A 55482-nucleotide genomic window follows, 5' to 3' on the forward strand; every position below is an offset into this window, starting at 1 on the left:
AGCGCCGCTGCATTACGATCCCAGCCATGCTTGCTTCGATGACCGTATCCGCGCTGGTGATGGGCCTGGTAGGGGGGCCGCACTGCGTGGCCATGTGCGGGGCCGCGTGCGCCGGCATCGCGCGCGCGGCCGGGCCGCACCCGCAGCGTGCGCTGTGGACGTGGCAGGCCAGCCGGGTGGCTGGCTACGCGCTGCTGGGGGCGCTGGCCGGGGGCACCGTGCAAGGCATGGGCTGGCTGGGGCAAAACACCGTGGTGCTGCGCCCCTTGTGGACCATGCTGCACGTGGCGGCGTTGCTGTTGGGGCTGGCGCTGGTGGTGCAGGCGCGCCAGCCGGCGTTCGTCGACGGCTGGGCGCAGGCCGTGTGGCGGCGTGCTCGGCCGGTGCTGGCGCGTCTGGGGCCGCGTGCGCCGGTGGTGTTGGGTGTGGGGTGGGCGTTGATGCCATGCGGGTTGCTGTATTCGGCGCTGCTGGTGGCCTCGTTGTCGGCGTCGGTGTGGCAGGGGGCGCTGATCATGGCCAGCTTTGCGCTGGGCACGGCGGTGTCGCTGGCCGCGGGGCCTTGGCTGCTGCTGCGGTTGACCCAGGCGCGCTCCGGTGGCTGGGGCATTCGGCTGGCCGGCTTGGCGTTGGCGGCCACGTCGGGCTGGGCGCTGTGGATGGGGATCACCCAGCCGACCGGTCTGTGGTGCGCGACGTAACGCGGTCCGGCCACGTGGCTGCGACGAGGCCGACCAGCGCCAGCGCGAAAGCACCCCATTGCACCGGCGTGAGGCGTTCGCCCATCACCAGCACGCCGATCGTGGCGGCGCTGATCGGCAGCATCACGGTGAACACACCGGCGCGGGCTGCGGGCACGTGGCGCAGGCCGGTCATCCACAGCCACACGCTCCATACGCTGGCCGCCAGCGCGTAAAACACCAGCAGCGCCCACAACGGCAGGCTCATGCGGCTCCAATCGTAGCTCCATGCCGCCCAGGCACCCAGCGGCGTCATCAACACCAGCCCCCACAGGTTGATCAGCGCCGCAATGCGCTTGGGGGCCAGCCGCCCGGTGAGGCGTTTGCCAATGACGACGTAGGCCGCCTCGCACGCCACTGCCGCCAGCACCAGCAGGTTGCCCCACAGCGGCAGCGGTACCCCGAGCCAGGTGCCTTGTGCGGCAGCGGGCGTGGCGGCGCCTTTGTCCAGCGAAAACAACCCGATGCCCAGCGCCGCCAGCGCGATCGCGCCCAGCGAGCGCGCGTCGAGCCGCTCGCGCAGCAACCACCATGATTGCAGCGCCACCATGGCGGGGATGGCGGCCATGATGACGCCGGCGGCGCTGGCGGTGGTCAGCCGCACACCGTACAGCATGCACAGGGTGAACAAAAAATTGCCCAGCAACGCTTGCACGAACAGCAGCGCGTGGGTGTGCGGCGTCAGCGGCGGCTCGTGCGCCGGGCGGCGCAACCAGTGGAGCATGGCGGCCGCACCGATCAGGTAGCGCAGCCAGGCCAGCACGAACACCGGCATCGCCGCCAGCAGCGGTTTGGACAGCGCCACGTAGCTGCCCACCAGCGCCATGCTGGCGGCCAGGGCGCCGTAGGCCGTCCAGGGGGTGCGCGGGGGTGTCATCGGGGGTCGGGCACCAGGATGGTGGGGCGGGCCTCGGGCAGGGTATAGGGGTAGTCGCGGCTGTAGTGCAGGCCGCGGCTTTCCTTGCGCTGCTGGGCCGAGCGCACGATCAGGTCCGCCACCTGCACCAGGTTGCGCAGCTCCAGCAGGTCGCGCGTGACGTGGAAGCGCGCGTAGAACTCGTGGATTTCGCTGCGCAGCAGCTCGATACGATTGGCCGCGCGTTCCAGCCGCTTGTCGGTGCGCACGATGCCGACGTAGTCCCACATGAAGCGGCGCAGCTCGTCCCAGTTGTGGCTGATGACGACTTGCTCGTCGGCGTCGCTGACGCGGCTGTCGTCCCACGGGCGCACGGTGATGGGCGGTGGCGCCGGGTGCGCGACCATGTCCTGCGCGGCGGCGCGGGCAAACACCAGGCACTCCAGCAGCGAGTTGCTGGCCAGGCGGTTGGCGCCGTGCAGCCCGGTGTAGCTGGCTTCCCCGACGCAGTACAGGCCCGGCAGGTCGGTGCGCGCGCGCAGGTCGGTCACCACGCCGCCGCAGGTGTAGTGCGCCGCCGGCACCACGGGGATCGGCTCGCGCGTGATGTCGATGCCCAGCTCGGCGCAGCGCTTGAGGATGTTGGGGAAGTGCTCGTGCAAAAAGGCCGACGGCTGGTGCGAGATGTCCAGGTACACGCACGGGATGCCGTGCTTCTTCATCTCGAAGTCGATCGCGCGCGCGACGATGTCGCGCGGGGCGAGTTCGGCGCGCGGGTCGTGGTCCGGCATGAAGCGGCGGCTGCCCAGGTGCGGCGGCAGCTTCAGGATGCCGCCTTCGCCCCGCACGGCCTCGCTGATCAAAAAGCTCTTGGCCTTGGGGTGGTACAGGCACGTGGGGTGGAACTGGATGAACTCCATGTTGGCCACGCGGCAGCCGGCGCGCCAGGCGGCGGCGATGCCGTCGCCGGTGGCGGTGTCGGGGTTGGAGGTGTACAGGTACACCTTGCCGGCACCGCCGGTGGCCAGCACGGTGTGCGGGGCGACGAACACGTCCACTTCGTCGCGCGCTTCGTCCAGCACGTAGGCGCCCAGCACGCGGCGCGGGTGCTCGGGCACGGTGGCATGGCGGTCGCTCAGCACCAGGTCGACCAACACATGTGTCTCGAACACGTCGATGTTGGGGGCGGCACGCACGCGCTCGATCAGGGTCTGCTGCACCGCCGCGCCGGTGGCGTCGGCGGCGTGCACGATGCGCCGGTGGCTGTGGCCGCCTTCGCGCGTCAGGTGCAACCGGTCGCCTTCCTGGGTGAAGGGGGTGCCCAGCGCGCGCAGCCAGCCGATGGCTTCGGGCGCGTGTTCAACGACGAAGCGTGTGGCCCGCTCGTCGCACAGCCCGGCGCCGGCCACCAGGGTGTCGCGCACGTGGTCTTCGAAGCTGTCGCCTTCGCCCAGCACGGCCGCAATGCCGCCCTGCGCCCAGCCGCTGGAGCCGTCGGCGATACCGCGCTTGGTGACGATGGCCACGCGCCAGTGCGGCGGCAGCAGCAGCGCCGTCGACAGGCCGGCCAAGCCGCTGCCGATGATGAGGGCGTCGTAAACGTGGGTGGTCGTGGCCTGGGTGTTCATGGTCGGCAAGGCTGCGATGCTAGCATCGCCGGCCCGTGGCATCAGGTGGGGGTATAGGTCAGGCGCACGTAGATGGGTGCGTAGGGCTCGGCCTGCGTCAGTTCCACCAGCCCCTCCTTGCCCAGCTCCAGCAACGCGACGAAGGTGACGACGGCCACCGCCACGCCGCGCGCGGGCCCGAACAGGGCGTCGAATTCGACGAAGCGCTGGCCTTGCAGCCGCCGCAGCAGCTGGCTCATCGTCTCGCGCACCGACAAGGCCTCACGCTGGATGGTGTGGTGCCGCACCAGGCGCGCGCGGCGCACCACCGCGGCCCAGGCCGCGCGCAGCTCGTCAACCTCGACCTCGGGCCAGCTCGGGGCGGTCGACGGCGCCCACGGCACATGCGCGCACCAAAAGTCGCGTCCGTGTTGCGGCAGGGTTTCCAGCGCTTGCGCGGCGAGTTTGATGCGCTCGTACTCCAGCAGCCGGCGCACCAGTTCGGCGCGTGGGTCTTCAGGCTCGTCCTCGCCGTCCTCACGCGGCGCAGGGGGCAGCAGCAGGCGCGACTTGATCTCCAGCAGCATGGCCGCCATCAGCAGGTATTCGGCGGCCAGCTCCAGGTTGCGCTGGCGGATCTGTTCCACGTAGCCGAGGTACTGGCGCGTGACCTCGGCCATCGGGATGTCGAGGATGTTGAAGTTTTGTCGCCGGATCAGGTACAGCAGCAGGTCCAGCGGCCCCTCGAAGGCCTCCAGAAAGACCTCCAGCGCGTCGGGGGGGATGTACAGGTCCTGCGGCAGCGCGAACAAGGGCTCGCCGTACAGGCGCGCCAAAGCCACTTGGTCGACGGTGGCGACCGTCGCACCCTCATCGTGGGTGGGGGGCAGGGTGGCGTCGCCGCCGTTCACCGCAACGACGGTTCGGTCTGGTACACGTAGGGTTTTTGCGGTACCCGCGCCGCCTGGGCCTGGCGGGCAAAGTCGCGGTCTTGCGGACGGTCCCACAGCAGCGCGCGGCCGGCGCGTTGCTCGGCCTCCAACTGCGGCTTGGCGCGCTTGAGCTCGTTGAGAAACTGGGTGGCGTCGGAGACGTAGTCAGGCAAACCGAGCAGGTTCATGGCACAGGTCGTGAAGGGGTTGAGGTGTGCAGCCATCATTCTAGGGGCGCGGCACGATCGTCGGCTGGGGTGGCCGCATGCGGCGTCGGGTCGGCGGCGCGGGCCGGACGCTGCCAAGCCGACCAGGCGTGCAGGCGATCCAGAAAACCGCTGCGGCGCATCAGCGACAGCGGCTGCTCGTGCAGGCCGTCGATGGACAAGCGGCCGCCGCAGCGTGCGATGGCTTGTTGCACCCCCTCCAGCGCGTCCAGCCCCGTGGTGTCGAGCAACTGCAGATCGCTGGCGTCGAGCCGCACGTCCACGCCGTCGGCGGCCTGCTCCACCGCGTCGGTCAGCGCGTCCAGCTTGGTGACGGCGCCAAAAAAGAGCGAGCCGTACAGGTGGGCCTCGATGCGGCCAGGGCTGACGCGGTTGAGCGTGACGCGAAACAGGCTGCTTTGCCGCCGTACGAACAGCGCCACCGCCAGCACCAGCCCCAGCTCCACCGCCACCGTGAGGTCGAAGATGACCGTCACGGCAAAGGTGCTCAGCAGCATCAGGCGGTAGTGGTGGCTGAAGTGCTTGAGGCGCGCAAACTCGCGCCACTCGCCCATGTTCCAGGCGACGAACAGCAAGATGCCGGCCAGCACGGCCAGCGGCACATGGCGCGCCAGGGGTGCGGCCAGCAGCACGATGGCCGCCAGCGTCGCCGCGTGCACCATGCCCGCGACGCCGCTGGTGGCCCCGCCGCGGATGTTGGTGACCGTGCGCGCGATGGTGCCCGTGGCCGGCATGCCACCGATGAACGGCACCACCGCGTTGGCGATGCCCTGCGCCATCAGCTCCTGGTTGGGGTCGTGCTTGCGGCCGCCGTGCAACTGGTCGGCCACCCGCGCGCACAGCAGCGACTCGATCGCGCCCAGCAAGGCGATGGTCAGCGTCGGGGTGACGAGCTGGCGCACGGTTTGCCAGGACACGTCGGGCCACACCAGCGCGGGCAGCCCCTGCGGGATGCTGCCAAAGCGGCTGCCGATCGTGTCCACCGGCCACTGCAGCGCCCAGGCCAGCAGCGACAGGGTGACCAGGGCCACCACTGGCGCCGGCAGACGCGAGGTGGCGCGCAGCGCGCTGACGCCCTCCAGCGCGTCCAGCCGCTGGCGAAAGGCCGAATCCGTGGCCCACAGCCGCGGCCACACGAACAGCCCCAGCACGCACAGGCTCGCCAGCGCCACCGAGTACGGGTTGACCGTGGACAGCGCCCCACCCACCGTGTGCAGGATGCCGAAAAAATCCGCCGGCATCTTGGCCACTTGCAGCCCCAGCGCGTCGCGCAACTGCGACAGCCCAATGAGCACCGCGATGCCGTTGGTAAAGCCGATGACGACGCTGACCGGCACGAAGCGCACCAGCACCCCCAGGCGCAGCCAGCCCATGGCAAACAGCAGCAGCCCCGCGCAGAAGGTGGACACCAGCAGCCCGCCGACGCCGTGCCGCTCGACGATGCCATAGACGATGACGATGAAGGCGCCCGCCGGACCGCCGATTTGCACCGACGTGCCGCCCAGCAGCGCGATGATCAGGCCCGCCACGATGGCGGTCCACAGGCCGGCCTCGGGGGGCAGACCGCTGGCGATGGCAAACGCCATGGCCAGCGGCAGCGCAACGACGCCGACGGTTACACCAGCGCCCAGGTCGCGCAGCAGGCGCGCGCGGTTGTAGGTGCGCAGGTCATCAAGTAGGCGGGGGTGAAAGGGATGCAGTGCCCAGCGGGCCATAGGGAACCTCCACATGCGTGCAATACCAACGGAGGGCGATGTTGGCCCGCGCGTGGAGGTCCGCAATGACGCAGCCGCGTGATGAACCGGCGCCGCGCGGTCAGTCCGCGCGGCGGCTGGTTGCGGTGCTGGGGGCACGCGGTCGTCACGGTGTCCCAAGTATACGCCCGCGCGCCGTCAGCGCACGCGCATGCCCGGCTCGGCGCCCGGGTGGGGCTCCAGGATGTACAGCCCGGGGTGGGCGGCGCCATCGGCGTGGCTGGCGGCCAGCACCATGCCCTCGCTGAGGCCAAACTTCATCTTGCGCGGCGCGAGGTTGGCCACCAGCACGGTGAGCTTGCCGACGAGCTGCTCGGGCGCGTAGGCGCTGGCGATGCCGGAAAAGACGTTGCGTGTGCGCCCCTCGCCGACGTCCAGCGTTAGCCGCAGCAGCTTGGTGGAGCCCTCCACACGCTCGCAGGCCACGATGCGCGCGATGCGCAGATCGACCTTGGCAAAGTCGTCGATCGTGATGGTGGGGGCGATGGGCTCGCCACCCGGCGTGGCCGCCGCCGTGTCGCCGCCGGACGCTGGCACCATGGGCGGGTTGGGTGGCGCGGGCGGTTCGAACAGCGCTTGCAGCGCCTGCGCGTCCACGCGCTGCATCAGGTGCTGGTACGGCGCGATCGTGTGCCCGGCGCCCAGCGGCTGGCCGGCGTTGGCAAAGTCCAGCGGCGCGCAGCGCAGGAAGGCCTCCACCCGCTCGGCGGTGGCGGGCAGCACCGGCTTGAGCATCGCGGTCAGCACGCGAAACGCCTCGATGCAGGTCGTGCACACGTCGTGCAGCCGCTCCTGCAGCTCGGGCTGTTTGGCCAGCTCCCACGGTTTGTTGGTGTCCACATAGGCGTTGACGCGGTCGGCCAGTTGCATGATCTCGCGCACGGCCTTGCCGTACTCGCGCTCGGCCCACAGCTCGGCCACGGCGGGCAGCGCCGACTGCAGCGTGTCCAGCAGCGCTTCGCCGTCGGGCGAGATGGCGCCCAGCCGCCCGTCAAAGCGCTTGCTGATGAAGCCGGCGGCGCGCGCGGCGATGTTGACGTATTTGCCCACCAGGTCGCTGTTGACGCGCGCCACGAAGTCGTCCGGGTTGAAGTCGACGTCTTCGACGCGCGGGTTGAGTTTGGCGGCCAGGTAGTAGCGCAGCCACTCGGGGTTGAGGCCCAGCTTCAGGTAGCGCAGCGGGTCGATGCCGGTGCCGCGGCTTTTGGACATCTTGGCGCCGCTGACCGTGATGAAGCCGTGCACGAACACGTGCGTGGGTGTTTTGCGGCCGGCAAAGTGCAGCATCGCCGGCCAAAACAGCGTGTGGAAGTAGGCGATGTCCTTGCCAATGAAGTGGATTTGCTCCACCGCCGGGTCGGCGATGAACTCCTCGAAGCTCTGGGTGGTGCGCGAGGGCGGGTGCCAATGCGAGGCGGCCTGCCCCTTGTCGAAGTGGTTTTTCAGGCTGGCCAGGTAGCCGATCGGGGCGTCGAGCCAGACGTAGAAGTATTTGCCCGGAGCGTCGGGAATTTCGATGCCGAAGTACGGCGCGTCGCGTGAGATGTCCCAATCGCTCAGACCCACGCGCCCGTCGTCGCCGACGGTGAACCACTCGCGAACTTTGTTGACCACTTCGGGCTGCAGCCGCCCGGGGGTGCTGGTCCATTCCTCCAAAAACTGCACGCAACGCGGGTCGGACAGTTTGAAGAAAAGGTGCTGCGATTGGCGCAGCTCGGGCGTGGCGCCCGACAGCGTCGAGGTCGGGTTGCGCAGCTCGGTGGGGCTGTACACGGCGCCGCAGGCTTCGCAGGCGTCGCCGTACTGGTCGGGCGCACCACAGTGCGGGCATTGGCCCTTGATGTAGCGGTCCGGCAAGAACATCCCCTTGACCGGGTCGTAAAACTGCTCGATCGTGCGCAGCTCGATCAGGCCGGCCGCTTTGAGGGCGAGGTAAATCGATTGCGCCAACGCGTGGTTTTCAGGCGCGTCGGTGCTGTGCCAGTTGTCAAAGCGGATGTGAAAGCCGTCCAGGTACTGCGCGCGCCCGGCCACGATCTCGGCCACGAACTGCTGGGGCGTTTTGCCGGCTTTTTCGGCGGCGATCATGATCGGGGCACCGTGCACGTCGTCGGCGCCAACGAAGTGCACCTCGTGGCCCAGCAGGCGCTGTGTTCGAACCCAAACGTCGGCCTGGATGTACTCCATGATGTGGCCGATGTGGAAGTGGCCGTTGGCGTAGGGCAGCGCGGCGGTGACGAACAGACGGCGGTGGCTCATGGACAGCACGCAAGGGGCTAGTGAAAGAATCCCGGATTGTACTGAGGGCATCCGCGGGCTGAGCCCCGGAGACCTGCGGTGCCAGCGGCTAGACTATTCCTTTCGCAACCATCCATCACCCACGCGAGGAGCGAGGCATCCATGAGCATCGACACCCAGGCCCTGCTGCAGGCGCTGCAAGCTGTGGTCGATCCCAACACCGGCAAAGACTTCGTGACCACCAAGGCGCTGACAAACCTGCAGGTCCACGGCGATGAGGTGGCGTTCGAGGTCGAGTTGAGCTACCCGGCGCGCAGCCAGCACGACGCGCTGCGCTGCCAGCTGGTGGCGGCAGCGCGTGGCGTGCCGGGGGTGGGCAACGTGTCGGTGCAAATCACCACCCGCATCCAGGCGCATGCGGTGCAGCGCGGCGTGGCGTTGTTGCCGCAGGTGCGCAACGTGGTGGCGGTGGCCTCGGGCAAAGGGGGCGTGGGCAAAAGCACCACGGCCGTCAACCTGGCGCTGGCGCTGGCGGCCGAAGGCGCCCGCGTGGGCCTGCTCGACGCCGACATCTACGGCCCCAGCCAGCCGATGATGATGGGCATCGAAGGTCGCCCCGAAAGCCTCGATGGGCAGACGATGGAGCCGCTGGTCAACTACGGCGTGCAGGTCATGTCGATCGGCTTTTTGGTGGACAAGCACGAAGCCATGATCTGGCGCGGCCCCATGGCCACGCAGGCGCTGGAGCAACTGCTGCGCCAGACGAACTGGCAGGACCTGGACTACCTGATCGTGGACATGCCACCCGGCACCGGCGACATCCAGCTCACGCTGAGCCAGCGCGTGCCGCTCACTGGCGCGGTGATCGTGACGACCCCGCAAGACATTGCGCTGCTCGACGCGCGCAAGGGCATCACGATGTTCCAAAAGGTCAACGTGCCGATTTTGGGCATCGTCGAAAACATGGCCGTGCACGTGTGCCCGCAGTGTGGGCACGCCGAACATATTTTTGGCGCCGAGGGTGGCAAGCGCATGGCCGCCGAGCTGGGGGTGCCGTACCTGGGGGCCTTGCCGCTCAACCGCAGCATCCGCGAGCAGGCCGACAGCGGCCGCCCCACCGTCGTGGCCGACCCGGACGGCGAGCTGGCCGCGCAGTACAAGGCGGTGGCGCGCCAGGTGGCGCTGGCGGTGGCCGCGCGCGCCAAGGATTATTCAAGCAAGTTCCCCACGATCACCATCAGCCGTGCCACCTGAGGTCGGTCGGCTGTCAAGTCGACCCCCTCCTATCCCTCCTATAATGACCCGCACGAACGTCACACACAGCCGCAGCAGGCCGTGATGGCGCGGTCGCGGCAGGGGAAGGCAGGTATGAACATTTTGCTCACCGGGGGGACCGGCTACATCGGCAGCCACACCGCCGTCGTGTTGGCCGAGGCTGGGCACCAGGTTGTTTTGCTGGACAACCTCGCCAACAGCCAGGCCGGTGTGGCGCAGCGCCTCGGCGCCCTCATCGGCCAGACCCCGCCGCTGGAAGTGGTGGATGTGCTCGACACCGTGCGCGTGCGCATGGTGTTGCGGCATTACCGCATCGAGGCGGTGGTGCACTTCGCCGGGCTGAAAGCGGTGGGCGAGTCGGTGGCGCAGCCGCTGACGTACTACCACAACAACGTGGCGGGCACCGTGAGCCTGCTGCAGGCCATGCAGGCTGAGGGGGTGCGCCAGCTTGTCTTTTCCAGCAGCGCCACCGTCTATGGCCAGCCGCAGTACCTGCCGTTGGACGAAGATCACCCCACCGGGGCCACCAACCCGTACGGCCGCACCAAGCTGCACATCGAGCACATGCTGCAGGACCTGGCGGCCAGCGACCCCTTGTGGCGGATCGCCATCCTGCGCTACTTCAACCCGGTGGGCGCGCACCCCAGCGGCCTGATCGGCGAGGACCCCAACGGCATTCCCAACAACCTGATGCCCTACATCGCGCGGGTGGCAGCGGGGCGGTTGCCACACCTCAACGTCTGGGGTGACGACTACCCCACGCCCGACGGCACCGGCGTGCGGGACTACATCCATGTGATGGACCTGGCCGAAGGTCATCGCGCGGCGCTGGACCACCTGGCGCGCAGCCCGCAGCCGTGCGAGGTGTTCAACCTTGGCACCGGACAGGGCACCAGCGTGCTACAAATGGTGCGCGCGTTCGAGCAGGCCAGCGGGCAGCGTGTGCCGTACCGCATCGCGGCGCGGCGGCCCGGGGACGTGGCCGCGTGCTGGGCCGACCCGGCCAAGGCGCAGCGCGTGCTGGGCTGGCGCGCCACGCACGACGTGCACGACATGTGCGCCAGTGCGTGGGCCTACGTGCGCACCAGCGCGGCGGCGGCGCTGGTGGCGTAGCGCGCCGACCGTGCGCCCGGCCCCGCGGGTCCACGGCCCGTGGACGCCCGCCTACAATGGCATGTTTTGACCAACGTGCGGCCGTGACTGCGGTGTCTTCCGAATTCCCTTCGTCCCCTGCGGTGCCCCCGATGATCCTGGCTGGCCTGGAGCCACTGGTCATCGGGCCGGGCAGTCTGTTCGTCAACATTGGCGAGCGCACCAACGTGACCGGCTCGCGCGCGTTTGCGCGCATGATTCTGGAGGGCCGCTTCGAGGATGCGTTGGCCGTGGCGCGCCAGCAGGTGGAGGCCGGCGCCCAGATCATCGACGTCAACATGGACGAGGCCATGCTCGACAGCAAGGCCGCGATGGTGCGCTTCCTCAACCTCATCGCCAGCGAGCCCGACATTGCGCGCGTGCCGGTGATGATCGACTCGTCCAAGTGGGAGGTGATCGAGGCGGGCCTGAAGTGCCTGCAAGGCAAGGGCGTGGTCAATTCGATCAGCCTCAAGGAGGGGGAGGCCGAATTCAAGCGCCAGGCCCGGCTGATCCGGCGCTACGGCGCCGCCACCGTGGTGATGGCGTTCGACGAGCAGGGCCAGGCCGATACCTTACAGCGGCGCATCGACATCTGCGCACGCGCCTACCGCATCCTGGTGCAGGAGGTGGGCTTTCCGCCCGAAGACATCATCTTCGACCCCAACATCTTTGCAATCGCCACCGGCATCCCGGAGCACGACCGCTACGCGGTGGACTTTATCGAGGCCACGCGCTGGATCAAGGCCAACTTGCCCGGCGCCAAGGTCTCGGGCGGGGTGAGCAACGTCAGCTTCAGCTTTCGCGGCAACGAGCCGGTGCGCGCGGCCATCCACACGGTGTTTTTGTACCACGCCATTCGCGCCGGCATGGACATGGGCATCGTCAACGCGGGGCAAATCGGGGTCTACGACGAGCTGGATCCCGAGCTGCGCGAACGCGTCGAAGACGTGGTGCTGGCGCGCCGGCCGGACGCCACCGAGCGCTTGCTGGCGCTGGCCGAGCACGTCAAAGGCGCGGCCAAGGACGACAGCGCCCGCCTGGCTTGGCGCGCGCTGCCGGTGGAGCAGCGGCTGCAGCACGCGCTGGTGCATGGCATCACCGACCACATCGTCGACGACACCGAAGCGTGCTGGCGCGCCATCGAAGCGCGCGGCGGGCGGCCGCTGGAGGTGATCGAAGGCCCGTTGATGGCGGGCATGAACACGGTGGGCGACTTGTTTGGCGCGGGCAAGATGTTTTTGCCGCAGGTGGTCAAAAGCGCGCGCGTGATGAAGCAGGCGGTGGCCCACCTGGTGCCGTACATCGAGGCGGAAAAGGCCCAGATGCTGGCCGCCGGGGCTGAGGTCAAGCCCAAGGGCACGATCGTCATCGCCACCGTCAAGGGCGACGTGCACGACATCGGCAAAAACATCGTCAGTGTGGTGCTGCAGTGCAACAATTTCAACGTCGTCAACATGGGTGTCATGGTTCCGTGCCACGACATCCTGGCCAAAGCCAAGGAGGTGGGCGCCGACGCGGTGGGGTTGTCGGGGTTGATCACCCCTAGCCTGGACGAGATGCAGCACGTGGCCGCCGAAATGGACCGCGACCCGTGGTTCGTTGAGCGCGGCGTGCCGCTGTTGATCGGGGGCGCGACGACCAGCCGCGTGCACACCGCGGTCAAGATCGCGCCCAAGTACCGCGGGCCGGTGGTGTACGTGCCGGATGCCTCGCGCGCGGTGGGGGTGGCGCAGGCGCTGCTGGGCGAGCAGCGCGCCGCGTTCGTGGCCGAGGTGCAGGCCGACTACGAGCGCGTGCGCCAGCAACACGCGGCCAAAAAGCCCGTGGCGCTGTGGCCCCTGGCCAAGGCGCGTGCCAACCGCACCCCCATCGACTGGGGAGCGTGGCAGCCGCCGCGCCCGGCGCTGCTGGGGCGGCGCGTGCTGCGCAACCTGAACCTGGAGGAACTGGCGCGCTACATCGACTGGACGCCGTTTTTCCAGACCTGGGACCTGGCAGGTCGCTACCCGGACATTTTGCAGGACGAGGTGGTGGGCGAGCAGGCGCGCAAGGTGTTCGACGACGCGCAGGCGATGCTGCGGCGGCTGATCGACGGACGCTGGATCAGCGCGCATGCGGTGGTGGGGCTGTGGCCGGCCAGTGGCGAGGGCGACGACATCGTGCTGTACGCCGATGAAGCGCGCACGCAGCCGCTGATGACCTGGTACAACCTGCGCCAGCAAACGCCCAAAGAGGTGATCGACGGCGTGATGCGCCCGAGCCGCTGCCTGGCCGACTTCGTGGCGCCGCTGGCCAGTGGTGTGGCCGACTACGCCGGCGCGTTTGCCGTGACCGCCGGTGTGGGGGCCGACGAGCGCGCCGCCGCGCTGGAGGCGGCGCACGACGACTACGGCGCCATCATGCTCAAAGCGCTGGCCGACCGCCTGGCCGAGGCTGCCGCCGAATGGCTGCACGAGCGCGTGCGCAAAGAACTGTGGGGCTACGCCCCGCACGAGGCGCTGACCAACGAGGCGTTGATCGCCGAGCGCTACCAGGGTATCCGGCCCGCACCGGGCTACCCCGCCTGCCCGGACCACACGGTCAAGACGGACTTGTTCGCGCTGCTGGGGGCGCACGAGGTTGGCATGGAGCTGACGGAAAGCCTGGCGATGACCCCGGCGGCCAGCGTCAGCGGCTTTTACCTGGCGCATCCGCAAGCCACGTACTTCAACGTCGGCCGCATCGGGCACGATCAGTTGGAGGATATGGCGCGCCGCCGTGGCATGCCGGTGGAGGAACTGGCGCGCTGGTTGGCGCCGTTGCTGTAGTCCGCCGTCGGGGCTTACTGCGCCGTGCTGGCGCGGATCTCATCGATCGTGGTCAAGCCCTGCAGGGCCTTGACGATGCCGTCGTGCCGCAGCGTGCGAAAGTGTCCGTGCTGCGTGACCGCGTGCGCCAGCGCTTCGGCCGGGGCGCGGGTCTGGATCAGGCGGCGCACCGGTGCGTCGACCATCAGCAGCTCGTGCAACCCAAGCCGTCCCCGGTACCCGGTGTGATCGCACTGGGGGCAGCCGGTGGGGGTGACCCACAGCGGCTCGGCACCCTGCAGGCTTGCCGCCCACTCGGCCAGCACCGCCTCGGGGCTGGGGCGCAGGTCCTCGGGGAACAGGTGGCGGTAGTCTTCGATGAGTTCGTCGCGCTGCGCGTCCTGCAGGGGCTGGCGCTGGGCGCAGTGCGGACACGCACGCCGCACCAGCCGCTGCGCCAGCACGGCGGTGAGCGAATCGGCGAAGTTGAACGGGTCCATGCCCATGTCCAGCAGGCGCACGACCGTCTCGGGCGCGCTGTTGGTGTGCAGCGTGGACAGCACCAGGTGCCCGGTGAGGCTGGCCTCGATGGCCATTTGCGCGGTTTCGGTGTCGCGGATTTCGCCCACCATGATGACGTCGGGGTCAGCGCGCAAAAATGCCCGCAGCGCTTGGCCGAACGTCCAGCCGATTTTGGGGTTGACCTGCACCTGGCGCAGCTCGGGGTTGGTGATTTCGACCGGGTCTTCGGCGGTCCAGATCTTGCGCTCCGGCGTGGCGATGTGCTGCAGCAGCGCGTGCAGCGTGGTGGTTTTGCCGCTGCCGGTGGGGCCCACGCACAACACCATGCCGTGCGGGCGTTGCACGGCTTGCTCCAACCGGCTGAGGATGGACGTCTGCAGCCCCAGCTCGTGCAGCGGCATGGCACGCGCACTGGACAGCAGGCGCAGCACCACGTCCTCGGCACCGCCGTAAGTCGGGATGGTTGCAACACGCAGGTCGATGGGATACTGAGGAGCAAACTTAGCAAAGTCGATCTTGCCGTCCTGCGGCTTGCGACGCTCGGAAATGTCGAGGTCGCACATGATTTTTAGGCGCGCCACCAGCGCCGCGCGGTAGGTGTGCGGCAGCTCCATGTAGGGCCGCAGGCGCCCGTCTTTGCGCAGGCGGATGCGCACCTTGCGCTTGCCGGGAAAGGTCTCGACGTGGATGTCGGAGGCGCCCTGGTGGTAGGCCTCGATGATGATCGAGTTGATCAGCCGCACCAGCGAGTTGTCCGACTGCTCCACCGGTGCCAGCGCTTCGCCGTCGTCGTCGCTGCTGCCTTCCTCCAGCGAAGCCAGCAACGCCTCGGCGCTGGTGGCCTCGGCCCCGCCGGTGGGCTCGGGTGGCAGGGGCTCGGCGCCGCCGTCCAGGCCAAAGCTCGCGTAGGCCTGCGTGACCGTGCGGGCGTCCAGCGGCGTGCTGGACAGTGCTGGCACGACCTTGCACTGCAGCGTGAACTCCAACTCGTCGATGGTGGCGCGGCTTGACGGGTCCTCGGCGGCGATGATCAGCGTGCCGTTGCGCCACAGCAGCGGCACGATGCGCAGCCGCCGCGCCAGCGCCAACGGCACGCGTCGCAGGGCGTCGGCGTCGATGGGGAAGCTGCTCAGGTCCACCACCGGGTAGCCCATCTTGCGCGCCAGCGCCACGCGCAACTGCTCGCGCGTCAGCTGCCCGCTTTGCACCAGCAGCTCACCCAGCGGGGTGTTGCGTTCCTGTTGCTGGCGCTGCAGCGCTTCGTGCAGTTGTTCTTCGGTAATGAAGCCCAGCGCCGTGAGCGCCTCGCCGATGCGCACCAGCGGCATGCGCTGCTGCTCTTCCAGCGCCTGCAGCAGCTGCTCGGGCTTGACGATTTCCTTGATGACCAGGTAGTCGCCCAGCTTGCGCCGGCGCAGCGCCTCCTGCTCGCGCGCGGCTTGCTCGACCTGCTCCGGCGTCAGGGCCTGCTGCTCGACCAACACGCGCCCGATCGCTTCGCCCACCTGTAGCTCGCGGTAGGCTTCGCGTGGCCAAAAAAGGCGACGCACGCGGTCGTGCTCGTCGATCGGCTCGAACAGAAAGACGCCCGCGTCGGACTCCACGTGCCCAATCGTGTCGCCGGTGCGCGTGCTGCCGTCGCTGAGCACGATGCGGTACGGCAAGTGCGGACGGTAGCGCACCAAGGCTTCGAAGCTGCTGTCCGGAGGCTGCGTTTCGGTGATTTCGATCGGGGCCAGCGGGGTGGTCAGCGCGAGCCGGCGAAACATATCGAAGCGCAGCGGCATGACGGCGCGCGACGGCGGCACCTGGATCTGCGCGACGCGCCGGTCCAGCTCCAGCGCCACCAGCACGGCGTTGCGCACCTGGCCGTTGATGCCTTCGATCTCACACGGTTCGGGGCCGCCGCTGGCCGACGGGTTGGCGTACCCGATGTACGGCGGGGTTGGCCAGCGCAGCACAGGTGGCGAGTGTTCGGCGTCGGTGGCGGCTTGCATGGTGGGCGCGGCAACGAGGTTGCTGCGCGATTATGCGGGCAATGTGCCCGCGACGGGGCGGTATTGCAGTGCTTCGGCCACATGCTGTGGTTCGGTGTCTGCGCTGCCGGCCAGGTCGGCGATGGTGCGCGCCACGCGCAGCGTGCGGTGGGTGGCCCGTGCGGACCAGCCAAGCCGCGTGGCGGCCTGTTGCAGCAGCCGCTGGGCCGGGTCGCTCAGCTGCGCGTGTTGCAGCAGGGCATCGCCTTGCAGCGCGTGGTTGGCCACGCCTTGCCGCTGCATGGCGCGCTGGCGCGCCTGCGCCACCCGCTGGCGCACCACGGCGCTGGGCTCGCCGGGGGCCGTCTGCAAAAGTTGTTCGGCGGGCAGCGCGGGCACCTCCACCTGCAAGTCGATGCGGTCCAGCAGGGGGCCACTCAAGCGCGCGCGGTAGCGCTGCACCTGCTCCGGGGTGCAGCGGCAGCGCGGGTGTGCAGCGCCCAGGTAGCCGCACGGGCACGGGTTCATCGCCGCCACCAACTGAAAGCGCGCCGGGTATTCCACCTGCCACTGGGCGCGCGACAGGCGCACGCTGCCGGTTTCCAGCGGCTCGCGCAGCGCTTCCAGCGCGGTGCGGCTGAACTCCGGCAACTCGTCCAGAAACAGCACGCCGTGGTGCGCCAGCGAAATTTCGCCTGGCCGTGGCGGCGAGCCGCCGCCCACGAGGGCCGCCGCGCTGGCCGTGTGGTGCGGGTTGGCCCAAGGGCGCTGACGCCACTGTTCGGGCCGAAACCGCCCCAGCAACGACGCCAACGCCGCCGCTTCGAGCGCCGCCTCGTCGTCCAACGGCGGCAGCAGGCCGGGCAGACGCTGCGCCAGCATCGACTTGCCGCTGCCCGGCGGTCCGATCAACAACAAGCTATGGCCGCCGGCGGCGGCGATTTCGAGCGCGCGGCGGGCCGCCGCTTGCCCTTTGACGTCGGCCAGGTCCGGGCCGCAGGGTGCGTCGGGCGTGCTGGGTTGACCGCTCAACACGCGCCAGCCGTCCGTGTCGTTGGTCGCGCCGGTGCCGGCGGCCAACGCCAGGTGCCGCACGACGTCGGCCAAATGGCGCGCACGCACCACGGTCAGCCCGGGCACCAAGGCGGCCTCTTCGGCGCTGTCTGGGGGCAGCACCAAGGTGCGCGATGGTGCACCATGCACCATGTCGGTGCGTGCGGCCAGCGCCATCGGCAACGCGCCGCGCACCGCCCGCAGCGCACCGGTCAGCGATAGCTCACCCGCGAACTCGTAGCCGTGCAGCCGCGCCGCGTCGAGCTGGCCACTGGCCGCGAGGATGCCCAGGGCGATGGGCAGGTCCAGCCGCCCCGACTCCTTGGGCACGTCGGCTGGCGCGAGGTTGACCGTGATGCGCTGGTTGGAGGGCCATGCCAGGCCGCTGGTCTGGATGGCCGAGCGCACGCGTTCGCGCGCTTCCTTGACTTCGGTGTCGGCCAGGCCGACCAGCGTGAAGCTGGGCAGTCCGTTGGCCAGGTGCACCTCGACGTGCACCGGCAACGCTTGCAGCCCCAACAGCGTGCGGCTGCGCACCACGCACAAGCTCATCGTTGTCGATCCTCCCCGTCAGGCCTGAGCACCGATGATGCCACAGCATGGGCAGGGCACGGTTGGCACGCCTCGTGCTTACGCTGAGCATGCGCCGCGGCTGCGGCAAGCCACCCAACGAGGAAAGGAAAGCCATGAAACTGGTCACCGCGATCATCAAACCGTTCAAGCTGGACGAGGTGCGCGAGGCGCTTGCGGCCATTGGGGTGCAGGGCGTCACCGTCACCGAGGTCAAAGGGTTCGGGCGCCAAAAGGGCCACACCGAGCTGTACCGCGGCGCGGAGTACGTGGTCGATTTTTTGCCCAAGGTCAAGGTCGAGGCGGCGGTGCCCGATGAGCGCGTCGAGGCGGTCATCGAGGCCATCGAAGGTGCTGCGCGCACCGGCAAGATCGGCGACGGCAAGATTTTTGTGCTGCCGCTGGAGCAAGTGATTCGCATCCGCACCGGGGAAACCGGTGTGGACGCCCTGTGAAGCATTCGATTGACCTAACCGTTGGCAAGGGGATTGCAATGAAACGACTGATGATGGGTTTGTGCTTGGGCCTGGGCTTGCTGTGGGGAGCCGCAGCGTGGGCCCAGGGTGAGGCGGCCAACGACGGCGCCGCGGCGGCACCTGCGGCTGCGCTGGTGCAGGAGGCGCCGGCCAGCCCGGCAACGCCGGCCGAGCCTGCGGCGGCGCCAGCGGAATCGGCCGCCCCGGCGGTCACCGTGAACAAGGGCGACGTGGCCTGGATGATGACCTCGACCTTGCTGGTCATCATGATGGTGATTCCGGGCCTGGCGCTTTTTTACGGCGGCTTGGTGCGCAGCAAGAACATGCTGTCGGTGCTGATGCAAGTGCTGATGGTGTTTTCGCTGATCACCGTGTTGTGGGCGCTGTACGGCTACAGCCTGGCCTTTGGCGGCGAGGGGGCCATCATCGGCAGCTTGGACAAGGTGTTCCTCAAAGGGGTGACGACGGCGTCGCTGGCCGACACCTTCACCGAGAACGTCAAGATCCCCGAGCTGATCTTCGTCGCGTTCCAGGCCACGTTCGCGGGCATCACCTGCGCGCTGATCGTGGGCTCGTTTGCCGAGCGCATCAAGTTTGGCGCGGTGCTGCTGTTCAGCGCCATCTGGTTCACGTTCAGCTACCTGCCGATCGCGCACATGGTGTGGGGGCCGGGCGGCTACCTGCTGGGCAAGGGCGCGCTGGACTTCGCCGGCGGCACCGTGGTGCACATCAACGCCGCGATGGCCGGTCTGGTGGGCGCCTACATGCTGGGCAAGCGCATCGGCTACGGGCGTGAAGCGATGCCCCCGCACAGCCTGACGCTGACGATGGTGGGCGCGTCGTTGCTGTGGGTGGGCTGGTTCGGCTTCAACGCCGGCTCCAACCTGGAGTCCACCGCGGGGGCCACGCTGGCTTTCCTCAACACGCTGCTGGCCACGGCGGCGGCGGTGCTGGCCTGGTCCATCGGCGAGGCGCTGCACAAAGGCAAGGCCTCGATGCTGGGCGCGGCTTCGGGCGCGGTGGCGGGGCTGGTGGCCATCACGCCGGCGTGCGGCTCGGTCGGCCCGATGGGGGCGCTGGTCATCGGCTTGGTGGCGGGCTTCCTGTGCCTGTGGGGCGTGACGGGCCTCAAGAAGATGTTGGGTGCCGACGACTCGCTGGACGTCTTCGGTGTGCACGGCGTGGGCGGTATCGTCGGCGCGCTGCTGACCGGGGTGTTCGCGGCGCCGACGCTGGGGGGCACCGGTGCGGAAGACTTCTCGATCGCCAGCCAGTTGCTGGTGCAGGCTGAAGGGATCGTCATCACGATGGTGTGGTCCACGGTGGTGGCGGCGGTGGCCTACAAGATCGTCGACATGGTGATGGGGCTGCGCGTGAGCGAAGAAGAAGAACGGGAGGGCCTGGATATCACCTACCACGGGGAGTCGGCGTACAATCGCTGATCACACGGCGTACGCTGTTGGGGGGTAGCCCGGTGCCTGGTGCAGGCACCGGGTTTTTTTGCTCGTGGACGGTCGCAGGGGCGTCAAGCGCCGGCGCGTGGGGGCGTTGGGGCGGCTACCATCGGGGCGATGGAATGGCTGATTTTGACCGCCGCGGCCGGGCTGGCCGGGTTTGTCGATGCGATCGTGGGCGGTGGCGGCCTGATTTTGGTGCCGGCGCTGTTCGCGACGTTTCCCGCCGCGCACCCGGCCACATTGCTGGGCACGAACAAAAGCGCCTCGGTCTGGGGCACGGCTGCGGCCACCTGGCGCTACGCGCGCCGCGTGGACCTGCCGTGGCGCGCGCTGCTGCCGGCGGTGGGCGTGTGCCTGCTGGGGGCGTGGGCCGGCGCGTGGCTGGTGACGCGGGTGCGCCCCGACGCGCTGCGGCTGGCGCTGCCGGTGGTGCTGTTGGCGGTGCTGCTGTACACGTTGGCGCGCAAAGACCTGGGGCGCCACCACCGGCCGCGCTTCAGCGGCCGCGCCGAGGCGTGGGCAGCCTGCGCGGTGGGCGGCGGCATCGGGCTGTACGACGGTTTTTTCGGTCCCGGCACCGGCAGTTTTTTGGTGTTTGCCTTCGTGCGCTGGCTGGGCTACGACTTTTTGCGCGCCAGCGCGGCGGCCAAGCTGCTCAACACCACCTCCAACGTGGCGGCGGTGGCGCTGTTTGCCGCCAAGGGGCACGTCTGGTGGCACTACGGCGTGGCGATGGCGCTGGCCAACGTCGTGGGCAGCTTGTTGGGCACGCGGCTGGCGCTGCGCCACGGGGCGGGGTTTGTGCGCGGGGTGTTTTTGCTGGTGGTCACGGTCCTCATCGCCAAAACGGCGTGGGACGCCTGGGGCACGGTGGGGGGCCACTGAGCCGGCGCTCACCCCGCCGGCGCGTTCACGGGCGCGGTGGCCAGGGGACTTCGTCGACGCGCCGCGGCACGCCGATGGGCGCGGCGGTTTGGCCTTTTTGCGTCGCGGCGATGTCCTCCTCGCTGGGGTACAAGCCCAACAGCAGGTAGTCGAACACGCGTCGCACGATGGGTGCGGCATGGGCCGCCCCAAAGCCCGCGTTTTCGACGATGGCGGCGGCCACGTAGCGTGGTGCTTCAGCCGGCGCGAACGCCACGTACAGCGAATGGTCGCGTTGGTACTCGGCCAGGCGGGCGGCGTCGTAACGCTCACGCTGCCCGATCGTGACCGCCTGCGCGGTGCCGGTTTTGCCGCCGCTGCGGTACGGCGCGCCGGCAAAGGCGCGCGCCGCCGTGCCTTCGGTGGTGACGCCCACCATGGCGTCCAGCACCACGCGCAGGTTCTCCGGGCGGTACCCCAGCGGCCGGGGCGGCTGGGCCGGGGCCAGGGGCAGGGGAGGCTGGCCGACCGGCAACGCTTGGAGGGCCACGTGGGGCGTCATACGCTGGCCGCCGTTGGCCAGCGCCGCCACGGCGGTGGCCAATTGCAGCATCGTGAAGCTGTTGTAACCCTGGCCAATGCCCAGCGAAATCGTTTCGCCCGGGTGCCAGCGTTGCTGCTCCGGCTGGCGGTAGGCGGCGCGTTTCCAGGCCGGGCTTGGCAGGATGCCGCGCACTTCGCCCGGCAGGTCGATGCCAGTGCGTTGCCCAAAGCCCAACGGGGCCATGAAGTCGTGGATCGCCTGCACCCCCATCTCGTGCGCCAGCGTGTAGTAGTAGACGTTGCTCGACAGTACGATGCTGCGGCGTAGGTCCACCATCCCCAGCGCCGTTTCCCCGTGGCTGCGAAAGCGGTGGTTGCCCAGCGTCCAGTAGCCCGGGTCCAGCACCGCGGTCTGTGGGGTGCGCAGCCCCAGCTCCAGCGCGGCCAGCGCCATGAAGGGCTTGTAGGTGGAGCCCGGCGGGTAGGTGCCGCGCAGCGCGCGGTTCAGCAGCGGGCGGTCCAGCGATTCGTTCAGTTCGCGCCAGGTGTCGCTGTCGATGCCATCGACAAACAGGTTGGGGTCGAAGGTCGGCATGCTAACCAGCGCCAGCACTTCGCCATTGTGCGCGTCGAGCACCACCAGCGCGCCGCGGCGCCGGCCGTACAGCCGCTCCACCAGGTGCTGCAGCCGCACATCCAGTGCCAGGCGGATGTCGTCGCCGGCCTGCGCTGGCGTTACGCCGAGGCGGCGCACCGCGCGGCCGGTGGCGGTGGTTTCGAGTTGTTCCAAACCGGTGCGGCCGTGCAACCGCTCTTCCTGGGCCGCCTCGACGCCTACCTTGCCGATGTGGGTGGTGCCGCGGTAGTTGGCCACGCGCTCGTCGGGCCAGTCGTCCATTTGCGCGCGGTCGCGCTCGCTGATGCGGCCGATGTAGCCGACGACGTGTGCGGCGGTTTCACCCAACGGGTAGCGGCGCAGTTGGCGGGCTTGGATCTCCACGCCCGGCAGCGCCCACAGGTGCGCGGCCACACGCGCCATTTCGGTTTCGCTCAGGCGGCTTTTGAGCGGCAGCGGATCGAAACGCTTGGATTCGGCGCGCAGGCGGCGAAAACGCTGCAGGTCGCGCGGGGTCAGCTCGACCAGCTCGCCCAGGCGCTGCAGGGTGGCATCGAGGTCGGGCGTGCGGCCGGGGGTGACCTCCAGCGTGTAGACCGGCACGTGGTCGGCCAGCACGATGCCGTTGCGGTCCAGGATGCGCCCGCGTGGCGGCACCAGCGGCACGACGGCGGTGCGGTTGCCTTCAGCCTGGGCGACGTAGCGATCGTGGTGCAGCACCTGCAACACGTAGGCGCGCACGCCCAGCAGGCCAAGCAGCGCCCAGGCCACCCCCAGCGCCACCCACGCGCGGCGGCGTTGGCGCTCGATGCGGTCCTGGGGGTCGGTGACCAGCGCCATCGCGAGCTTACAGCGGCCGGGTGTCGTCGGGGTCCGGCGCACGGCGTTGGGGCGCCAGCAGCACGCGCGTGGCCAGGGGCCAGCAAGCCGCCGTCAGCACCGGTGCCACCCACAGCGCCCCGCTGGGGGGGCCGTCGCCGGCCAGCCAGCGCACCAGCCACTGCAACGCGTAGGCCAGCAGCACCAGCGGCAGCACGTGCAGCGTCTGCCCCAGCTGGTCGAACCACAGCACACGCCGGTGCAAAGAGACGGCGCCGTAGGCCAGCACCGTGTAGGCCAGGGCATGTTGTCCCAACAGGGCGCCCTGGTGCACGTCGAGCAGCAGCCCCGCCACGAACGCCACGCCAACGCCAACGCGGCGCGGCTGGTGCACGCTCCAAAACAGCAGCACCAGCGCCAGCCAGTCCGGCCACCACGGTGGGGCGCCGAGCTGGCCTTTCAGCACCATCAACACGCCCGCGGCGGCCAGCGAGCCCCAGATGAAACCCGGCTTGGCTGGCAGCAGCAGAGGCTCTCCACGTGGCAGCATCGTCAGCCTCCCTGCGCCCGTCGGGTGTCGGCGTCGCGGCGCTGCAGTACCAGCACGTGCAGCGCGTCGCGCACGCGCGCCAGCGGGCGTGCTTCGACCCAGGCAAACCCGCTGCCCTGCGGCTCCACCTGCGTGATCTGGGCCACCGGCAGCCCCGGCGGGTACACGCCATCGATGCCGCTGGTGACCAGCATGTCGCCGGCCGCCGAGTTGGTTTGCGCGGGCACGAACCGCAGCGTCAGCAGCGGCGCGTCCAGGTCACCGTTGCCAAAGGCCAGGTAGCGCTCGCCACTGCGGGTGTTGAGCACCGGCACGGCCAACCGCCGGTCGACCAGCAGCGTCACCTCGCTGGACCAAGGGTGCACCCGCGTCACCTGGCCCAGCACCCCCAGGCCGTCCATCACGGTGTCGCCAGGCTGCACGCCGTGCGTGGCGCCGCGGTCGATGACGACGCCCGGGCGGTACGGGTCGGGCAGGGCGTACAGGATCTCGGCGCCCAGCGCCTGCGGCCAAAGCTGCTCGCGCAGCCCCAACAGGGCGCGCAACTCGCGGTTTTCCTGCGCCAGGTGCTCGACCAAACCCGCGCGGTCCGCTTGCGCCGCCAGCGCCCGCTGAGCCGCTTCGGCCTGTTGGCGCGCCGCGTGCACGTCGGTGAGGTAGCCCGCCACCCAACGCACCGCGTGCACGGGTTGCAACGCCACCCATTGCACCGGGTACAGCACGGTGGCCATCGCGCTGCGCAGCGGCGGCGTCAGGCGCAGCCGAACGTCCAGCACCATCAGCAGCACCGCCAACGCGCTGAGCAGCAGCAGCTTGGTCAGCGCTGGGGTGCCCTGCTTGAAAAAGGGCGGTGGGGTGCGGTCCAGGGTGCCCGGCGGCATCGTGCATCCGGTGGTGCGTGCGGCGCCGGCGCGGGCCTCACTCGCTGGTGAAAATCCCGTGGCCCAAGCGGTCCATCTGCTCCAGCGCGGTGCCACAGCCGCGCACCACGCAGGTCAGGGGATCTTCGGCGACGAACACCGGCAAGCCCGTTTCTTCGTTCAGCAGGCGGTCCAGGTCGCGCAGCAAGGCCCCGCCGCCGGTCAGCATCATGCCGCGGTCGGCGATGTCGGCGCTCAGCTCGGGCGGGGTGTTTTCGAGTGCGATCTTGACCGCGCTGACGATCTGGTTGATCGGCTCGGTCAACGCTTCCAGCACCTCGTTGGAGCTGATCGTGAAGCTGCGCGGCACCCCTTCGGAGAGGTTGCGGCCTTTGACCTCCATCTCGCGCACCTCGGAGCCCGGGAACGCGCTGCCGATGGTTTTTTTGATCAACTCGGCGGTAGGCTCGCCGATCAGCATGCCGTAGTTGCGGCGGATGTAGTTGATGATCGCTTCATCGAACTTGTCGCCGCCGACGCGCACGCTGCCCTTGTAGACCATGCCGCCCAGGCTGATGACGCCCACCTCGGTGGTGCCGCCGCCGATGTCCACCACCATCGAGCCTGCGGCGTCGGCCACCGGCAAGCCCGCGCCGATGGCGGCGGCCATCGGCTCCTCGATCAGGTAGACCTCGCTGGCGCCGGCCCCCAGGGCCGACTCGCGGATGGCGCGCCGCTCCACCTGGGTGGAGCCGCACGGCACGCAGATGATGATGCGCGGGCTGGGGCGCAGCATCGAGCGCGGGTGCACCATCTTGATGAACTGCTTGAGCATTTGCTCTGTGACGGTGAAGTCGGCGATCACGCCGTCCTTCATCGGGCGGATGGCCTCGATGTTGCCGGGCACCTTGCCCAGCATGGCCTTGGCCGCCTTGCCCACCGCCTGGATCGTCTTTTTACCGCTGGGGCCACCTTCGTGGCGGATGGCAACCACCGACGGTTCGTCCAACACGATGCCTTTGCCACGCACGTAAATGAGCGTGTTGGCGGTGCCCAGGTCGATGGCAAGGTCGGTCGAAAAGTGCCGACGCAGGGATTCGAACATGGTTGAGCGTATCCGGTGCGGCCCGTGGGGGCAACAGCGCGCGCCGGTGCAAGGGGCGCGGCCGGCAGCGGGCCTGTTTGTGAAACCCAGGATAATACCGCAAGCCCAACGATTGGCAGGGCACCCTTAGTTCGCGACGAGGACCGATTCCATGGCCTTGACTTTGCAGGATGTCGAGCGGCTGGCGCACCTGGCGCGGCTGGCCATCGACCAGGCTGGCGCCCAGCGTATGCAGGCGCAGCTCAACGCGTTTTTTGGTTTGGTCGAGCGCATGCAGGCGGTCGACACCTCCGGCGTGGTGCCGTTGGCCCACCCTGCCGAGATGTTCACCGACGTGGCGCTGCGCCTGCGCGACGACGAGGTGCGCGAGCCCAACCGCCGCGACGAGTACCTGGCCAACGCGCCGCTGGCCGAGCAGGGTTTGTTTTTGGTGCCGAAGGTGATCGAATGAGCCAAGCACTGCATACGCTCGGGGTGGCCGAGCTGGTGGCGGGCCTGCGCGCGCGCACCTTCAGCAGCGTGGAGCTGACGCAAGCGCTGCTGCAGCGAATCCGGGCGCACGCGCAGCTGGGCGCGTTCGTGGCGCTGGACGTGCAAGCCAGCCTGGCGCAGGCGCGCGCGGCCGACGAGCGCCGCGCCCGCGGCGACGATGCGCCGCTGCTGGGGGTGCCGATCGCCCACAAGGACGTACTGGTCACACGCGGCTGGCCCACCACCGCCGGTAGCCGCATGCTGGCGCGCTACCGCAGCCCGTTCGACGCCACCGTCGTGGCGCGGCTGGGCCAGGGCGACGACGAGCACGCCGGGGCGGGCGCGGTGACGCTAGGCAAACTCAATTGCGACGAGTTCGCGATGGGCTCGGGCAACGAACACTCGGCCTGGGGGCCGGCACGCAACCCGTGGGACCCCGCCCGGGTGCCGGGTGGGTCGTCGGGGGGCTCGGCCGCTGCGGTGGCGGCGCGCTTGGTGCCCGCTGCCACCGGCACCGACACGGGCGGCTCGATTCGCCAGCCGGCGGCGTTTTGCGGCATCACTGGCATCAAACCCACCTACGGACGCTGCTCGCGCTACGGGCTGGTGGCCTACGCGTCCAGCCTGGACCAGGCCGGCCCGATGGCGCGCTCGGCACGGGATTGCGCGCTGCTGCTGTCGGCCATGGTGGGGCCGGACCCGGACCGCGACGCCACCAGCCTGGACCTGCCGCCTGACGATTACACGCGTGGGCTGGACGAGCCGTTGCCGGGCGCCAGTGCGACGCGTCCGCTGCAGGGTTTGCGCATCGGCCTGCCGCGCGAATTTTTCGGTGCCGGCTGCGCGCCGGATGTGCAGGCCGCGGTGCGGGCCGCGCTGACCGAGTTCGAACGCCTGGGTGCCACACTGGTGGAGGTGAGCCTGCCGCGCACCGAGCTGGCCATCCCGGCTTACTACATCATTGCCCCGGCCGAGGCCAGCTCCAACCTGAGCCGCTACGACGGCGTGCGCTACGGCCACCGCGCGGCCCAGTACGACGATTTGCTTGACATGTACCGCCGCAGCCGTAGCGAAGGCTTCGGGCCGGAGGTGCAGCGCCGTATCCTGATCGGCACCTACGTGCTGTCGCATGGCTACTACGATGCGTACTACTTGAAAGCGCAGCAAATCCGGCGCATGATCGCGCAGGATTTCGTGGCGGCGTTCGAACAGTGCGACCTGTTGGCCGGGCCGGTGGCGCCCAGCGTGGCGTGGCCGATCGGCGCGCAGGATGACGACCCGGTGGCGGCGTACCTGGCCGATATTTACACGCTGCCGGCCTCGCTGGCGGGTCTGCCGGGCATGAGTGTGCCGGCCGGCTTTGGCGACGGTGGCCTGCCGGTGGGGCTGCAACTCATCGGCCCGTACTTGGGCGAGGCACGGCTGCTGCACGCGGCGCACCAGTTCCAGCGTGTCACCGACTGGCACTTGCGTGCGCCGCCGGGGGTTTGAGCCGATGCCGACCATCTGCGCGTTCTACGGCTTGCTGATCCGCATGTACTGGGATGATCATGAGCCTGCGCACTTTCATGTCACCTACGGCGAATACAGTGCGGTGTACGCGATCGAGACGCTGACGATGTTGCGCGGTGCCTTGCCTCGACGGGCCCACGCCATGGTGTTGGAGTGGGCCGCGGCGCACCGTGACGAATTGATGGAGGACTGGCAACGATGCCAACAGCGACAGCCCTTGTTGCCGATTGCGCCGTTGGATTGACGCCCGACTTGCCACCTGTGGTGGCGGTGCGCGTGCTGCGGCATGGCGTTTTGGAAGTGAGCTTTGCGGACGGGTGCACGGGGTGCGTCGAAATGCTGCCCTCGCACATGACAGGTGTTTTTGCGCCCTTGCGTGATCCTGCGGTGTTTGCCCAGGTGGGCGTCGTGGGTGGCGCCGTCAGTTGGCCTGAGGGGGTCGATTTGGCACCGGACGCCATGTACCAAGCCATCGTCCGCAACGGCCGCTGGGTGCTGGAATGACCATGGGTTGGCAACGGCGGTCGCGCCGCTCGCATGGAAGATTGATATGAATAGCACTTGTTTGATCGACGGGTACGAAGTCGTCATCGGCTTCGAGACCCACGTGCAGCTGTCCACCCGCAGCAAGATTTTCAGCCGCGCCGCCACCGCCTTCGGTGCCGAGCCCAACACCCAGGCCTGCGCGGTCGACTTGGCATTGCCGGGCACGCTGCCGGTGATGAACCGCGCTGCCGTCGAGTGCGCGATCCGCTTCGGCTTGGCGGTCGGCGCGCAGATCGCGCCGCGCAGCGTGTTTGCGCGCAAAAACTACTTCTACCCCGACCTGCCCAAGGGCTACCAGATCAGCCAGTACGAAATACCGGTCGTGCAAGGGGGGGCGGTGACGTTCTGGCTGGAGCAGGGCAAGGGCGCCAGCCAGCAGCGCGTGCAGCGCACGGTGCGCCTGGTGCGCGCCCACCTGGAGGAAGACGCCGGCAAAAGCCTGCACGAGGACTTCCACGGCATGAGCGGCATCGACCTCAACCGCGCCGGCACACCGCTGCTGGAAATCGTCACCGAGCCGGACCTGCGCTCCAGCGCCGAGGCGGTGGCGTACGCCAAGGCCTTGCACCGCATCGTCACGTGGATCGGCATTTGTGACGGCAACATGCAGGAGGGGTCGTTTCGCTGCGACGCCAACGTCAGCGTGCGCAAGCCGGGCCAGCCGCTCGGTACCCGGCGCGAGATCAAAAACCTCAACTCCTTCAAGTTCATGCAGCAGGCCATCGACTACGAGGTGCGCTGGCAGATCGAGCAGTTGGAGGACGGACACGCCATCGAACAAGCCACCGTGCTGTTCGACCCCGACAGCGGCCAGACGCGCGCGATGCGCACCAAGGAAGACGCGGCCGACTACCGCTACTTCCCCGACCCCGACCTGCCGCCGCTGGTGATCGCCCCAGGCTGGGTGCAGCAGGTGGGCGCGCAGATGCCGGAGCTGCCTGACGTGATGGCGCAGCGCTTCGAGCAGCAGTATGGCCTGCCGGCCTACGACGCCGCGACGCTGACGCAGTCGCGCGCGATGGCGGCGTATTTCGAGGACACGGTGCGCGCGGGCGCGGCCCCCAAGGCCGCCAGCAACTGGATCATGGTGGAGCTGTCGCGCCGGCTCAACGCCGCCGAGCTGGACATCGAGGCCTGCCCTGTGTCCCCGGCGGTGCTGGCGGCGTTGCTGGCACGGGTGGCCGACGGCACGCTGAGCCAGAGCGCCGCCAAGCAGGTGCTGGAAGAGCTCTGGAGCGGATCCGGCAGCGGTGAGCCGCTGGCGCGGGTGGACGCCATCATCGAGGCCAAGGGTCTGCGGCAGATGAACGACACCGGGGCGTTGCAAGCCATCGTGGCCCAGGTCATCGAGGCCAACCCGAAAAACGTGGCCGAATACCGGGCGGGCAAAGACAAGGCGCTCAACGCCCTGGTGGGCCAGGTGATGAAGGCCACGCAGGGCAAGGCCAACCCGCAGCAGGTCAGCGAGCTGCTGCGCCAAGCGCTGGCCCAAGGCTGACGGTGTCACCCCGGGCGGGTGGTCAGCGCGCCGGGGCCGCTGTGGGCGGCGGCGATGGCGCCGCCCACAGCCGGCGTAGCGTGGCCAGCTCGTCGTCGAAGCGTTGCACCACGCGCGCGTGTTCGCGTTGCAGGTCATCGACGTACTGCTGTTGCTGCTGGCGTTGGCTGGCGTTGCTGGCCAGCCGGTGCTTGAGGACCGCCGGCGCGCGCTGGATCCTTGCGGTAAAACTCCATCTCGTCTTGCAGCCGCCGGGCCTCGTCATCCAGCCGCTGCAGGTGCTGCTGCGCCGCCTGCAGGCTGGCGTGCAGCTGCGCCAGCGCCGTCTCGCGCGCGCGCTGGTGGGCGGCTTCGTCGGGGTAGCGCATCAACAGCAGCTGCTCGCGGCGTTGCTGCTCGGCGGCCTGGGCTGCGGCTTCGGCCTGGGCACGCTGCTGGGCGGCGAGGCGCTCGCGCTGCTCGGGCGCGGGGGGCGGCTCGATCACACGGCGCACCACGCCGCTGGGGCCGAGCTCGCGTTGCACGCGGTCACTGCATTCCGGGATCGGTCGGTCCGATGACAGCAGCCGCCCCTGCGCGTCGGTGCAGGTGTAAATGGGCGCGCGCACGGCGGCCGGGGCATTTTGCGCCTGGGCCATCGGACCTGCCAGCAGCACCACGCCCACCCACGCGACGGCGTGCCAGGCGATGAGGGGTAACAGGTGGGGCGAGCGGCGTGACGGCATGGCGGCGACGGTGCGGTCCCGGTCATGGTCACGGGGGCTCCCTCACCCTACACCGTAGCGCGCGCGGTACTGCAGGACGCGCTGGCGGTGCTGCGCCATGTCCGGGTGTTGTTGTGTTTGCAGATACTGCAGCAAATCGTCCAGTCTGGCAATGGCGCACACGGCCAGGCCCAGCTCGCGCTGCACGTACTGCACGGCGCTGTAGGGTACGTCGCGCACGGTGCCGTCGGCGGCTACTTCGGTGGCCATCTCCTGCCGGTCCAGCGCGATGGCCAGCGCATGCGGTGTGGCGCCAGCGCCACGGATCAGCGCGATCGATTCGCGCGCTGCGGTGCCGGCGCTCATGACGTCGTCGACGATCAACACCCGGCCCTGCAGGGGCGCGCCGACCAGGGTACCACCTTCGCCGTGGTCCTTGACCTCTTTGCGGTTGTAGGCAAACGGCTTGTTGTGGCCGCGGCGCGCCAGCTCCACCGCCAGCGCCGCCGCCAGGGGGATCCCTTTGTAGGCGGGGCCAAAAATCATGTCGAACACCACGCCGCTGGCCAGGATGCGGTCGGCGTAAAACGCCGCCAATTGCCCGAGCTTGGCGCCGTCGTCAAACAGCCCGGCGTTGAAAAAATACGGGCTCAGGCGGCCGGCCTTGGTTTTGAACTCGCCAAAGCGCAGCACGCCGCAGGCCAGCGCAAACTGCACGAAGCGCTGCGCCAGCGGGTCGGGGTTGGCGTGGGGGGCGCTGGGTGGGGTAGGGGTGGTCATGGTCGTGTCGGCACGGGGAGCAGCGGGCCGCCATTGTAGGCAGGCGTCACGCCGTCAACCCCGCAGCGCGGCGTAGCTGGTCCAGCCCAGTGCCGTCAACAGCAGCGAGCCGCCCACGTGCAGGCCGATGGCGGCCAGCGCCCACGGCAGGCGGCCCTGTTGCAGCAGCGTCACGACTTCGATCGAAAAGCTGGAAAACGTCGTCAACCCCCCCAGCAGGCCGGTGACGACGAACAGGCGCCACGGCGGTGCGATGGCCGGGTGGTGCAGGAAGAAGGCCACCGCCACGCCAATGACGTAGGCGCCGACCCAGTTGGCCGCCAGCGTGCCCAGCGGCAGGTGCGGTAGTACCGCGTTGAGCGCCAGCCCCAGCCACCAGCGCAGCAGCGCCCCCAAGGCGGCCCCCGTGGCCACGGCGACGATCGAGACGGTGATCATGCCGTGCCCTCCCGCGGCGCCGCAGGGGGTGGGTTGGTCACTCCACCCGCGACGTGGCCGGCCGGCACGTGCTCGGCGGCGCTGGCCACGTGGCGCGTTTGGTCGTCGAAGAAAAAGTCAGGCTCGAACTCGCGCAAAAACGGGCCTTTGTCCAGGCCGCCCAGGAACATCGCCTCGTCGACCTCGATGTTCCAGTCCATCAGGGTGCGGATGGCGCGTTCGTGCGCCGGGGCGCTGCGCGCCGTCACCAGCGCGGTGCGGATGCGCATGGTGGCGCTGCCCGCTTGTTGCAGCCGGTGCAACGCCTGCAGCAAGGGCTTGAAAGGGCCGCCGGGCAGCGGCACGCTGGCGTGGCGTTGTTCGTGGTCTTGGAAGGCGTGCAGGCCCTGGGTTTGGTACACGCGCTCGGCTTCGTCCGAGAACAGCACCGCGTCGCCGTCGAAGGCGATGCGCACCTCGCGCGGGTGGGCGTCGCTGGCGCGGGGCGCGTGCGGGTACACCTGCGCGGCCGGAAAGCCCGCCGCCAGCGCCGCGCGTACATCCTCGATGTTGGCCGACAGAAACAGGTGCGCCCCCAGCGGGCGCAGGTAGCGCCACGGCGGCGCGCCGCGCGTGAACACGCCGCGTTGGATCGGCAGGGCGTCGTGCCCCGCGGAGCGAAACACGCGCAGGCCCGACACCGGGTCGTTGCGCGACAGGATCACCACCTCCACGCGCGTCACGCCATCGGCGTTGAACGCCAGCAGCTTGCGCACCAGCGAGTGCGCCACGCCGGGTTGCGCCGGCTGCTGCAGGCGCTGCAACTGCAGCGCCATGTAGGCGCGGTCATCGCCTTGCTCGAAGACGCGGTTTTCTTCTTCGAAGTCGAACAGCGCGCGCGACGAGATCGCGACGACCAGACACTCGGCAGGCAGCGTGCTCATGGTCGCGATTCTGGCACGGCTGGCCGCTGCCTCACGCCCCCAGCACAAACACCGCCGGCTGCTGCAGCGGCAGGGTCGGGGGATGGCGGCGCCACTGGGCCACGGTGGCGGCGTGCACGGTCTGCTGCGGCAGGCCCAGCGCGCAGGCCACCGCCAGCCGGGTGTCCGGGCGCAACGTCTGCAGCGCCACCTGCAGCAGCGCCGCGTTGCGGTAGGGGGTTTCGATGAAGATTTGCGTCTGGCGCTGCCGCGCCGCCGTGGCCTCCAGCGCGCGCAGCGCCTGCACACGCTGCGCCGCGTCGATCGGCAGGTAGCCGACGAACGCGAAGTGCTGACCCGGGCAGCCGCTGGCGGCCAGCGCCAGCATCAGCGACACCGGGCCGACGAGCGGCTCCACCCGCAGCCCCAGTCGATGCGCGGCACGTACCACCGCGCTGCCCGGGTCGGCGATGGCGGGCATGCCCGCCTCGCTCAGCAGCCCCACGTCGTGGCCTTGCAGGGCCGGCGCCAGCAGCGCCTCGGCGGCGGTGTCGGCGCTGCGGTCGGCGTCGCCGTGCTTGTGCCAGGCGCGCGGCAGCTCGGTGATGCATTGCTGCTGCAACGGGGCGGCCAGCGGCACCACGGCGTTGACCCGCTTCAGAAACGCGCGGGCGCTGCGCGCATTTTCCGCCAGCCAGTGCGTCAGCCCCGCGGCGCACTGCAACGTGGCGATGGGCAGCGCGGCTCGGATGTCCGGCGGCGGCGCGCAGCCCAAGTCCAGCGGCGTGGGCACCAGCACCAAGGCGCCGGGCGTGCGCGGTGCACTCATGGCAGCACCACCCCGGCTCCACGCAGCAGCCGCGCGGTGCGGATCAGCGGCAGCCCCACCAGCGCCGTCGGGTCGTCGCTGACGATGGCGTCCAGCAGCGCGATGCCCAGTCCCTCGCTCTTGGCACTGCCCGCGCAGTCGTAAGGCCGCTCGGCGAGCAGGTAGCGCTCGATGGTGGCATCGTCCAGGGTACGAAACTGCACCTGCACCACCGCCACATCGTCGGCGGCGTAGCCGCTGTCCAGGCAGCGCACGGCCAGCGCCGTGTGGAACCGCACCGTGCGACCACTCATCGCACGCAGCTGCGCCACCGCCCGCGCGTGGTGGCCCGGTTTGCCCAACGCCACCCCGTCCAGGTCGGCCACCTGGTCGCTGCCGATGACAATGGCGTGGGGGCGCTGGCGGGCCACCGCCTCGGCCTTGGCGGCGGCCAGGCGGCGTGCCAGCGCGGCCGGGGGCTCACCGGCGTGCGGGGTCTCATCCACCTGCGGGGCGACGGTGTCGAACGGCAGCCGCAGCCGGGCCAGCAGCTCGCGGCGGTAGGGCGAGGTGGAGGCCAGCACCAGCGGCCGTGGTAACGGGTTGAAGCTTGCTTGCATGCAGGTATTGTCGCTGCACGCTATGCTTGCCGGCATGGTCGCGCGTCCGCTTCCTCCAGCGTCCGATCCCACCGATCCTGGCAGCGCCTGGCACCCGCTGTGCGCCAGCGACGCGCTGCGCGATGGCGGCGACGCGGTGCCGTTCGATGTGCGCTGGCGTGGTCAGACCTGCCGTGCGTTTGCCGTGCGCTACCGGGGGCAGGTGTACGCCTACCTCAACCGCTGCAGCCACGTCGGGCTGGAGCTGGACTGGTTGCCCAACCGGGTGTTCGACGCCACCGCCACGCTGCTGGTCTGCGCGGCGCACGGTGCGTTGTTCGATCCGGCCAGTGGTCGCTGCGTCGGCGGCCCCGGCCGCGGGCCACTGCTGTCGGTGGCCGTGCGCGAAGAAGGGGGCGTGGTCTTTTGGCGGTCACAATACGACCTGCAACCGGTGAATTGGGATACCCCCGCATGACGTCCTCCGACCCAACGAACACCACGCCCCCACACGAAGGCGCAGCCGCCACCGTGCCGCGGTCGTCCCAACCAGCCCCAGGTTGGGAGCGTGCGCTGCTGGAAAAAGTCCTGCTGGCCCAACTGGCCGAGCAACGCGCCGCACGCCGCTGGCGCAACCTCTGGCGCAGCGTGTGGCTGGCGTTGGTGCTGCTGGCGGGCTGGCTGGCGTACAGCGACACCGTGCTGCCCACCAAACCCAAAAGCACGCCGCACACGGCGCTGGTGGAAATCCGTGGCCCCATCGGGCCCGAGGATGAGGCCAACGCTTCGGCCCTGGTTGGCGCGCTGCGCGCGGCGTTCGAAGACCCCGGCGCGCAGGCCGTGGTGTTGCTGATCGATTCACCGGGTGGCAGCCCGGTGCAGGCCGGCAGCGTCAACGATGAAATCTGGCGCCTCAAGAACAAACACGACAAGCCCGTGTACGCCGTGGTGGAAGAGACCTGCGCCTCGGCGGCGTACTACATCGCCGCGGCGGCCGACCGCATTTACGTGGACAAGGCCAGCCTGGTGGGCAGCATCGGGGTGTTGATGGACGGCTTTGGCTTTACCGGGTTGATGGACAAGCTCGGCGTCGAGCGTCGCTTGCTGACGGCGGGCGAGAACAAGGGCTTTCTCGACCCCTTCAGCCCGCAGACCCCGGCGCACCGGGCCCACGCGCAGCGCATGCTGGACGACATCCACCGTCAATTCATCGTGGTGGTGCGTAAAGGGCGTGGCGATCGCCTCAAGGAAACGCCAGAGACCTTCAGTGGCCTGGTGTGGACGGGCGAGCGCGCCGTCGAGCTCGGGTTGGCGGACGACTTTGGCAACGTGGACTACGTGGCGCGCGAGGTGGTGCAGGCCGAAGACATCATCGACTACACCCAGCGCGAGAGCGTGGCGGAGCGGCTGGCGCGGCGGTTTGGCGCCGGCGCCGCCGAGAGCCTGTTGCACCTGGCGCGTGGCGCCTGGCCGGCATGGCGATGACCGCCGGGAGGTCCGCCCAGGAGCGGCTGTTGATCGTGGGCGGCGGCATGGCCGGTCTGGGCGCGGCGCTGGCGTGTGCGCAGGCGCGGCCCGATGTGCCGATCACCCTGCTGGAGCAAGCGCCGGAGTTTTCCGAGGTGGGGGCGGGCATCCAGCTCGGCCCCAACGCCGTGCGCGTGCTGCGCGATTGGGGGCTGGAGCCCGCGCTGGCCGCGGTGGCGGCGTTTCCCGCCACGCTGCAGGTGCGCCGCGCCGCCGACGGTGCCGGGCTGGCGACCCTGCCGTTGGGCGAGCAGGCCCGCCGGGCCTACGGGGCGCCTTACGTCACCATCCACCGCGCTGATTTGCACACCCTGCTGCTGCAGGCCTTGCGGCCGCACGGGCAGGTCGCGCTGTACACGGGGCAGCGCGTGCAGACCTTGCACAGCGATGCCCACGGCGTGCTGGCCACCGGCAGCGACGAACAAACCTGGTCGGCCCAAGCTGCGCTGCTGGCCGACGGCGTCTGGAGCGTGTTGCGCCAGCAGGTCGTGGGCGACGGCCCTCCGCGCTTCAGCGGACATTTGGCCTACCGTGGGCTGCTGCCCATGGACGAGGCGCCGCCCAGCGTGGCGCGCGACGCCGTGGTGGCCTGGCTGGGCCCGCGGCTGCATGGGGTGCACTACCCCGTGCGCGCGGGACGCTGGCTCAACGTCGTCCTTGTGGTCGAAGGCCCGCTGCCCGACGGCGACGTGACCGGCTGGGACCACGCCGCGCAGCGCCACGCGCTGCAGCAGGCGCTGGGGCCGGTGCACCCGGCGTTGGCCGCGCTGGTCGAGGCCGTGCCGCATTGGCGTCTGTGGCCGCTGTTTGGCCGCGCGCCCATGCGCAGCGCGCACGAGCACGCCCAAGGTCGGGTTGGGTTGCTGGGCGACGCCGCGCACCCCATGCGCCCGTACCTGGCCCAAGGTGCGGCGATGGCGCTGGAGGACGCTTGGACGCTGGCGCAGCTGTTGCCCCCAGCCCGGCAGCCGATCGATTGGCCGGCCGTGCTGGCCGCATGGGCGCGTGTGCGCTGGCCGCGCAACGCGCGCGTGCAGGCCCGCTCACGCGCCAACGGGGTGATTTTCCATGCTACGGGGGCGCTGCGGTTGGGGCGCGACGCGGCGCTGGCGCTGCTTGGGCCACGGCTGCTGGATCAGCCGTGGCTGTACAGTGGCCCGCCTCGGCCGACGGCGTGGCCCTGCCAGGAGGGGCGCTGACCATGGGTGGCCAATGTCGCGCAGGTTTGACCCGCCGGCACAGCTTGCGCCTGGGGGTGGGGCTGGCGGCCGCGATCGCCGCACCGGCCTGGGCCGGCGCGCGCGCGTCCGCTTGGCCGCAGCGGCCCTTGCGGCTGGTGGTGGGGTTCCCGGGCGGGTCGTCGGCCGACGAAATTGCGCGCACGCTGGCCGAGCCCTTGAGCGTGGTACTTGGGCAGCCGGTGCTGGTGGACAACCGCCAAGGCCACAGCGGTCTGCTCGCGGCCCAGCTGGTGGCGCACAGCGACGACGACCACACGCTGGGCTTGCTGCTCAACCTGCACCTGACGGTGGCGCCGTGGTTGCATGCCAACGCCGGCTACGACCCCGCGCGTGACGTCCAGCCGGTGGCGCTGGCGGCCAGCACCCCGTTGTTGTTGTGCCTCAACCCCGACCTGCATGTGCGCGGGGCACCGGCGTTGCAGGCGGTGCGCCAGGCTGGGACGGCGTGGTGCTACGGCAGCCCTGGCGTGGGCTCGCCGTTTCACCTGGCCATGGAGCTGCTCAAGGCGAGCGCCGGCTGGCAGACCGAGGGGGTGACCTACCCCGGCAACGCCCAGGTGGTCAACGCGCTGCTGGCGAGCGAGGTGCACCTGGCCATGCTGCCGCCGGCGCTGGTGCGGCCGCTGTGGCGCCTGGGCAAACTGCCGGTGCTAGGCGGCACCGGCCCCGGTGTGGCGGCGTTGCTGCCCGGCGTGCCGGTGTTGGCGTCCCTGGGCGTGCGTGGTTTCCAGTACGATCACTGGTACGCTCTCGCGGCGCCGCGGGGGTGGCCGACGGCCCATGTCGAGCGCGTGGGGCGCGCGGTGCGGCTGGCGCTGCGCGCGCCGGCGGTGCAAGCGGCGCTGCAGCGCCAGGGCTGGCTGCCGGGCAGCGGGGACACGGCGGCGCTGCTGCGCCGCATCGACCTGTTCACCCAGCGTCTGCGTCCCTTGCTGGAAACCGCTTCCTGGAGAGGGTCCTGACATGAACCCCAGCACCCCGCCCGCCGACGATCCGGGCCTCAAACTTTCACCTTGCCCGCCGGTCGAGCACGCCAACGATGGCCGGGTGCCGCTGAAGCTGCGCCGCGTCGCCATCGACACCTACCGTGAAAACGTTGCCTACCTGCACCGCGACTGCGACGTCTACCGCGCCGAGGGTTTCCAGGCGCTGTCCAAGGTGGAGGTGCGCGCCAACGGGCGGCGCGTGCTGGCCACGCTCAACGTCACGCTCGACCCGCGCATCGTCAAGTGCGACGAAATCGGGCTGTCGATGGACGCGTTTGCCCAGCTCGGCGTCGAGCCGGGCCACCCGGCCACCATCGAGCAGGCTGAACCGCCGGCCTCGATCGCCGCGCTGCACCGCAAGATCAACGGCGAGCGGCTCGGGCGCGAGGACTTCCGCGCCATCGCGCGCGACATCGCCGAGCACCGCTACTCCAAGGTGGAGCTGGCCGCGTTCGTCATCGCCACCCACGCCAGCGAGCTCGACCGCGAGGAGGTCTACTTCCTCACCGAGGGCATGATCGAAGCCGGCCAGCGCCTCGACTGGCGCGAGCGCTTGGTGGTGGACAAGCACTGCATCGGTGGCATCCCCGGCAACCGCACCTCGATGCTGGTGGTACCGATCGTGGCCGCGCATGGGCTGGTGTGTCCCAAGACGTCGTCGCGCGCCATCACCTCGCCGGCCGGGACCGCCGACACGATGGAGGTGCTGGCCGAGGTGGAGCTGCCGATCGAGCGGCTGCAGGAGATCGTGCGCGCGCACCGGGGCTGTCTGGCGTGGGGCGGCACCGCCCACCTGTCGCCCGCGGACGATGTGTTGATCGCCGTCGAGCGGCCGCTGTCGCTGGACTCGCCGGCGCAGATGGTGGCCTCGATCCTGAGCAAAAAAGTGGCCGCAGGCTCCAACCACCTGGTGCTGGACATTCCGGTGGGGCCCACCGCCAAGGTGCGCTCGATGCCTGATGCGCAACGCCTGCGGCGGCTCTTTGAGTACGTGGCGCGGCGCCTGGGCCTGTCGATCGACGTCGTCATCACCGACGGACGCCAGCCGATCGGCCAAGGCATCGGCCCCGTGCTGGAAGCGCGCGACGTCATGCGCGTGCTGCAAAACCACCCGCTGGCCCCGATCGACCTGCGCCAAAAGGCGCTGCGCCTGGCCGGGCGCCTGCTGGAGTGCGTCCCCGACGTCCGTGGCGGTGACGGCTACGGCATCGCGCGCGACATCCTCGACTCCGGCCGCGCGCTGGAGAAGATGATGGCGCTGATCGAGGCGCAGGGCGCGCGTCCCTTTGATCCGGAGCACCCACCGCTGGCGCGTCACACGTTCGGCGTGCACGCGCCAGCCGATGGTGTGGTCACGGGCATCGACAACGTGCAAATCGCCCGCATCGCCCGCCTGGCCGGTGCGCCCAAGGTGGCTGGCGCCGGCGTGGACCTGATGCGCAAGCTGGGCGATGCGGTGCGCGCCGGGGACGTGCTGTACCGCGTCTACGCCGAGTACCCGGCCGACGTGGCATTTGCCCGCGCCGCCACCGAGCGCGCCAGCGGCTACACCATCGGCGCGCCGCACCAGGTGCCGCAGGTTTTTGTGGAGTTTTGACGATGCCGATGCTGCTGTGCATGGACGACGAGCAGCCTGCCGCGCAGCGTTTGCTGGCGGCCCTGCAGGCACGGAACCCCGCGGCGGGCGAGCCATGGCGGCTGGGCGTGATCGAGCGCCACCGCTTTCCCGACGGCGAGCTGCGCGTGCGCCTGCCGCCCGCGCTGCCGCCCGCGGTGGCGGTGTACCGCAGCCTGCACCAACCGAACGAAAAACTTGTCGAACTGCTGCTGCTGGCTCCGGCGGCGCGCGAGCTGGGCGCGCAGCGCCTGTGGCTGGTGGCGCCGTACCTGGCGTACATGCGGCAGGACATGGCGTTCAGCCCGGGCGAGGTGGTCAGCCAGCGGCAGGTCGGGCGCTGGCTGGCCAGCGTGTTCGACGGCCTGATCACGGTGGATCCGCACCTGCACCGCGTGGCGACCTTGGTCGAAGCGGTACCACTGGCCCAGGCGCAGGTGCTCAGCGCCGCGCCGTTGTTGGCCCAAACCGTCGCGGCACGGCGCCCGGGTGCGCTGCTGCTGGGACCCGACGAGGAATCCGAACAGTGGGTGCGCCAAGCCGCCGCGGCGGCGGGACTGCAGGCGGCCGTGTGTCGCAAAGTGCGCCACGGTGACCGTGACGTGCAAGTGCAGCTGCCCCCGCTGGATATGCGTGGCCGCGCCGTCGTTATCGTCGATGACATGGCCAGCACCGGCCGCACGGTGGCGCAGGCTGCCGCGGCGCTGCGCGCCGCCGGGGCCGCCTCGGTGGACGTGGCGGTGACGCACGCGCTGTTCGTGGGTGACGCGCTGGCCGCGCTGCGCGCCGCCGGCGTTGGCGAGGTCTGGAGCACCGACAGCGTGCCCCACGCCAGCAACGCCGTGTTTCTGGCACCGCTGCTGGCCCGGGCGCTGGCCGGTTTGGAGGCTTAAGCGCCCGCCCCGTGGCGTCACCCGAGCGCGTCGTCGTCGATGCGGATGCCCACACGCTCGATGCGGCCTTGGCGCACCTGCCGCACACTCAGCACAGCTGGGCCCCACACGACCTGGTCGCCCTCGGTCGGGGCCGTGCCGAGGCGCTGCGCGACCCAATCCGCCACGTGTTGCTGCTCGTCGTCCACCGCCGGCCAGCCGTAAAACGCGCACAGCGCCGCCATGGGCGTCTCCCCATGCACCTCGAAGTCGCCAAACACCCGCCGCGCGCGGCGGGTGTCCTCGCGCTCCGGCAGTGTCACGCCGGCGCGACGGGCGGCCCACGGCAGCGTGGTGCCTTGCAGCAGCAACGACGTCAACACCACCACATAGGCGACGTTCAAAAACGTCTCGGCACCCTCGACACCGGCCATCATCGGAAACACCCCCAGCACGATGGGCACCGCGCCGCGCAGGCCAACCCATGCGATGAAGGCGTTTTCACGGGCGGGGAAGTGAAACGGCCGCAGGCACAGCCATACAGCCACGGGCCGCGCCACCACCATCAACACAGCGGCCACCCCGAGCGCCGGCAACCAAGTGCGCAGCAGTTCTGTGGGGGTCACCAGCAGCCCCAGCAACAGGAACATGCCGGCTTGGGCCATCCATGCATAACCGTCCATGGCCTGCAGGGAGGGACCGACCGAACCGCTGGCACGGTTGCCCACCACCAGCCCGAACAAATAGACCGCAAGAAAGCCCGAGCCGCCTATCCAGTTGGTCAAAGCGAACACCGCCAAACCCGCCGACAGCAGCAACAGCGCCCGCACCCCGCCCGTCGGGCGGGTGAACCGCGCGAGCTGGCGTAACCCATCGGCGAGCAAGGCGCCCAAGCCAACACCCAACACCAAGCCCCAGCCGAACTGCCGCACCAGGGCCAGCAACGGCTCGAACCACCCCTGCGTCGACGATGAAGGGCTTGCCGTGGCCAGGCCGATCAGCGTCAGCGTCATGAACACCGCCATGGGGTCGTTCATTCCGGATTCGAGCTCCAGCGTCGAGGCGACCCGACCATTGAGCCGCACCCCCGATGTTTGCAGCAGCGAAAAGACGGCCGCAGCGTCGGTGGAGCCGACGATGGCCCCCACCAGCAGCGCGCGTGTCCAGTCGAGGTCGAGCAGCCAGCGGGCGCCCACCGCCGTGATGGCGGCGCTGAGTACCACGCCGAGCGTGGCCAACAGCAGCGCGGGGCGCAGCCCCGTGCGAAACGTGGCGTAACGCGTGCGCAGCCCGCCATCGAGCAAAATCACCGCCAGCGCGACGTTGCCGACCCAAAACACCAGCCGGTAGTCCTCGAAGACCACGCCGCCCGGGCCATCCTCGCCCAGCAGCATACCGGCGAGCAAAAACACCAGCAAAAAGGAAAAGCCCAGCCGAACCGAGAACAGTCCGGCCACCAAGCTGAACAGCACCAGCCCTGACGCCACCAGCAGCGGCAGGGTCAATAGGTCGAAGGCTGTGGTCATATCGACCGAACATAACATAATATGGCCGCATGAAAAGGGAAACCCTGGCGCTGGCGGGCGGCTGTTTTTGGTGCACCGACGCGGTGTTTCGTCGTGTGCGCGGGGTGGTGGCGCTCGAATGTGGCTACAGCAACGGCCAAGCCACCCAACCCAGCTATGAAGAAGTCTGCACCGGGGCGACCGGCTGCGCCGAAGTCGTGCGCATCGAGCACGACCCGTCGCTGGTGGACACGCGCACGTTGCTGGAAATCTTCTTCGCCACCCACGACCCGACCACCCCCAACCGCCAGGGTGCCGACGTCGGCACGCAGTACCGCAGCGGCGTCTACTGGACCCTACCCGCGCAAGCCGAGGTTGCGCGTGCCTTGATCGCCGAGCTCGATGCCCAGGGGGTGTTCGGGGCGCCCATCGTCACCGAGGTCGAGCCGCTGCGGCACTACTGGCCGGCCGAGGCGTACCATCAGGACTATTTCGCCCACCATCCCTACCAAGGGTATTGCCAGGTTGTCATCGCGCCCAAGGTGGCCAAGCTGCGCCAGCGGTTTGCGCGCCTGCTGCAGCCCGAGGGCGCCTGACCCGCGGCTGCGCTGACCCGTGTTGTCGCCTGCGAACAGCCAGGCGGCGACAAGCCCTCTACACTGTGGGGCGTGAGCGTTGCCGACCATCCCGTGTTTCAGGCGCTGGTGCCTGTGTTTTTGTTGATCGCCGCTGGCGTGCTGGCAGGTCGCCGCGGCTGGGTCGGGCCCGGGGCCGTCAAGGAGCTGTCCAACCTGGTCTTTTTGCTGCTGATCCCGGCGCTGCTGTTTCGCACGATGAGCCAGGTGCGCTTGGAGACGCTGGACTGGCGGCCGATCGCGGCGTACTTCAGCGCCGTGCTGCCTTGGTTCGGGTTGCAGATCGCGTGGTGGGGCGTGCACCCGCGCGGCGTCGTGCTGGCGCTGGGCGGGACGTTTTCGAACCTGGTCATGATCGGCATTGCCCTGATCAGTCTGGCCTACGGGCAGGCGGGTGTGGTGACGCTGCTGACGCTGATCGCGGTGCACGCGCTGATCCTGCTGACCATCGCCTCGGTGGTGTTGGAGCTGGCGCAGGCGCGCGCCGACGGCCCCGGCGGGGCGATGAACCGTGGGCGCGTGCTGCGCGCCGCGTGGGTGGCGGTGCGCGGCTCGGTCATCCACCCGATTCCGTTGCCGATTGCCTGTGGGTTAGCCTGGGGGGCGCTGGGGTGGCACCTGCCGGCGGTGGTGGACCGGCCGCTGCAATTGCTGGGCCAGGCGTTTGGGCCGCTGTCGCTGGTGCTGGTGGGCATCAGCCTGGCGCACACCCAACTGGCGGGGCGCTGGGGTGCGGCGCTGAAGGTGGCGCTGGCCAAAAACCTGGCGCTGCCGGTGCTGGTGGCGGTGTCGGCGTGGTTGTGGGGGCTGCGCGGGCTGCCGTGGACGGTGCTGGTGGTGGCCGCCGGCGTGCCGGTGGGCGCCAACGTCTTTTTGTTCGCGCAGCGCTACCGCGTGGCGCAGGACGAGGTCACCGCCGCCACCGCGGTGTCCACCGCGCTGGCGGTGCTGACGCTGTCGGTGTGGATGCTGGTGACGGGCACCTTGGCCGCTTGAGGCCCGTGGGCGCGCACGCAGCGGCGGGCGCGGCAACCACCGCCCGCGCGCCGGTCACTGGCTCAGCAACCGGCCTTGCTCGACCTGGTATTCGAAGTAGCGCTGAAAGCTGAACGCCAGGCTGGCCATCAGCGCCGTGGCGCCCACCATCAGCGCCAGCACCATGGCCAGCACCGTCAGCCAGCCGGTGTGCCCCGCCGGGTGGTCTGGGGGCAGGGTAGGGTTGTGGCGCGCATTCCAGCGCTCGGCCGGCTGCAGCCCCATCACGATGGCGCTGAGCGCCGCCACCACCAGCGCCAGCCCCAGCAGCGGCAGCAGCACCCACGACAGCTTGTCGTCCTGCCCATAGTCCAGCACGCGCTGCACGCCCCATAGTCCCAGCGCGGTGGGGATTGCGTGCGCCCAGCCCAAGGCATCGGTCCAGCCGTGCAGGTACAGCCGGTGCCAGCCCAGCGGGCCGCCCAGCACGGCCAGCCACGCGGCCAGCGTTTTGTGGCGCGTTTGGGTGTTCATCGTCGTCATGTCAGGGTGTCCAGGGTGTGAGCCGGCTCGTCGGCGGGCGGGGTACGGTCGCCCCAGCCCAGGGCGCGCTCCATCAGCACGATATCGAGCCAACGGCCGAATTTCCAACCGCACGCCCGCACCACACCCACGCGCTCGAAGCCCAGCGCCGTGTGCAGCCCGATCGAGCCGGCGTTGGCCGAGTCGCCGATCACCGCCATCACCTTGCGAATACCGCGCTGTTCCAGCTGGGTCAACAGCTCGGCCAGCAGCGCGCGCCCAAGCCCCCGCCCGGCCATGTCGTGCGCCACGTAAATCGAATCCTCGACCGAGTAGCGGTACGCCGGTCGCGGCTTGAACCAGTTGCCGTACGCGAACCCCACGACGTGGCCGTCCCACTGCGCGACCAGCCACGGCAGGCCCTTGCCCAGCACGTCGGCGCGTCGTGCGGCCATCTCGGCCACGCTGGGGGGCTCGGTTTCAAACGTGCCGGTGCCGTTCAACACGTGGTGGCCGTACAGCGCCGCGATGGCCGGCACATCGTCGTCGCGGCTTGGACGGATCAGGGGGTGGTTCATGAGGGCTTGGCTATAATGGCGGGTTTGCAACGTTTCGCTGGCCGGGTGGCCAGTCGTCGTGTCTCAGGCGTTGCCTCAACCGTCATCGACAAGTTTCAAGGATAACCCATGGTCGTCATCCGACTCGCCCGTGGCGGCTCGAAGGCCCGCCCGTTCTACCACATCGTCGTCGCTGACAAGCGCTGCCGTCGTGATGGTCGCTTCATCGAGCGCATCGGCTTTTACAACCCGATTGCCCGCGGCCAGGACGTGCCGCTCAACATCGCGCAAGACCGCTTGGCGTACTGGCTCAGCGTCGGCGCGCAGCCTTCGGACACCGTGGCGCGCCTGATCAAGCAAGCGCCCAAGGTGGCCCCCGCGGCCGCCGAAACGGCCGCAGCCTGAACGCACCCCTGGTGCGATGCAGCCCGACACCGCGGTGCCTTGGCAGGCCTGCGCGCTACCGGCGGATGCGGTGGTGCTGGGGCACGTGCACGATGCTTGGGGTGTGCGTGGCTGGGTGCGGGTACGCGGTGTTGCGCAGGGCGGGGCGGTGTTGGCCAGCGCGCGTCGCTGGTACCTGACGCCGCCCACCGAGGGGCCCAACGCCGTGCGCTTCGATGCCTTTGCCGCGCCGGTGCAGGTGCGGGTGCGGCAGGTGCGCCGCCACGGTGACGCCTGGGTGGCCAGGATCGAAGGCGTCGATGACCGTAGCACCGCCGAGCGCCTGCGCGGTGCTGTGGTGCAGGTGGCGCGGGCCGATTTCCCGCCCACCGACGACCCGGACGAGTTTTACTGGGTTGATCTGATCGGCCTGGACGTCGTCAACCGTGAGGGCGTGCACCTGGGGGTGGTGCACGAGTTGCTCAGCACCGGCCCGCACGCCGTGCTGTGCCTGAGCGCCGACGAGGGTCGGGTGCAGCGCATGATCCCGTTTGTGTCCGCCTACGTGGACGCGGTCGATCTGGCGGCGCGCCGCATCACGGTGGACTGGCAGCCCGACTACGATTAAGCCCTGCCCAGGCCCCATGCGCTGCCAACGGCGTGCCCGATGCGCTTCGACGTCATCACCCTGTTTCCGGAGCTGATCGAGCCCTGGCTGGCCACGGGCGTGACGCGCCGCGCGTTCGCCAGTGGCGCGGTGCAGGTGCGCTTGTGGCCGCTGCGCGACTTTGCCGATGGGCCGTACCGGCGCGTCGATGACCGCCCCTTTGGCGGCGGCCCTGGTATGGTGATGCTGGCCGAGCCGCTGCGCCGCTGCTGGGAAGCCGTGCGACGCGACCGCGGCCTGCCCGCCGTGCGGCCCGCAGGCGCGCCGGTGGACGTGCCCACCGTGTTGTTTTCGCCGGCGGGGCGGGTGCTGGACCATGCGGTGGTGGCTGGCTACGCCGCGCCGCAAGGGGCTGGCGCGATTTTGGTCTGTGGCCGTTACGAAGGGGTCGACGAGCGCTTTGTGCAGGCGTGCGTGGACGTGGAATTGAGTCTGGGCGACTTCGTGCTGTCGGGCGGCGAACTGGCGGCGCTGGCGCTGCTGGACGCCGTGGCGCGGTTGCAGCCCGGCGTGTTGGGCGACGCGGCCAGCGCCGCGCAAGACAGCTTCCACCCCGGCGTGGACGGTTTGCTGGACTGCCCGCACTACACCCGCCCGGAGGTTTGGCAAGGCCCCCACGGCCCCCAAGCCGTGCCGGCGGTGTTGTTGAGCGGTCACCACGCCCACATCGAGGCCTGGCGGCGCCAGCAGCGCTTGCTGCGCACGGCGCGCGCGCGGCCCGATGTGCTGCAGCGCGCCCGCGCCCGTGGGGTGCTCAGCGCCCAGGACGTAGCGTGGTTGGCCGCGCAAGGCTATAATCTATAGTTTGATCCTCTGGCTGGCTTTGGGCGCAGGGCGTTCCAAGCGTGTGGGCTGGGCAGGCCGTCAACGGCGGCTTGGCCGCAAGTGGGCCCATGTGTGCACGGTGCGGCGCAGCCACGATCATGGTGAACCGTCATGAACCTGATCCAAATCCTCGAGCAGGAAGAAATCGCGCGCCTGAACAAGACCATTCCCGAGTTCAACCCGGGCGACACGGTGGTCGTCAACGTCTACGTGATCGAAGGTAACAAAAAGCGCATCCAGGCTTACGAAGGTGTCGTCATCGCCAAGCGCAACCGCGGCTTCAACAGCAGCTTCATCGTGCGCAAGCTCTCCAACGGTGAAGGCGTCGAGCGCACCTTCCCGCTGTACAGCCCGTTGATCGCCAGCATCGAAGTCAAGCGCCGCGGTGCCGTGCGCCGCGCCAAGCTGTACTACCTGCGTGGCCGCACCGGCAAGTCGGCCCGCATCAAAGAAAAACTGGGCGGCTGACGCTAACCGCACGTGCCTGCGTGCATTGGGCACGCCACCATCCACCGCTCGGGGTGCCTTGATGGCACCCCGTTGCGTTTGTCAGCCCGCCCACGATGTTTGACTCCAGATGCTGATCGGAGGACTTGGGGAGAGTGAGGCTTGGGTATCGGATCACTCCGACGCTGCAAGAGGTTGCGCCAGGCGCTCCTGCAGGGCTTCCAAGGCTGCAATCCAAGCGGCGTGCCCTTGTTGCAGGGCGTCGCGGGTCATCGTGTTCGACGGTTGACGCCGTTGCGCGGCGGCCTGGTTGGCGACTCGGTGAAACGCCTCGTGGGCCTGATGCAGGTTCACCACCTCAGGCCACGATTTCGCTCCTCGGGGCAGTATCGGGTCGAGCAGCTCGGTCACGGGGCAACGTTCATGCTGGGGCACGGGTTCGCCCATCAAGGCGCGCGCCATCACGATGCGGTGCTCGATTTCCACCTGCGCCAAGGCCCGTGACCAGGGTGAGCGGGCCAAGGGTGCCCAGTGCAGCCACTGCTGAGGCGCTTGCCAGTGGCGCACCCATGACGTCCAAGTGTCCACGGGCATGGCACGGGCGATACCCCAGCCTTGGGCCACGTCTACGCCCAGCCGCAGCAGCAAAGTGCCATGCTCCAAGGTCTCGACCCCCTCGCCAACCACCTGCAAGCTGAACGCGTGGCCCAACGCCACGATGCCTTCGATGATGCGCAGGTCGCTGGGATCGACAAAGACATCGCGCACAAACGATTGGTCGATTTTGACCACATTGGCGGGCAAGCGCTTCAGGTACAGCAGGCGACCCAGCCGATCATTCAGTGCGATGTGATCGCGTTGCAAATCCCACTGCGCAAGCCCCAAACGCGCACCCCGCAGCACATCCTGCAGTTGGGTGGCCAGCTCACGCTGGCGCTGGTTACCGAGGCGCAACTGCCGCAGCAACACGAGCAACACCAGGGTCGCCAAGGCAGACACGCCCAGCGCCATCATCAGCATCCGCGCCCGCTTGCGCTCGGCCGACAGCAGTTGGTCGGTACGTTGGGCCACAAGGTCTTCCAGCCGGGTCTGGTAGCGCTGCAACTCGCGCCCCAGCGTAACGCTGCGGCTCTCGGGCAGCAACAGCGAGAGCAACAGGATACGCCCCTGCGGGCCGGGGATGGGCGAGCTGTGCACTTCGACGGTGACGACCTCGCCGGAGGCCAGGCGGTGCGGGAATAGAAAGTAGCCGCGTTTTTCCTGATGGGCACGCGCCATTTCAGCCCGGATCTCAGCCTCGGACAGCTGGTTGATCTGCTGGATGTTGACATGCCCCAGTGCCATGTCGGGGTATCCGTACAGCTCGACCGCCGCCGCATTGGCGTCGAGGATGGTGCCGTCCGCCGGATCGATGACCCATGCAGGCACGCTGTGACGCATCAGCGCCTCGGGCAACCAGCGGGCGTGCGCCGGGCCGCACACCAGTGTGGCCAGTAGCGTCAACAGGACCCAGCGCCGGCCCAACACGACCAAGACTGCGGCCCAACGATGCATCGCCGACATCAGGTTTACGGGTTGCGTGTGTGGGGGGCGGCATGCTGCCACCCCTGGGTGGGTGATAGGGTCACATCGTAACCGCGCCGTCGTCCAACGAGCAACCTATTCATATGCTAATGTTCTTCTATGTCACACGACCGGCCAGCGCCCCCACTTTCAGTTTCGCCAGTGCTACCCGCTGACGATGAACGTCGCCGCGTGTTGCACGAGGAAATCCATGCCCGCCCGCCGGCGCGTATCCGGTTGCCCGCGCTGGTGGTGTATGTCGCGGTGCTCAACGACGGCGTCAGTCGCGCCGACGAGCTGGCGCACCTGCGCTGCCTGCCGGGGCAGCAGGGGTTGGGGCCTGACGACCTTGAGCGCAACTTTTTGCGCCTGCGCTTCGGTGGCAGCTACACGCTCAAGTGGGAGCGCCACACCGAGTTCACGCGCTATTCGTTGGTGCAGCCGCTGCCCGAGGGGGCGGGCCTGGGGGCGTGCGAGCCGGTGCTGCAGCTCCATCCGTTGTTGCCGCCGGGGTGGCTGGCAACGATTCCCGGGCGTACCCTGTGCGCGGTGGAGTTGGCCATCGACCCACAGCCGCTGGACGATCCCGTGGCGCTGTTGGAGCGTGCGCGCCTGTGGTTCGACGACCGCTCGGTGGTGGCGTCGCTGCTGGGGCAGCCGCCGCACTCGATGGTGGTGACGGACTTTCACCTGCGGCCCGACGGTTTCGAGCGCATGCTGGTGCTGGCGCCGCCGACGACGAGCGAGACCCGCGCCGGCCGCATCACGGCGCGGTTGCTGGAGCTGGAAACGTACCGCATGATGGCGTTGCTGGGGCTGCCGGTGGCCAAGACCCTGGCCGGGCCATTGGCCGAGGGCGAGGCGGAGCTGGCGCGCCTGACTGCCGAGATGCAGGCCAAGGCCGCCTCCGACCAGGTGCTGTTGGATGCGCTGGTGGCGCTGGCGGCACGCATCGAGCACCACATGGCTGGCCATGGGTACCGCTTTTCGGCCACGCGGGCCTACGAGCGCATCGTGCAACAGCGCGCGGCCGAGCTGCGCCAGCAACCCATCCCCGGCACGCAAACGATCAGCGAATTTATGCAACGGCGTTTCGCGCCGGCCATGGCGACGGTGGCGTCGGTGGAGCAACGCCTGTCGGCGCTGTCGGAGCGCATTGCGCGCGCCAGCGCGCTGCTGCGCACACGCGTCGACATCGCGCGCGAGGAACAAAACCGCCAGCTGCTCGAAAAACTCACCCGCGGGCAGGCGTTGCAGCTACGCCTGCAAACCACCGTCGAAGGGTTGTCGATCGCCGCGATTTCGTACTACGTGATCAGCTTGGTGCTGTACGGCGCCAAGGCACTGAAGTCGGCCGGTGTGCCGCTGCATCCTGAGCTGACCGCCGGTGCGCTGATGCCGTTGGTGTTGTGGGCGGTGTGGCGCACCACCCGGCGCATCCACGCCAAGTTGCACGACGCGCCCTGAGCAACGGGTCGGCTGCCCCTGCCTGCCCAGCCGGGTGTCAACCCGGGCCGTGGGCGCCTGGTTATTTGGAGCCGAGGTACTCGGCCACCGCCGCCATTTCGAGCTCGGTCATCTTCTCGGCCACGGTGTGCATGACGACGTTGTCGTTGGTGCGCTGGCGTTTGTTGAATTGCTTGAGCTGGGTGAACAAGTAGCCCGGCAGTTGGCCGGCCAGCCGTGGCAGGTTGGCCGCACCGTAGCCGTCAGCGCCGTGACACGACGCACACGCCGGCACGCCGCTGAACTTGTTGCCGTTGTGGTACAGGTATTTGCCCACCAGCGCCAATTGCGGGTCTTTGGCTTCCTCGCGCACGGTCGGCATCTTTTCATAGTAGCGTCCCAGCGCCACCATCTCGTCGTCGGTCAACTTGGCCACCATTTCGGTCATCGCGGTGCTTTTGCGCTCGCCGCTTTTGAACGCGCGCAACTGCTTGGCGATGTACTCGGCATGCTGACCGGCCAGGCGCGGAAAGAGTTCGCTGGTCGATTCGCCGTTTTCGCCGTGGCACATGAAGCACACACCGTTGGCGATCTTGCGTGCGCGGGCTTCGTCGGCTTGGGCACAGGCCATGTGCGCCGCCGTCAACGCCACCGCGGCCACGGCCCACCGCCGCAGGCCGCCAAAAGAAGGGGATCGAACCATGGCGGTCATGTCAAAGATCCGGCGATTTATTCAGTCAATAATCATGTAGCAATGTATACCGGGATCAAAAGCCCCGCGCACCGTCGGGTGGGTGGCCAGCGGCTCACCCGCCCCGGGCGGCGCCGGGGCTGCCCAGGGACGTCACGCCAGCATGTCCGCCCAGATGTTGCGCGCCCAGGCGAGCGCGTAGCGGCCTTCCAGCTCGCTGGCGCGCGCCGACAGACCACCGGAGCCGGGCACCGGCAGCATGGTCTTCTTCTCGGGGTCGTAGCGGTGCACGCTGGCGACGTGCACCACGTCCTCGTCGGTGACGAAGCTGTAGCAGGTGTTGGCGTACAGCGGCGTGGCCGGCGGCTCCTTGCCCATCAGCAGGTTGACGATGGCCGCCGCACAGGTCTTGCCATGCTGGTTGGCCATGTGGCCGGACTTGGGCATGGCCGGCGCGATCTGGATCGCGTCACCCAACACGTGCACATTCTTGACGGCCTTGGACTCGAAGGTCAGGAAGTCCACGTCGCACCAGCGCTTGTTGGCGGTGGCCAAGCCGGCTTGCACCGCGATGTCGCCCGCGCGCATGGTGGGCAGGACGTTGGCCACGGCCGCCGTGAAATCTTCGTTGAACTCGAACTTGAGGGTGTTGGTGGCCGCATCGACGTCCACGACGCGGTGCTTCGGGCGGTACTCGATGATGCCTTTGTAGTGCTCGTCCCAGGCTTTGAGGAACAATGCCTTCTTGGACTGAATGTCGTCGTTGGCGTCGAAAATGATGACCTTGCTCTTCGGCTTGGCCTTCTTGAAGTAGTGCGCCACCATGCAGGCGCGCTCGTAAGGCCCCGGTGGGCAGCGGAACGGCACCTGCGGAATCGACAGCGCGTACACGCCGCCGTCGGGCATGGCTTCGAGCTGCTTGCGCAGCGCCACCGTTTGCGGGCCGGCTTCCCAGGCGTGCAGCACCTTGTCCTGCGCGCCGGGCTTGCCCATGCCGGGCAGGGTCTCCCACATGAAACCGATCCCCGGCGACACGATCAGGCGGTCGTACTTGAGCTCGCCGCCGCTGGCCAGCTTGACCACGCGCTTGTCGGGGTCGATGGCGGTGGCGCGGTCACGCACGATCTTGACGCCGTGGCGCTTTTCCAGGTTGTCGTATGGGATCGTGATGTCTTCGATTGTTTTGATGCCGCCGATGACCAGGTTGGAAATCGGGCATGAGATGAAATTGGCGTTGGGCTCGATCAGCGTGACCTGCACCTTGCCTTCGGAGAACAGGCGCGTGTATTTGGCCGCGGTGGCGCCGGCGTAGCCGCCGCCGATGACGACGACGTGCGGGCCACTGGCCGACCCGGTGGTGGCGCAACCCGAAAGCAGTCCCAGCGAACCCAAGGCCGAACCGGCGGCGACGGTGGTGACGAATTGGCGACGTTGCATCATGGCGTGGACTCCCGGGTTACTTTTTCTGGGCGGCGAAGTACGCGGCGATGGCGCGCAGCTCGTCGTCGCTGTAGCCTTTGGTCAGCTGGTGCATGATGGTGGCGGGTTTGCGACCGGCCTTGAAGTCCAGCAGCTTTTGCGTCAAGTCATCTTTGTCCTTGCCTGCCAGGGCTTCCATGCCCGGCTGCGCGTGGCCATTGGTGCCGTGGCAGTTGGCACAGGCCGCGGCCCAGACCTTGACCTGGTCGACCGCGTGGGCCGACACGGCAGCAGCGCTCAGCAGCGTGGCGGTGAGTGCATAGCGTATGGTTTTCATGCGTGTGACGCTCCTCGCTGGGGTTGGGGGTGGGGCTCTGGATGGGGGCGCATCGAGCTAACTGTTTTTATCACGATGTGCTGATATTTGGAATCAGGGTTTTGCGGGGGCAGCACCCCTTGGCCACACGGGGGATGATAGTGTGCCCCGTACCGGGGCGCGATCGGGATAAACCCCGAGCGGCGGTGGCGGGGCGCATCTTACGCCAGCAACGCCTGAGCGAACTCGCGCGCATCAAACGGTTGCAGGTCTTCCAGTCGCTCACCCACGCCGATAAAGTACACGGGCAGGGTGCGCCGCTGCTCGCGCGCCCACTGCGCGATCGCGCACAGCACGCCGCCCTTGGCGGTGCCATCCAACTTGGTGACGATCAGGCCGGTGAGCTGCAGCGCGGCGTCGAACGCCTTGACCTGCGCCAGCGCGTTTTGGCCGGTGTTGCCGTCAATGACCAGCAGCACCTCGTGCGGCGCGCCGGTCTGCGCCTTGGCCACGACCCGCTTGACCTTGCGCAGCTCCTCCATCAGGTGCAGTTGCGTGGGCAGGCGCCCGGCGGTGTCGACGATGACGACGTCTTTACCGCGCGCGCGCCCGGCGCTGACGGCGTCGAACGCCACCGCCGCCGGGTCACCGCCCTCCTGCGCCACGATGTCCACCCCGTTGCGCTCGGCCCAGGTGCCCAGTTGCTCGCGCGCGGCGGCGCGGAAGGTGTCGGCGGCGGCCAGCAGCACCGTGGCGCCGTGCTGCGCCAAATGCCAGGTCAGCTTGCCGATGGTGGTGGTCTTGCCTGCACCGTTGACGCCGGCCACCATCCACACCGTGGGGCCGTCGACCTGGGCGCCGACCTCCAGCGGCTTTTGCAGCGGCGCCAGCCACTCGGTCAGCGCGTCCGCCAGCAGCGTGCGAACCTGCGCGGCGTCGGTGGCACCGGCCGCCTTGACTCGGTGCTTGAGATCTTGCAGCAAGTGCTGCGTGGCCTGCGTGCCGGCGTCGGCCAGCAGCAGCGCGGTCTCCAGCTCCTCGTACAGCGCGTCGTCGATGCGCGCGCCGACGAACACCGCCGTCAGCGCCGAGCCGGTTTTGCGCAGCCCGTCGCGCAAGCGTGTCAACCAACCTTGGCGCGTGGCGGTGCTGGCGTTGGGGGCTGCGGCCGGTGCGGCATCACCCGCCGGCGCCGCTACAGGTGCGGCGTCGCCCACCGGCACCGCCACCGGCGCCGCCGTCGCGGCCGGTGGGGTGGGCGACGGGGCCGGGGCCGCGGCGGGTTCAGGCACCGTGGTGGCGGGCGCGTCGCTCGCTGCTGGCGCGGCGGGGGCCGGGGGCTTGTCGCCACCGAAGAACTTTTCTTTCAAAAATCGAAACATAAGTGGCACTGCCTACAATGACCACCATTCTATGAAAGAGTCGAACCCGATACGACCACACCGGCGCATTGGCATCTGCATCCGGTTAGGGGCCGCCGCACTGGCCACGGCGGTCATCGGTTGCCTGCCCCCCGCGTGGGCGGCCGGCGCCGCGCCGACGGCTCCCACCGTCCAGCCGACCCGCCTGCATACCGCCACCCTGTCCAATGGCCTGACCGTCATCGTGCAGCCTGACCGGCGCGCCCCCACCGCGGTGATGATGCTGTGGCTGCGCGTGGGCGCAATGGACGAAAGCGACCGCGAAGCGGGCGTGGCGCATGTGCTGGAGCACATGATGTTCAAAGGCACCCCGCGGCTGGCCGAAGGGGAATATTCGCGCCGCGTGGCGGCGATGGGAGGGCGCGACAACGCCTTCACCAGCCGCGACGTCACCGTCTACCACGTGCAGGTGCCGGCCGACGCCCTGCGCGAGGCCATGGCGTTGGAGGCCGAGCGTTTTGCCCACAACGCCTGGACTGCCGAGACGCTGCAGCGCGAGCTGGCCGTCATCCGCGAGGAGCGGCGCCAGCGCATCGAAGACGAGCCTCAGGCGCGTTTTTACGAGCAATTCATGGCCACCGCGCTGCTGGCGCACCCGTACCGGCGCCCGGTGATCGGCTGGATGGCCAACCTGGAGGCGCTGAACGCGGCCACCGTGCGCGGGTTCTACCAACGCTGGTACGCGCCCAACAACGCCGCGTTGGTGGTGGTGGGCGATGTGCAGCCGCAGCAGGTGGTGGCGTGGGCCCAACAAACCTTTGGTGCGCTGCCGGTGCGCGTGCTGCCGGCGCGCGTGCCTGAGGCCGAGCCGCCGCAACGCGGCCTGCGCCGGCTGCAATGGCACGACCGCGTGCGCCACGCCAGCGTGCTGCTGGGCTGGCGCGTGCCGCGGCTGCGGCATACCGACGATGCCAGCCCCGAGGCGCACGATGCCCTGGCGCTGGCGCTGCTGGCCGGGGTGCTGGATGGGCACAGCGCGGCACGGCTGGAGCGCACCCTGGTGCGCACGGCCGACCCCTCGGCGCGCCTGGCCGATGCCGTCAGCGCCGGCTACGACCTGGCGGCGCGTGGCCCGACGCTGTTTATGGTGTCGGCCACCGTGCGTCCCGGGGTGGCGCCGCAGCAGGTCGAGCAGGCGCTGCGAGCCGAAATCGAGCGTATCGCGCGCGAGGGCGTCAGCCCCGCCGAACTGGACCGCGTGCGCAACCAATGGGCGGCGCAGCAGGTGTTTGCGCTCGATTCGCCGTTTGCCCAAGCGCGCGAGCTGGGTGAGCACTGGTCGCTGCAGTGGCCACTGGACGCTTCGGCGCGGCTGCTGCAGCGTATGCAAACCATCACCCCCGACGACGTGCAACGGGTGGCGCAGCGCTACTTTGGCGACGCCACGCTGACCGCCGGTTGGCTGCTGCCGCAGGAGGAGCCGCGATGAGCGCCCGGCAACGTGGATGGCGGGCCGCCTGCTTTGCCTGGCTGGGCGCGTGGCTGGCGGCGCTGGTCGGCGTGGCGCAGGCTGCGCCGGCCATCGAGCATTGGACGCGGCCCGACGGTGCGCGCGTGTACCTGGTGCACACCGATGCGGTGCCGATGCTGGACGTGCGACTGGAGTTCGACGGTGGTAGCCGCCGCGACCCTGCTGCGCAGGCGGGGCTGGCCGCCGCGACGGCGCTGATGCTGGGCAAAGGCACGCTGCCGTGGGGTCAGGCCCCGGCACGCGACGAGGAAGCGCTGGCCGACGCCTGGGCCGACCTCGGCGCCCAGTGGTCGGCCACCGCGACGCTGGACCGCTTCAGCATCGCGCTGCGCACGTTGACGCGCCCGGACGTGCTGCAGCCGGCGGTGGCGCTGCTGGCGCAGCAGTTGGCGGCACCGGCGTTTGACGACGCCATCTGGCAGCGCGAGCGCCAGCGCCTGGTGGCCGCCTGGCAGCAGGCCCAGACCCAGCCGGACACGCGCGCGCAGCGCCTGTACGCCGACGCCGTTTACCGTGGACACCCGTACGGGCGCGAGGCCACGCCGCAGACCTGGGCGGCTATCGACGGCGCGGCCATGCGGGCGTTTTGGCAGCGGCACGCGCGGGCCTGCGACGCGCGCTTGACGCTGGTGGGCGCGCTGCCGCGGCCGCAGGCCGACGCCCTGGCCGACACGCTGCTGGCGGGCCTGACCGCGCACGGCTGCGCGCCGCTGCCGCCGGTGCCGGAGGTGGAGCCGCTGGCGCAAGCCACCCAAGTGCGCGAACCGTTTGCGGGTGCGGCCCAGGCGCAGATCCTGATCGGCCAGCCCGGCGTGGCGCGGCGCGACCCGGACCATCTGGCGCTGCAGGTCGCCAACCACGTGGTGGGCGGTGGCGGGTTTACCTCGCGCCTGATGCGGGAGCTGCGCGAGCGCCGTGGCCTGACCTACGGTGTGTACAGCTACCTGCTGGCCGGGCGCCATGCCGGTGCGTGGACCGTTGGCATGCAAACCAAGCCCGAGCAGGCCGACCAAGCCGTGGCGCTGATCCACGACGTGCTGCAGCGCTATACCCGTGAAGGCCCCACCGAGCAAGAGCTTGCCGAGGCCAAGCGCAGCCTGGTGCTGGGCCACGCGCTCAAGCTCGACACCAACCGCAAGATTGCCGACCAGGTGGCCGCGCTGGCGTGGAACGACCTGC

General features: G+C 69.4%; 53 protein-coding genes (1 of these 53 running past the window's edge). 27 read left to right on the forward strand and 26 right to left on the reverse strand.

Going from position 1 to position 55482, the window contains the following annotated elements:
- The first annotated feature begins 38 nt into the window (after positions 1 to 38).
- On the forward strand, positions 39 to 701 hold the full coding sequence (locus Taqua_RS00535) for a sulfite exporter TauE/SafE family protein (RefSeq protein ID WP_342780887.1): 663 nt from the start codon (positions 39 to 41) through the stop codon (positions 699 to 701).
- Here Taqua_RS00535 and Taqua_RS00540 read toward each other — a convergent pair.
- From Taqua_RS00540 to metG, 6 genes are all read right to left on the reverse strand, one after another.
- Positions 667 to 1617: a DMT family transporter gene (locus Taqua_RS00540; RefSeq protein ID WP_246094553.1), complete on the reverse strand. Its 951-nt coding sequence runs from the start codon at positions 1615 to 1617 to the stop codon at positions 667 to 669. The two genes, Taqua_RS00535 and Taqua_RS00540, sit on opposite strands and share 35 nt — an antisense overlap.
- Positions 1614 to 3224, reverse strand: a complete 1611-nt coding sequence (gene nadB, locus Taqua_RS00545; RefSeq protein WP_144324108.1) for an L-aspartate oxidase — start codon at positions 3222 to 3224, stop codon at positions 1614 to 1616. Before nadB ends, Taqua_RS00540 begins: the two co-directional genes overlap by 4 nt.
- A gap of 41 nt (positions 3225 to 3265) precedes the next feature.
- Entirely contained in the window at positions 3266 to 4114 is an 849-nt protein-coding gene (locus Taqua_RS00550) for a segregation and condensation protein A (RefSeq protein ID WP_246094554.1), read from the reverse strand.
- Entirely contained in the window at positions 4111 to 4323 is a 213-nt protein-coding gene (locus tag Taqua_RS00555) for a DUF3460 family protein (RefSeq protein WP_132962861.1), read from the reverse strand. The genes Taqua_RS00550 and Taqua_RS00555 overlap by 4 nt, the downstream gene beginning before the upstream one ends.
- Before the next feature lie 35 nt (positions 4324 to 4358).
- Positions 4359 to 6077 carry a SulP family inorganic anion transporter gene (locus tag Taqua_RS00560; RefSeq protein ID WP_144324109.1) on the reverse strand — a complete coding sequence of 573 codons (1719 nt, stop codon included), beginning with the start codon at positions 6075 to 6077 and terminating at the stop codon, positions 4359 to 4361.
- A 177-nt stretch (positions 6078 to 6254) separates the two neighbouring features.
- A complete protein-coding gene (gene metG / locus Taqua_RS00565) occupies positions 6255 to 8375 on the reverse strand; it encodes a methionine--tRNA ligase (protein WP_144324110.1) in 2121 nt (706 codons plus the stop codon).
- Between the two features lie 141 nt (positions 8376 to 8516).
- Between metG and apbC the strand changes: the two genes are divergently transcribed.
- The 3 genes from apbC (at position 8517) to metH (ending at position 13570) form a co-directional block, all read left to right on the forward strand.
- A complete protein-coding gene (apbC, locus tag Taqua_RS00570; protein ID WP_144324111.1) occupies positions 8517 to 9608 on the forward strand; it encodes an iron-sulfur cluster carrier protein ApbC in 1092 nt (363 codons plus the stop codon).
- 114 nt (positions 9609 to 9722) lie between these two features.
- A complete protein-coding gene (gene galE, locus Taqua_RS00575) occupies positions 9723 to 10742 on the forward strand; it encodes a UDP-glucose 4-epimerase GalE (RefSeq protein WP_144324112.1) in 1020 nt (339 codons plus the stop codon).
- Positions 10743 to 10873: 131 nt separating this feature from the next.
- The gene (gene metH / locus Taqua_RS00580; RefSeq protein WP_144324113.1) at positions 10874 to 13570 is read left to right on the forward strand and encodes a methionine synthase; all 2697 of its coding nucleotides are present in this window, start codon (positions 10874 to 10876) and stop codon (positions 13568 to 13570) included.
- A gap of 14 nt (positions 13571 to 13584) precedes the next feature.
- Here metH and Taqua_RS00585 read toward each other — a convergent pair whose 3' ends face one another.
- Complete coding sequence (locus Taqua_RS00585; protein WP_246094555.1) at positions 13585 to 16068, reverse strand: GspE/PulE family protein; 2484 nt, start codon at positions 16066 to 16068, stop codon at positions 13585 to 13587.
- Between the two features lie 30 nt (positions 16069 to 16098).
- Positions 16099 to 17652 carry a YifB family Mg chelatase-like AAA ATPase gene (locus Taqua_RS00590; protein ID WP_144324114.1) on the reverse strand — a complete coding sequence of 518 codons (1554 nt, stop codon included), beginning with the start codon at positions 17650 to 17652 and terminating at the stop codon, positions 16099 to 16101.
- 134 nt (positions 17653 to 17786) lie between these two features.
- Between Taqua_RS00590 and Taqua_RS00595 the strand changes: the two genes are divergently transcribed.
- From Taqua_RS00595 to Taqua_RS00605, 3 genes are all read left to right on the forward strand, one after another.
- The gene (locus Taqua_RS00595) at positions 17787 to 18125 is read left to right on the forward strand and encodes a P-II family nitrogen regulator (protein WP_132962867.1); all 339 of its coding nucleotides are present in this window, start codon (positions 17787 to 17789) and stop codon (positions 18123 to 18125) included.
- Between the two features lie 38 nt (positions 18126 to 18163).
- A complete protein-coding gene (locus Taqua_RS00600) occupies positions 18164 to 19588 on the forward strand; it encodes an ammonium transporter (protein ID WP_144324115.1) in 1425 nt (474 codons plus the stop codon).
- Positions 19589 to 19717: 129 nt separating this feature from the next.
- Positions 19718 to 20488 (forward strand): sulfite exporter TauE/SafE family protein, encoded by a 771-nt coding sequence (locus Taqua_RS00605; RefSeq protein WP_144324116.1) that lies wholly within the window; start codon positions 19718 to 19720, stop codon positions 20486 to 20488.
- Between the two features lie 25 nt (positions 20489 to 20513).
- On the opposite strand, the gene mrdA is transcribed toward Taqua_RS00605, so the two are convergent.
- The 4 genes from mrdA to Taqua_RS00625 are packed head-to-tail and all read right to left on the reverse strand — an operon-like array spanning position 20514 to position 24960.
- Positions 20514 to 22466, reverse strand: a complete 1953-nt coding sequence (mrdA, locus tag Taqua_RS00610) for a penicillin-binding protein 2 (RefSeq protein WP_144324117.1) — start codon at positions 22464 to 22466, stop codon at positions 20514 to 20516.
- 7 nt (positions 22467 to 22473) lie between these two features.
- Positions 22474 to 22995 carry a rod shape-determining protein MreD gene (mreD, locus tag Taqua_RS00615; protein ID WP_144324118.1) on the reverse strand — a complete coding sequence of 174 codons (522 nt, stop codon included), beginning with the start codon at positions 22993 to 22995 and terminating at the stop codon, positions 22474 to 22476.
- A gap of 2 nt (positions 22996 to 22997) precedes the next feature.
- Positions 22998 to 23876 carry a rod shape-determining protein MreC gene (mreC, locus tag Taqua_RS00620; protein WP_144324119.1) on the reverse strand — a complete coding sequence of 293 codons (879 nt, stop codon included), beginning with the start codon at positions 23874 to 23876 and terminating at the stop codon, positions 22998 to 23000.
- Positions 23877 to 23913: 37 nt separating this feature from the next.
- Positions 23914 to 24960 carry a rod shape-determining protein gene (locus tag Taqua_RS00625; protein WP_144324120.1) on the reverse strand — a complete coding sequence of 349 codons (1047 nt, stop codon included), beginning with the start codon at positions 24958 to 24960 and terminating at the stop codon, positions 23914 to 23916.
- A 151-nt stretch (positions 24961 to 25111) separates the two neighbouring features.
- Between Taqua_RS00625 and gatC the strand changes: the two genes are divergently transcribed.
- The 5 genes from gatC to gatB are packed head-to-tail and all read left to right on the forward strand — an operon-like array spanning position 25112 to position 28987.
- Positions 25112 to 25411, forward strand: a complete 300-nt coding sequence (gatC, locus tag Taqua_RS00630) for an Asp-tRNA(Asn)/Glu-tRNA(Gln) amidotransferase subunit GatC (RefSeq protein ID WP_144324121.1) — start codon at positions 25112 to 25114, stop codon at positions 25409 to 25411.
- Positions 25408 to 26922 carry an Asp-tRNA(Asn)/Glu-tRNA(Gln) amidotransferase subunit GatA gene (gene gatA, locus Taqua_RS00635; protein WP_144324122.1) on the forward strand — a complete coding sequence of 505 codons (1515 nt, stop codon included), beginning with the start codon at positions 25408 to 25410 and terminating at the stop codon, positions 26920 to 26922. The genes gatC and gatA overlap by 4 nt, the downstream gene beginning before the upstream one ends.
- A gap of 4 nt (positions 26923 to 26926) precedes the next feature.
- Positions 26927 to 27187 (forward strand): DUF4160 domain-containing protein, encoded by a 261-nt coding sequence (locus tag Taqua_RS00640; RefSeq protein WP_144324123.1) that lies wholly within the window; start codon positions 26927 to 26929, stop codon positions 27185 to 27187.
- A gap of 20 nt (positions 27188 to 27207) precedes the next feature.
- Positions 27208 to 27447 (forward strand): DUF2442 domain-containing protein, encoded by a 240-nt coding sequence (locus Taqua_RS00645; RefSeq protein ID WP_246094556.1) that lies wholly within the window; start codon positions 27208 to 27210, stop codon positions 27445 to 27447.
- A 46-nt stretch (positions 27448 to 27493) separates the two neighbouring features.
- Positions 27494 to 28987: an Asp-tRNA(Asn)/Glu-tRNA(Gln) amidotransferase subunit GatB gene (gatB, locus tag Taqua_RS00650; protein WP_144324125.1), complete on the forward strand. Its 1494-nt coding sequence runs from the start codon at positions 27494 to 27496 to the stop codon at positions 28985 to 28987.
- A 134-nt stretch (positions 28988 to 29121) separates the two neighbouring features.
- Here gatB and Taqua_RS00655 read toward each other — a convergent pair whose 3' ends face one another.
- Genes Taqua_RS00655 through Taqua_RS00680 form a run of 6 tightly spaced genes read right to left on the reverse strand, consistent with a single transcriptional unit; the run spans position 29122 to position 33239 of the window.
- Positions 29122 to 29712 (reverse strand): DUF4124 domain-containing protein, encoded by a 591-nt coding sequence (locus Taqua_RS00655; protein ID WP_144324126.1) that lies wholly within the window; start codon positions 29710 to 29712, stop codon positions 29122 to 29124.
- Between the two features lie 42 nt (positions 29713 to 29754).
- Positions 29755 to 30471, reverse strand: a complete 717-nt coding sequence (pyrE, locus tag Taqua_RS00660) for an orotate phosphoribosyltransferase (protein ID WP_144324127.1) — start codon at positions 30469 to 30471, stop codon at positions 29755 to 29757.
- Positions 30472 to 30525: 54 nt separating this feature from the next.
- The gene (gene crcB, locus Taqua_RS00665) at positions 30526 to 30909 is read right to left on the reverse strand and encodes a fluoride efflux transporter CrcB (RefSeq protein ID WP_425472552.1); all 384 of its coding nucleotides are present in this window, start codon (positions 30907 to 30909) and stop codon (positions 30526 to 30528) included.
- Complete coding sequence (locus Taqua_RS00670) at positions 30906 to 31832, reverse strand: 5'-nucleotidase (RefSeq protein ID WP_144324128.1); 927 nt, start codon at positions 31830 to 31832, stop codon at positions 30906 to 30908. The genes crcB and Taqua_RS00670 overlap by 4 nt, the downstream gene beginning before the upstream one ends.
- A 31-nt stretch (positions 31833 to 31863) precedes the next feature.
- A complete protein-coding gene (locus Taqua_RS00675) occupies positions 31864 to 32640 on the reverse strand; it encodes an SAM-dependent methyltransferase (RefSeq protein ID WP_144324129.1) in 777 nt (258 codons plus the stop codon).
- Positions 32637 to 33239 carry a Maf family nucleotide pyrophosphatase gene (locus tag Taqua_RS00680; RefSeq protein ID WP_144324130.1) on the reverse strand — a complete coding sequence of 201 codons (603 nt, stop codon included), beginning with the start codon at positions 33237 to 33239 and terminating at the stop codon, positions 32637 to 32639. Before Taqua_RS00680 ends, Taqua_RS00675 begins: the two co-directional genes overlap by 4 nt.
- 34 nt (positions 33240 to 33273) lie before the next feature.
- Between Taqua_RS00680 and Taqua_RS00685 the strand changes: the two genes are divergently transcribed.
- The 6 genes from Taqua_RS00685 (at position 33274) to Taqua_RS00710 (ending at position 39480) form a co-directional block, all read left to right on the forward strand.
- Positions 33274 to 33696, forward strand: coding sequence for a Rieske (2Fe-2S) protein (locus Taqua_RS00685; RefSeq protein ID WP_144324131.1), 423 nt, complete (start codon positions 33274 to 33276; stop codon positions 33694 to 33696).
- The gene (locus tag Taqua_RS00690) at positions 33693 to 34703 is read left to right on the forward strand and encodes a S49 family peptidase (RefSeq protein ID WP_144324132.1); all 1011 of its coding nucleotides are present in this window, start codon (positions 33693 to 33695) and stop codon (positions 34701 to 34703) included. Before Taqua_RS00685 ends, Taqua_RS00690 begins: the two co-directional genes overlap by 4 nt.
- On the forward strand, positions 34694 to 35944 hold the full coding sequence (locus tag Taqua_RS00695; protein WP_246094557.1) for an FAD-dependent monooxygenase: 1251 nt from the start codon (positions 34694 to 34696) through the stop codon (positions 35942 to 35944). Before Taqua_RS00690 ends, Taqua_RS00695 begins: the two co-directional genes overlap by 10 nt.
- A 2-nt stretch (positions 35945 to 35946) precedes the next feature.
- Entirely contained in the window at positions 35947 to 36948 is a 1002-nt protein-coding gene (locus Taqua_RS00700) for a Bug family tripartite tricarboxylate transporter substrate binding protein (protein WP_144324133.1), read from the forward strand.
- Positions 36949 to 37039: 91 nt separating this feature from the next.
- A complete protein-coding gene (locus tag Taqua_RS00705) occupies positions 37040 to 38569 on the forward strand; it encodes a thymidine phosphorylase family protein (protein WP_246094563.1) in 1530 nt (509 codons plus the stop codon).
- Between the two features lie 2 nt (positions 38570 to 38571).
- On the forward strand, positions 38572 to 39480 hold the full coding sequence (locus tag Taqua_RS00710) for a ribose-phosphate diphosphokinase (RefSeq protein ID WP_144324135.1): 909 nt from the start codon (positions 38572 to 38574) through the stop codon (positions 39478 to 39480).
- 17 nt (positions 39481 to 39497) lie between these two features.
- On the opposite strand, the gene Taqua_RS00715 is transcribed toward Taqua_RS00710, so the two are convergent.
- Positions 39498 to 40985, reverse strand: a complete 1488-nt coding sequence (locus tag Taqua_RS00715; protein ID WP_144324136.1) for a potassium/proton antiporter — start codon at positions 40983 to 40985, stop codon at positions 39498 to 39500.
- Positions 40986 to 41014: 29 nt separating this feature from the next.
- Between Taqua_RS00715 and msrA the strand changes: the two genes are divergently transcribed.
- Both msrA and Taqua_RS00725 read left to right on the forward strand, forming a co-directional pair.
- Entirely contained in the window at positions 41015 to 41560 is a 546-nt protein-coding gene (gene msrA, locus Taqua_RS00720; protein WP_144324137.1) for a peptide-methionine (S)-S-oxide reductase MsrA, read from the forward strand.
- 72 nt (positions 41561 to 41632) lie between these two features.
- Positions 41633 to 42595 (forward strand): AEC family transporter, encoded by a 963-nt coding sequence (locus tag Taqua_RS00725; RefSeq protein ID WP_144324138.1) that lies wholly within the window; start codon positions 41633 to 41635, stop codon positions 42593 to 42595.
- Positions 42596 to 42649: 54 nt separating this feature from the next.
- Here the strand turns inward: Taqua_RS00725 and Taqua_RS00730 are convergent, their stop codons facing one another.
- Positions 42650 to 43108, reverse strand: coding sequence for a hypothetical protein (locus Taqua_RS00730; protein WP_144324139.1), 459 nt, complete (start codon positions 43106 to 43108; stop codon positions 42650 to 42652).
- A 5-nt stretch (positions 43109 to 43113) separates the two neighbouring features.
- Positions 43114 to 43674, reverse strand: a complete 561-nt coding sequence (locus Taqua_RS00735; protein WP_144324140.1) for a GNAT family N-acetyltransferase — start codon at positions 43672 to 43674, stop codon at positions 43114 to 43116.
- A 108-nt stretch (positions 43675 to 43782) separates the two neighbouring features.
- On the opposite strand from Taqua_RS00735, the gene rpsP reads away from it, so the two are divergent.
- The 4 genes from rpsP to rplS all read left to right on the forward strand — a co-directional run bounded on the left by rpsP (position 43783) and on the right by rplS (position 45997).
- Positions 43783 to 44058 carry a 30S ribosomal protein S16 gene (rpsP, locus tag Taqua_RS00740; RefSeq protein WP_132962892.1) on the forward strand — a complete coding sequence of 92 codons (276 nt, stop codon included), beginning with the start codon at positions 43783 to 43785 and terminating at the stop codon, positions 44056 to 44058.
- Between the two features lie 16 nt (positions 44059 to 44074).
- Positions 44075 to 44665: a ribosome maturation factor RimM gene (gene rimM / locus Taqua_RS00745; protein ID WP_144324141.1), complete on the forward strand. Its 591-nt coding sequence runs from the start codon at positions 44075 to 44077 to the stop codon at positions 44663 to 44665.
- Positions 44666 to 44704: 39 nt separating this feature from the next.
- Positions 44705 to 45508: a tRNA (guanosine(37)-N1)-methyltransferase TrmD gene (gene trmD / locus Taqua_RS00750; RefSeq protein ID WP_144324142.1), complete on the forward strand. Its 804-nt coding sequence runs from the start codon at positions 44705 to 44707 to the stop codon at positions 45506 to 45508.
- A 132-nt stretch (positions 45509 to 45640) separates the two neighbouring features.
- Positions 45641 to 45997 carry a 50S ribosomal protein L19 gene (gene rplS / locus Taqua_RS00755; protein WP_144324143.1) on the forward strand — a complete coding sequence of 119 codons (357 nt, stop codon included), beginning with the start codon at positions 45641 to 45643 and terminating at the stop codon, positions 45995 to 45997.
- A 153-nt stretch (positions 45998 to 46150) separates the two neighbouring features.
- On the opposite strand, the gene Taqua_RS00760 is transcribed toward rplS, so the two are convergent.
- Positions 46151 to 47503: an EAL domain-containing protein gene (locus Taqua_RS00760; protein WP_246094564.1), complete on the reverse strand. Its 1353-nt coding sequence runs from the start codon at positions 47501 to 47503 to the stop codon at positions 46151 to 46153.
- A gap of 156 nt (positions 47504 to 47659) precedes the next feature.
- Here Taqua_RS00760 and Taqua_RS00765 point away from each other — a divergent pair, with 156 nt between their 5' ends.
- Positions 47660 to 49006, forward strand: a complete 1347-nt coding sequence (locus tag Taqua_RS00765; protein WP_144324145.1) for a DUF3422 family protein — start codon at positions 47660 to 47662, stop codon at positions 49004 to 49006.
- Positions 49007 to 49067: 61 nt separating this feature from the next.
- On the opposite strand, the gene Taqua_RS00770 is transcribed toward Taqua_RS00765, so the two are convergent.
- From Taqua_RS00770 to ftsY, 4 genes are all read right to left on the reverse strand, one after another.
- Positions 49068 to 49688, reverse strand: coding sequence for a c-type cytochrome (locus tag Taqua_RS00770; RefSeq protein WP_246094559.1), 621 nt, complete (start codon positions 49686 to 49688; stop codon positions 49068 to 49070).
- A 141-nt stretch (positions 49689 to 49829) separates the two neighbouring features.
- The gene (locus Taqua_RS00775) at positions 49830 to 51113 is read right to left on the reverse strand and encodes an NAD(P)/FAD-dependent oxidoreductase (protein WP_144324160.1); all 1284 of its coding nucleotides are present in this window, start codon (positions 51111 to 51113) and stop codon (positions 49830 to 49832) included.
- A 19-nt stretch (positions 51114 to 51132) separates the two neighbouring features.
- On the reverse strand, positions 51133 to 51432 hold the full coding sequence (locus tag Taqua_RS00780; RefSeq protein WP_144324146.1) for a c-type cytochrome: 300 nt from the start codon (positions 51430 to 51432) through the stop codon (positions 51133 to 51135).
- Positions 51433 to 51632: 200 nt separating this feature from the next.
- Complete coding sequence (gene ftsY / locus Taqua_RS00785; protein WP_144324147.1) at positions 51633 to 52793, reverse strand: signal recognition particle-docking protein FtsY; 1161 nt, start codon at positions 52791 to 52793, stop codon at positions 51633 to 51635.
- Positions 52794 to 52824: 31 nt separating this feature from the next.
- Between ftsY and Taqua_RS00790 the strand changes: the two genes are divergently transcribed.
- Both Taqua_RS00790 and Taqua_RS00795 read left to right on the forward strand, forming a co-directional pair.
- Positions 52825 to 54261 carry a M16 family metallopeptidase gene (locus Taqua_RS00790; protein WP_144324148.1) on the forward strand — a complete coding sequence of 479 codons (1437 nt, stop codon included), beginning with the start codon at positions 52825 to 52827 and terminating at the stop codon, positions 54259 to 54261.
- A protein-coding gene (locus tag Taqua_RS00795; protein WP_144324149.1) for a M16 family metallopeptidase crosses the window boundary here: on the forward strand, positions 54258 to 55482 show its 5' portion. 128 nt of this gene lie beyond the right edge of the window; 1225 of the gene's 1353 nt are visible here — the first part of the coding sequence; the start codon lies at positions 54258 to 54260; the stop codon falls past the right edge of the window. The genes Taqua_RS00790 and Taqua_RS00795 overlap by 4 nt, the downstream gene beginning before the upstream one ends.

The organism is Tepidimonas aquatica (assembly GCF_007556585.1).
In the GTDB taxonomy this organism is placed as follows: Bacteria; Pseudomonadota; Gammaproteobacteria; order Burkholderiales; family Burkholderiaceae_C; genus Tepidimonas; species Tepidimonas aquatica.

Coding starts and splice junctions, on each gene's coding strand:
- Taqua_RS00535 (WP_342780887.1), top strand. CDS start 39: ATGACCGTATCCGCGCTGGTGATGGGCCTGGTAGGGGGGCCGCACTGC.
- Taqua_RS00540 (WP_246094553.1), bottom strand. CDS start 1,617: ATGACACCCCCGCGCACCCCCTGGACGGCCTACGGCGCCCTGGCCGCC.
- nadB (WP_144324108.1), bottom strand. CDS start 3,224: ATGAACACCCAGGCCACGACCACCCACGTTTACGACGCCCTCATCATC.
- Taqua_RS00555 (WP_132962861.1), bottom strand. CDS start 4,323: ATGAACCTGCTCGGTTTGCCTGACTACGTCTCCGACGCCACCCAGTTT.
- Taqua_RS00560 (WP_144324109.1), bottom strand. CDS start 6,077: ATGGCCCGCTGGGCACTGCATCCCTTTCACCCCCGCCTACTTGATGAC.
- metG (WP_144324110.1), bottom strand. CDS start 8,375: ATGAGCCACCGCCGTCTGTTCGTCACCGCCGCGCTGCCCTACGCCAAC.
- apbC (WP_144324111.1), top strand. CDS start 8,517: ATGAGCATCGACACCCAGGCCCTGCTGCAGGCGCTGCAAGCTGTGGTC.
- galE (WP_144324112.1), top strand. CDS start 9,723: ATGAACATTTTGCTCACCGGGGGGACCGGCTACATCGGCAGCCACACC.
- metH (WP_144324113.1), top strand. CDS start 10,874: ATGATCCTGGCTGGCCTGGAGCCACTGGTCATCGGGCCGGGCAGTCTG.
- Taqua_RS00585 (WP_246094555.1), bottom strand. CDS start 16,068: ATGCAAGCCGCCACCGACGCCGAACACTCGCCACCTGTGCTGCGCTGG.
- Taqua_RS00590 (WP_144324114.1), bottom strand. CDS start 17,652: ATGAGCTTGTGCGTGGTGCGCAGCCGCACGCTGTTGGGGCTGCAAGCG.
- Taqua_RS00595 (WP_132962867.1), top strand. CDS start 17,787: ATGAAACTGGTCACCGCGATCATCAAACCGTTCAAGCTGGACGAGGTG.
- Taqua_RS00600 (WP_144324115.1), top strand. CDS start 18,164: ATGAAACGACTGATGATGGGTTTGTGCTTGGGCCTGGGCTTGCTGTGG.
- Taqua_RS00605 (WP_144324116.1), top strand. CDS start 19,718: ATGGAATGGCTGATTTTGACCGCCGCGGCCGGGCTGGCCGGGTTTGTC.
- mrdA (WP_144324117.1), bottom strand. CDS start 22,466: ATGGCGCTGGTCACCGACCCCCAGGACCGCATCGAGCGCCAACGCCGC.
- mreD (WP_144324118.1), bottom strand. CDS start 22,995: ATGCTGCCACGTGGAGAGCCTCTGCTGCTGCCAGCCAAGCCGGGTTTC.
- mreC (WP_144324119.1), bottom strand. CDS start 23,876: ATGCCGCCGGGCACCCTGGACCGCACCCCACCGCCCTTTTTCAAGCAG.
- Taqua_RS00625 (WP_144324120.1), bottom strand. CDS start 24,960: ATGTTCGAATCCCTGCGTCGGCACTTTTCGACCGACCTTGCCATCGAC.
- gatC (WP_144324121.1), top strand. CDS start 25,112: ATGGCCTTGACTTTGCAGGATGTCGAGCGGCTGGCGCACCTGGCGCGG.
- gatA (WP_144324122.1), top strand. CDS start 25,408: ATGAGCCAAGCACTGCATACGCTCGGGGTGGCCGAGCTGGTGGCGGGC.
- Taqua_RS00640 (WP_144324123.1), top strand. CDS start 26,927: ATGCCGACCATCTGCGCGTTCTACGGCTTGCTGATCCGCATGTACTGG.
- gatB (WP_144324125.1), top strand. CDS start 27,494: ATGAATAGCACTTGTTTGATCGACGGGTACGAAGTCGTCATCGGCTTC.
- Taqua_RS00655 (WP_144324126.1), bottom strand. CDS start 29,712: ATGCCGTCACGCCGCTCGCCCCACCTGTTACCCCTCATCGCCTGGCAC.
- pyrE (WP_144324127.1), bottom strand. CDS start 30,471: ATGACCACCCCTACCCCACCCAGCGCCCCCCACGCCAACCCCGACCCG.
- crcB (WP_425472552.1), bottom strand. CDS start 30,909: ATGATCACCGTCTCGATCGTCGCCGTGGCCACGGGGGCCGCCTTGGGG.
- Taqua_RS00670 (WP_144324128.1), bottom strand. CDS start 31,832: ATGAGCACGCTGCCTGCCGAGTGTCTGGTCGTCGCGATCTCGTCGCGC.
- Taqua_RS00675 (WP_144324129.1), bottom strand. CDS start 32,640: ATGAGTGCACCGCGCACGCCCGGCGCCTTGGTGCTGGTGCCCACGCCG.
- Taqua_RS00680 (WP_144324130.1), bottom strand. CDS start 33,239: ATGCAAGCAAGCTTCAACCCGTTACCACGGCCGCTGGTGCTGGCCTCC.
- Taqua_RS00685 (WP_144324131.1), top strand. CDS start 33,274: ATGGTCGCGCGTCCGCTTCCTCCAGCGTCCGATCCCACCGATCCTGGC.
- Taqua_RS00690 (WP_144324132.1), top strand. CDS start 33,693: ATGACGTCCTCCGACCCAACGAACACCACGCCCCCACACGAAGGCGCA.
- Taqua_RS00695 (WP_246094557.1), top strand. CDS start 34,694: ATGGCGATGACCGCCGGGAGGTCCGCCCAGGAGCGGCTGTTGATCGTG.
- Taqua_RS00700 (WP_144324133.1), top strand. CDS start 35,947: ATGGGTGGCCAATGTCGCGCAGGTTTGACCCGCCGGCACAGCTTGCGC.
- Taqua_RS00710 (WP_144324135.1), top strand. CDS start 38,572: ATGCCGATGCTGCTGTGCATGGACGACGAGCAGCCTGCCGCGCAGCGT.
- Taqua_RS00715 (WP_144324136.1), bottom strand. CDS start 40,985: ATGACCACAGCCTTCGACCTATTGACCCTGCCGCTGCTGGTGGCGTCA.
- msrA (WP_144324137.1), top strand. CDS start 41,015: ATGAAAAGGGAAACCCTGGCGCTGGCGGGCGGCTGTTTTTGGTGCACC.
- Taqua_RS00730 (WP_144324139.1), bottom strand. CDS start 43,108: ATGAACACCCAAACGCGCCACAAAACGCTGGCCGCGTGGCTGGCCGTG.
- Taqua_RS00735 (WP_144324140.1), bottom strand. CDS start 43,674: ATGAACCACCCCCTGATCCGTCCAAGCCGCGACGACGATGTGCCGGCC.
- rpsP (WP_132962892.1), top strand. CDS start 43,783: ATGGTCGTCATCCGACTCGCCCGTGGCGGCTCGAAGGCCCGCCCGTTC.
- rimM (WP_144324141.1), top strand. CDS start 44,075: ATGCAGCCCGACACCGCGGTGCCTTGGCAGGCCTGCGCGCTACCGGCG.
- trmD (WP_144324142.1), top strand. CDS start 44,705: ATGCGCTTCGACGTCATCACCCTGTTTCCGGAGCTGATCGAGCCCTGG.
- rplS (WP_144324143.1), top strand. CDS start 45,641: ATGAACCTGATCCAAATCCTCGAGCAGGAAGAAATCGCGCGCCTGAAC.
- Taqua_RS00765 (WP_144324145.1), top strand. CDS start 47,660: ATGTCACACGACCGGCCAGCGCCCCCACTTTCAGTTTCGCCAGTGCTA.
- Taqua_RS00770 (WP_246094559.1), bottom strand. CDS start 49,688: ATGGTTCGATCCCCTTCTTTTGGCGGCCTGCGGCGGTGGGCCGTGGCC.
- Taqua_RS00775 (WP_144324160.1), bottom strand. CDS start 51,113: ATGCAACGTCGCCAATTCGTCACCACCGTCGCCGCCGGTTCGGCCTTG.
- Taqua_RS00780 (WP_144324146.1), bottom strand. CDS start 51,432: ATGAAAACCATACGCTATGCACTCACCGCCACGCTGCTGAGCGCTGCT.
- ftsY (WP_144324147.1), bottom strand. CDS start 52,793: ATGTTTCGATTTTTGAAAGAAAAGTTCTTCGGTGGCGACAAGCCCCCG.
- Taqua_RS00790 (WP_144324148.1), top strand. CDS start 52,825: ATGAAAGAGTCGAACCCGATACGACCACACCGGCGCATTGGCATCTGC.